Here is a 56,964-nt window from a genome sequence, read left to right as displayed (position 1 = left end):
CCGCGTCGGGCACGGCCGCCGCGATCACGCCGACCGTGCTGCCCACCTGCGCCCTCGAAGCCCAGGCGGACGCCGGCCCGGCCACGCCGTGCAGCGCGAACTCGACGTCCAGGCGCCCGGTGCCCGGATCCTGGGAGCGGATCGTGAACGTCCGCATCACCGGCCGCACGTCGTCGGGCAGAGCCCGGTACGAGCCCCACCAGTCCTCGCGCGACGGCAGCACCAGGTCGCCATCGCGTGCGAACAGAAGCTTCATGCGCTGATCGAACCCGTTGCAGCACACGCCCCCGAGACCACCTAACGTGATCCGCACGACGCTCGGGCTCACCGTCTGCACCGCGACCACCGACGCCGCCACGACGACCGTCACGACCGTCCCCTCCCCGATCGATCTACTTAGGCACGCCTAACCTAACAGCCGAGGGAGACCTGGATGCGCGCGGAACGGCTGGTGGCCCTCCTCTTCGTTCTGCAGCGCCGGACGGCAGCCACCGTCCCCGAGCTGGCCGGCGAACTCGGCGTCTCCGAACGCACGCTGCACCGCGACCTGGCCGCCCTCCGCGAGGCCGGGGTGCCGCTCTGGACCGAGACCGGCCGCCACGGCGGCGTCCGTCTCGTCGAGGGTTGGCGCTCCCAGCTCGACGGCCTCACGTCCCGGGAGGCCGTCGCCCTGTTCGCGATGGGCGTCCCGCGCGCGCTGGCCGAACTCGGCCTCGGCACCGCGGTCTCGGCCGCGCACGCCAAGGTCGCCGCCACCCTTCCGGCCGAGCTCCGCGACCAGGCCCAGGTCGTGGCGCACCGTTTCCACCTGGACGCCCCCGACTGGTTCCGGGTCGCCGACGACACCGATCACCTCGCGACCGTCGCCCGCGCGGTCTGGAACCAGCACCGCCTCCGGGTGAAGTACCAGCGCAACGAGTCGATCGTCGAGCGCACCGCCGACCCGCTCGGCCTCGTCCTCAAAGCCGGTGTCTGGTACCTGGTCGCGAACGTCGGGACAGCACTGCGGACCTACCGCGTCGGCCGCATCGCCGCCGCCGAGGAGCTCGACGAGATCTTCGAACGACCCCCGGGGTTCGACCTCGCCGCCTGGTGGCAGCAGTCGTCCGCGCGCTTCGAGCGCTCGCTCCGGCGCATCGACGTGCGGGTGCGGCTCGGCCCCCGTGCCTTCCGTGGCCTCCCCAAGATGCTCGATCTGGACGTCACTCGGGACGCGCTGCGCACCGCGGCACCTCCGGACGCCGAAGGCTGGCGCGAAGTCACGCTCGCGCTGGAATCACCGGAGATCGCCGCCGGGCAGCTCCTGGGATTCGGCCCCGAGGTCGAGGTCGTCTCGCCACCCGCCGTGCGCGCCCTCTTCGCCGAGGCCGCACGACAGATGGTGGAGCGTCACCGGTAGCCGGTCGCGTCGGCGGGTTTACCGGCCTGCTCGACCTCGACCAGGTACCGCCACGCGTCCGGCCGGCTGCCGTCCACGTCGACGACGCCGTACTGCTGCGCGAGCGAGCCGCTGTCGAGCGTCTGGCCCGAGAACCGCGCCCGGTCGGGGTCGGCGGCCAGCGCCGCGACCGTGCGCCCGACGTACGTCGGCGACTCGGAGATGACGAAGTGCGGCACCTTCGCCAGCGCGTCCCGCCAGTTCTCCTCGCGGACGCCGAACGCGTCGAGCATCGCCTCCGACCGCAGCCAGCCGGGAGTGAACGCCACCGCGGTGACGCCGTGTTCGGCCAGCTCGAACGCCTCGGCCTTGGCCATCCCGTGCGACGCGTACTTGGCCAGGTAGAACGCCAGCGCGGTGCCTTTCCGGAACTGCTGGTTGTACTCCTCGGTGCCGTCGGTCATCTCGACGACGAGCCCGCCCGGCCGACGCGTCACCAGCGGCAGCAGGAAGTGGCTGGTGATCACGTGCGCGTCGATGCCCAGGTGGAGCATCCGCAGGCTCGCGCCGAGATCGTGCTCCCACACCGGCTTGCCCCACTGCAGATGCGGGTCGCCGCCCCAGAGCCCGTCGACCAGCACGTCGAGACGGCCGTGCCCGGCGTCCACCCGTTCGGCGAGCGTGCGCACCTCGTCCGCCTCGAGGTGGTCGACGCGGACCGCGACGCCGGAGCCACCGGCGGCCTCGATCAACCCGACGGTCTCTTCGATCGTCTCGGGCCGATCCACCTCCGAACGGCGGCCCGCCGACGACCGGCCGGTCACGTAGACGAAGGCCCCGGCCCTCCCCAGTTCCACCGCGATCGCGCGGCTCGCGCCGCGTGTGCCACCCGCTACCAGGGCCACCGTGCCAGTGAGATCAACTGTCATGGGAGCACCCTGACCCAGAACCCTGCCAACCCCCGTCAACGTTTCCAGAAATCATCGGCCACCGGACTCAGCGGACCGGCAGCGACACCAGCGCATCCATCCCGGTCCGCGTCAGCACCGTGCGGACGAACTCCGGCAACCCGCTGACCACGATCGGGGCCGACACCCGCGCGGCCAGCCCGGACACGAAGTTCAGCCCGGTCGCCCCGAAGAACGTCACTCCGGTCAGGTCCAGCACCACTCGATCACACCGCGCCGACGTCGCGACGACCTGATTCAGCAGGCCGGTCACCGCCGGATCAACCGCGCCGCGCAGCCAGACCAGGAGCAAGCGGTCCGAGCGCACCCACTGCACGGGATTTTCGTCCACCCTAGGTTCTCCTCAGTCGGTACGTCCGGTGCGAACGGCCGACTGCTTGACCCGTCTCCGATTGTCACCCAGCTCCGCCGGTCGGGCCACCGACGGGAAGCCGCACGACCACCGTCATACCGGAGTGATCACCGTACGTGACATCGATTTCACCGCCGTGCGCGCGGACGACCGCGCGGGTGAGGCTCAGCCCCACCGCGTCATCGGGAATGTGCCGTTCGGGCGCGTCGGCACCGGCAGCGCTCCGCCGGACCCGCCGCCGCTCGTCCGGCGGCACTCCGATCCCGGAATCGACGACTGTGAGCTCCGCGACACCCGGATCGTCCCGCAGGCCCACGTACACGTTCCCGCCGGTCGGCGTGAACTGCACCGCGTTGCCCAGCACCGTGTCGACGACGTGCCGGAGCCTCCGGGCGTCCCCCTGAACGAGCAGGTGGGTCGGCAGGCCGGTGTGCAGCATCACGCCGGAAGTCCGGGCGAGGTCCTCGACCACGGCCGACACCAGGGCCGCGAGGTCCACGGTCCGCACCGCCAGGCCACCGCTTCCGCCCTCGAGGGCGGTCAGGTCGAGCAGGTCGTCGAGGACCGCGCCGACCGCGGCCGCGTCGCGGCCGATCTCCCGCAGGCCGGGGTCGCGGGTGGCGCGCGCTTCCACCATCCGGACGATCGACGCGAGCGGAGTACGCAGCTCCTGCCCGACCAGCGTGTAGAAGTCCTCCTTCGTCCGGGCCAGCTCGCGGGCGAGCTCGTCGGCGCGCAGCCGGGACAGGAAGTGGCCGACCTGATTGGCGATCGAGCTCAGCTGCAGCACGACCCGCTCGCCGTCGTCCTCGCGGTGATCGGCGATGGCCGTCAGCACGCCGAGCACCGCGCGGCCGTCCCGCACCGGCACGCACACCACTGCCCGGACGCCGTCGGCGGCGAGCCGGCGCGCGCGGTCCGGGAAGTCGCTGGTCGGCACTCGGTCGGTGCGCAGGATATCCGGGATCCACATCGGCTCTCCGGTGTCCCAGACGATGCCGCCGACGCCCCAGCCGCGGGCGACGGTCGGCGGGGTGATCGAGTCGAGCGAGCGGCCGGCAGCATCCCAGTGCGCGGCCAGGCGCATCACGTCGGCGACCTCGTCGACCAGCCACAGCTGGGTGTGCGGCCAGCCCATCGCGCTCGCGACCGCCCGGACCAGCGCCGAGGCGACGTCGGCGACCGAGGTCGCCCCGGCCAGCGCACGGGCCACCCGGAGCTCGCACTCGCGGAACCGCTCGGCGCGCAGCCGGACCGTGATGTCCCGGAACGCGGTCACCGCGCCGAGCGTCCGGCCGTCCGGCGTGCGGATCGGGTGGGCGGTCGCCTCGGCGTGGCGCGGGAGACCCTCGGGCACCGCGATCCGGACCTCGACGCGCTCCACCGACTCGCCGCGGAGCGCGCGGTCCATCGGACGGTCCACCGCGGGCATCCCGGTGCCGTCCGGGTAGGTGAGGCTCTCCCGGATCAGGCGGTCGAGCAGGTCGAGATCGGCGTCCTCGGCCGGCCACTGGTAGAGCGCCCGCAGGGAGGGGTTGGCCAGCACCAGGCGCCCGGCGTCGTCGTAGGCCGCGACCCCGGCTTCCAGGCTGTCGACCAGCGCGGACGTGAACGCGTCCGAACCGGCGCGCCAGGCTTCCTCGCAGCCACCGCGGGCGGGGGAGGTCGACATGCGGGCCCTTCGACTCCTCGCGGCCACCGCGCCCTGCCGTCGGAAACCCGCAAATCGGTCAGATAACTCGCGAGAATACGCGGTGACGGGCGCGGGGACCGCCCGCCGAACACAGATCGGACTTATCGGGAATACAGGTCGGGGATCCATTCGTTCGGCGCGTCGGCGTCGTCAGAACGTGTCTGGGCTTGTTATTTTAGGACGGTGCCGGACTCGACGATCGCCACATTGGACGCTCTCGTGGCCGCGGCCGCGATCGGGCGGAGCCCGGCCCGGCTGCGGCAGCTGCGGTGGCTCGCGGGCGAGTTGACGCTGTTCGTCGGCCAGGACCCCGGCCGTCGTCCACCCCGGACGCTCGCGGGCTGGTTCGACCCCGCGCTCGTCGGCCCGTTCCTCGCCGCGGCGGACGCCGGACAACTCCGCCGCCGGGGCGAGGCTGGCCGCCCGTCCGGAAACGCGACCCGCAGCGTCCGGCGCAGTTGCCTGCGCATCCTCGCGCGGCACCTGAGCCTCCCCGACCCGGTTCCCGACGAGATCCCCCGCCCCGCGCCGCTCACCAGGGTGGACGCCGTCCCGGCGAGCATGGCGCTGGGCCACCTCGCGACCCGCGCCGACCGGACTCGCTCGGCCGGTGCGGTGCGGGCCGCCGCGATGGCCGCGGTGACCCGCGAACTCGGCCTCCGCACCGGCGAGATGGCGGCACTGACGCTGGCCGACGTCGACCTCGCGGCCGGAACGCTGACCTGGCGTCCGGCGGCACCGCGGTCGGGGCCGTCACCGGAGCCGCGCACCGCCCGCCTCACCCACGCGACCCAGGCCGCGCTGCGCGACTGGCTCGAGGTCCGACCGGCCCTCGTGACGATGGCCCCGCGGTCGAAGGCGCTGTGGGTGTCGATCCGCGGCAACCACGACGGGTCGGGCCTGCGGCGTCCGCCGGGGATGCCGTTGCGTCCCAACGGGATCCGCCGGTCGCACGACCGCGCGGTACAGGACTGCAACGTGAACCTGGCCGGCGAGCCGGGCTACCAGCCGCTCCCCCGCGTCCCGGGCCGGCTGAGGCCGGACGAGCCACCGGCCGAAACGTAGGAGGACCTCGCCGCCGGCGCCCCGTGGCGGCGAGATCCTCCCGGGTCGGCGCGCCCCGGTTGCCGCCGCCGCACCGGCGACAACCGGGATTGCGCTGCCGAGGACCACGGTGCCGAAACGGCATTTCGTCCGGACATCCGGTCAGTTTCCGGTCTGGAACATTCGTCCTCAGGCGCGCCGCGCAGTGCGCCGATCGTGCCCGATGCGTTACTTTTGTCCCGTTCGGCGACCGAGAGGGACGAATCATGACCCGAGCCCGGCCGAGAGTGCGCCTGCTCGTCCTGGCCTGCACGGCGCTCCTCGCGGTGGATCCGGTCGGGACGAGTCCGGTCAGGGCGGATCCGGCGGCCGCCCCGGCCGCTCCCACCGCCCCGGCCGCTCCCACCGCGGCGACCGTGCCCGACGCGCTCGACACCACCCTCGGCGCCATCGGGCTCGCACTCCCCGGCCAGCAGCTGACGCTCCTCGGCGCCGGTTACGGCCCGAACACCACCGCCGACGCACTGCTCGACCCCCGCGTCACCGCCACCCGGCTCGGCACCGGCACCGCCGACGACCGCGGCAACGTCACGCTGACCGTCACGCTCCCGGCCACCCTGACGACGGGCCGGCACACGGTCGCGCTCACCGGTACCGCACCGGACGGCGGCTCGCTCCGCCGCCGCCTGCACGTCACGACCCCGGACACCGCGCTGAGGACCGACGCGCCCGGCGAGCAGTCGGTCGTGCTGCCGATCCCGCGCGGCGGCTGGGTGACGCTCCTCGACAAGACCGACGAGCCGGTCACGTTCGTGAGCAGCCGCAACCAGGGCACGTACTCGATCGACCCGTCCACCGGCCGGATCCTGTTCGCCCCGCGGGGCATCTTCTGGGGCGCGGTCCGCCCGGTGCACTTCCAGATCACCGACGCCGCCGACCAGCGCATCCGCGGCACCTGGTCGCCGACCGTCTCCGCGCGTCCGATCCCGACGGTCCGGGCCGCGAAGCGGACGATCGCCGACGACGGCACCGCCCGGATCGGCTGCACCGCCGGCCCGATCCCGGTCCGCAAGTGCACGGTCACGCTCGATGCCGTCGTCGGCGACGAGAACGTCGCGCTCGGCACCGGCACCGCGGAATCCGCCAACCCGGTACCCGGCACCCGGGTCGTGGACGTCACCCTCACCCCGCGCGGACGCACGCTCGCCGGGCGTCCCGGGGGGATCGACGCCGGGATCACGACCCGGATGTGGGTGCCCGGCAAGAGCGAACCCGTCGGGGCGGACGCCACCACGATCCTCGTCGCGAGCACGGTGAACGCCCCGCACCCGGTCCTCTACACCGCCGGGCAGCAGGGCGTCCCCGACGCCGCACTGCCCTACCTCAACGCGCTGCGGGGGCGGATGCTCGGCGTCACGACCGTGACCTGCACCGGCGGCACCGACGACGCCGGGGACGCGGACGCCAACCGGCGCGTCGCCGAGGAGCGGGCGCGAGCCGTCTGCGTCTACCTGACGACGGGCCGGACCGCGCGGAGCGTCGTCCGGAGCGTGGGAGAGACCCACCCGGTGGCGGAGAACACGACCGCCGGCGGACGCGCCCGCAACCGGCGGGTGGAGATCACGTTCGGCTACGTCGAAGCGAAGACGGTGTAGTCACCGCCTCCGGGCGCGCCCGTGCCTAGATGATCTGATCGGCCGAGTCGATGCCACGGACCTTCCAGCCGGTGGAGGTCCACTGCACGCGCACGTCGCAGTCGGCGAAGCTCTTGCCGTCCAGCCGCCCCCGCGGGACGCCCAGCGGGCTGGAGCCCTGACGCGGGCTGCGGTCGTAGGAGACGGCCACCGACATCACGTCCTGGGCGAAGTCCTCGTAGGTGTTCGCGTCCCGGATCGTGTACAGGCCGCCCTGGAGCGAGCCGCCGTCGTTGTAGTTGTCCTGGATCACGCCGATCGCCTGCCGGCAGGCCGAGCAGGCGTCCGAGCTGGCTTTCTGCAACTGGTCGACGTTGCCGGTCTGGATCGCGTAGCTCAACGTCGCGAACCAGTACTCGGTGAACGCCGCGGCGCCGTCCCGGTCTCGCTGCTTCGCCTCCGGTACTTCGCCGGGAGGAGTCACTTTGGCGGTCGAGGGCGTCGCCGACGGTTCGACCTTCGAACCGGACGAATCCCCGGAATTGCCGCACCCCACCACGGTGGCCAGCCCGAGGCCCGCAGCGAGAATGGCTCGGGCTACCCGAGCAGCACTCATCGCACCACCCCGTTCCGCGATCACGCCGGAAGATTAACCGGCGATAACCCGGAGTCGCAGAAGTTCGCGGTATCTGCGCCCGCTATTGAGCCATTACCCCCGCTGGTCCCGAAAACTGTGATCTCCGCGTGACCGGACCCCTGCGCAAACGCCCGCTTTTTCGACAATGCGTTACGGAAGAATTGCGGAACGAAGTCTTCTCAGTGTTATCCCCATGCCCACTGCCAGTAAAGCTACCGATGCGTAGACTCCGCCGGGGAGCCCGGGACGCCCACTCCGCGGCCCGGCGCGAGGCGACCCGGAGGAACGCTCAATGGCTACCGGTCGGCAACGTCGCCGCCAGGCGACGCGCCGGGAAGAGTTCGCGGCCGACGCCGCCGCACAGGCGCCACGCCGCCGATCACGACGCCTGCCGCCCTGGATCGCCGCCACCGTCGTCGCGGTACTGGTCTTCACCGGTGTGACCGCCGGTTACGTCTTCGCTGCCGGAGCCGGCTGCGACGGATCGCCGACCACGCTCTCGGTCGTGACCTCCCCCGACCAGGTGAACGTCGTCCGATCGCTGGCCGCGTCCTGGCAGGACGGGAAGCCCGAGGTCGACGGTCGCTGCACGAAGATCGTCGTCACCGCCGAGGAGTCGCGCGACGTCGCCGGCGCGCTGAGCCCGGACTGGGAGAGGTCCGGCGGCGACGTGACCCGCCCCGACGTCTGGATGCCCGACTCGACCACCTGGCTCCTCTCCGCGGCCCGCCGCGAGAACGTCGCGCCGATGCTCTCCGGAGACCACACCAGCGTGGCGAGCTCGCCGGCCGTGATGGCGATGCCGCGCCCGATGGCCGAGGCGCTCGGCTGGCCCGCCAAGCAGATCTCCTGGGGCGACTTCATCGGCATGCACTTCCTCGACAAGACCTGGAAGAACTACGGCCACGCCGACTGGGGCGCGGTGAAGCTAGGCATGGCCGAACCGACCACGTCGACCGCCGGGCTGCTCAGCCTGATCCCGATCTCCGACCGCAACGCCGACGACAAGATCTCGCTGGACGAGGCGAAGGCGCTACTCGTGTTCGCGCGGACGGTCTCCGACCGCAAGCCCGACAGCGACGGCTGGTTCTCCGAGCTCGCGAAGGCACCCAGCCAGGGCGCCGCACTCAAGACGGTCAGCGCGTTCCCCGCGCTCGAGCACGACATCGTCGCGTTCAACCAGGCGAAGCCACCGGTGAAGCTCGTCCCGATCTACCCGGGTGAGGGCACGGTGTTCGCCGACTACCCGTACACCGTGCTCAAGGCCAGCTGGGTCGACTCGTTCCGCCGGAAGGCCGCCGGTGCGTTCCTCGCCCACCTGCAGACCAGCAAAGCCAGGGAGGCCTACGGCCGGGCCGGGTTCCGCACCGCCGACCGCTCCACCCGATACGCCGGTGGCACCCTCGGTGAGCTGGGCTTCTCCGACCAGGTCGGCGCGGTCGCCCGTACCGTCGGCTCGGCCTCGACGGTCGACCGCACGGTCGTCTACTGGTCCGCACTCGAGCGCACGACGACGTTCCTCGCGGTCGTCGACACGTCCGGCTCGATGGTCGAGAAGCTCGGCGACAAGTCCCGGATGCAAGTCGTCCAGGAAGCCGCGATCAAGGCGATCTCCCTGTTCGCCGACGACTCGCACGTCGGCCTCTGGCAGTTCTCCACCAACCTGGTCGGCAGCCAGGACTGGCGGCAGGTGCTGCCGCTGACCCGGGCCGGATCGACCGACCCGAAGACCGGCAAACCCTGGCGCGAGGTCGGCATCCAGAAGGTGCTGGGCCTGACTCCGGGCGGCAACACCGGGCTGTACGACACCGTGCTCGCCGCCTACAAGTACATGCAGCAGCACTGGCAGCCCCGCCAGCTCAACCTCGTCGTCGTGCTCACCGACGGACGCAACCAGGACGACAACGGCATCAGCCGGGCGTCCCTGCTGAGCCAGTTACGCGGCTTGGCCAAGCCCGACCGGCCGGTCCAGGTGATCACGCTCGGCCTCGGCGACGGCGTCGACGAGAAGGAGCTCTCCCAGATCTCCACCGCGACCGGCGGAAGGTCCTACAAGGCCAAGGACGCCGACGACCTCGAACGCCTGTGGCTCGCCACGATCCTCGGTGAGTCCCCTCCGAAATAACTGCATTTATTTACGCTGAGCAACGACCACCGTGGGCGGGTTACCCGTGGTGGAGGCAGCCGTGCCCCGCAGCGCCGCATCCAGCGGCGCCGCCTTGGCCACGGCTTCGGCCACCTCGTCGTCGGCGACGCTCGACCAGGTGATGCCGCCGCCGGCCCAGAGGTGCAGCGTGCCGGTCCGGTCGTCACCGACGGCGGCCACCGTGCGGATCGTCAGGCCCAGCTCGATGCCGCGCGCGGAGACGTAGCCCAGCGCGCCCATGGCCGGCCCGCGTCCGACCGGCTCCAGGGCGGTCAGGACGTCGAGCGCGGCCCGTTTCGGTGCTCCGGTGACCGACGCGCCGGGGCAGACCGCCCGGAGCAGCTCCGCGACGCCCACGTCCGGGCGCAGCGTCGCGCTGACCGTGGATTCGGCCTGCCAGAGCTCGCACCACGGCCGCACCGCGAACAGCTCGTCGACCCGCACCGAGCCGGTCGTCGCGATCCGTCCCAGGTCGTTGCGGGCCAGATCGACGATCATGACGTGCTCGGCCCGCTCCTTCGGCGACGCCAGGAGCGCCGCGTGCCCGGCTCGCGTCCGGGGCGCCGTGCCCTTGATCGGACGCGTGACCACCCGGCCGTCCGTGACGCTCACCAGGCATTCGGGCGAGCCGGTGGCCAGCGCCCAGCCCTCGCCGCGGATCCGGCCGCCCCAGGTCGCGCCGGGCAGGGCCGCCACCGCGGCCAGCGCGGCGTCCGGATCGCCGAGATACGGTGAGGACGCGTGCCCGACGATGTTCACCTGGTACACGTCACCCCGGGCGATCGCCTCGCGGGCCGCCTCGACGGCCGCGCGGTGCTCACCCGGACGCCAGGACGACACCCACGGCCCCAGGCTCCAGCCGGCCGGAGCCCGCGGTCCGGCCGGCGCGGGTGCGGCTTCGTGGAACACGACGACGACGTCGGGGATCTCGGGGGCCGGACTGGGCGGGCCGACCGGTGCGCCGATCATCGCGGCGCCCGCCGCGGCCGAGATGAACAGCGATGCCCCCACCGTTCGGGCGGTACCCGGCTCCTCGGAACGGGGCGCAAGACCTACCTTCTGGAATGGGGTGTTCCTCCCCCGCGTTACCTCATCCGGCATGGCATCGTTAGAGGCATCGGAATGATGCGGATCACAGAGCGATCGCGAGGGCAGGCCGGCGGCCTCCAGCGCGGCTTCGATCAACTCTGCGGGATCTCCACCGTCGGATATCCGCCATTCCAGTCTGTTTCGCTCGCGACAATCCCAACCACCGGGCAGCAACCCAACCGTTTTCATTTCGTTGCCCACAACTCAGCCCAACCGGGTGATGGTTGGGGTTGCGATGAGGGACCATGATGTGAGCGAGAACACAGGTTCGCCGTCGAGCCACCCCGTAACACCCGCAACACCGAAAAACCTGGATAGATCGATATGGCAACGCAACAGTTCACTTTGACCGGAGACCCTTCGATGTGCCCGCATCAGCCGCAGTGCCCTTCCTTCGAAGCCCCTGACCGGGATGCCGCGACGATCCTCGCAGCCCACCCCGTCCAGGGCTGGAGCCTGCTCTGCAACGGCGTCATCGTCTTCGAAGACACCGGCGAACTCCTGCCCGACGGCCGCTGCGTCGACCCCTGCCGTCCCGAGCCGGCCCACGCCGCCGCGTAACGCCGGCCCCGCCCGACCCCGGGTGCCCGCCTGACGGGTTCCCGCCCGGGGCCTCGGCCGACGAGGTTCTTGCCCACGGCCCCACGCACCGGGTACCTGCCCGCGGCTCTGCCCGTGACCCGGGTCGCCCCAGGCCGCACCCAGGACCCCCGCTAAGCGCTGGGCCGGCCCGACTCGCCAGGCCACCCTCACACACGCCGGGCCGCCCCGCGCGGTCGCGCCCCGCTGCGCGTTGGCGCCGTGCTGTGCCGCGGCTTCGCCGCCCATGGCTCGCCGCCATCGCGTGCGTTCGCCGAGTAGCAACTGATCCGACCGTATCCCCCAACACGCCAGGCCCGGGCGTGCCTGGGGCGCCCACCTCGCACGCCTCGAGAGGCGATGGCGCCACGTGCCCCGCGCCGCACGCCCCAAAAGGCGAGGGCCGCCCCCTGCGCGCCGCGCGCCGCGCCCCGCGCCCCGCGCCCCGCGCCCCGCGCCCCGCGCCCCGCGCCCCGCGCCCCGCGCCCCGCGCCCCGCGCCCCGCGCCCCGCGCCCCGCGCCCCGACGATTGGACCACGACCCGACCGAGGGTTGTCGGCTACGCAGGCGGCTGAGGGCCGGCTCTCCGGTGCTCTCGCACCGAAGGGCCGGCCACCACCGCGCGACCGGACCGGTCACACCTCGGCGAAGGCCTCCGGGGCCGGGCAGCTGCACACCAGGTTGCGGTCGCCGTACGCGCCGTCGATGCGGCGGACCGGCGGCCAGTACTTGTCTTCCGTCCGGCCGGCCGGGTACGCCCCCAGCGCCCGGTCGTACGGGTGATCCCACTCCCCCGTGACCATCGCCGCGGTGTGCGGGGCGTTCGCGAGCGGGTTGTCTTCGCGCGGCCAGGTTCCGTCGGCCACCGCCGCGATCTCGGCCCGGATCGCGATCATCGCGTCGCAGAAGCGGTCGAGCTCGGCCAGATCCTCCGACTCGGTCGGCTCCACCATCAGCGTCCCGGCCACCGGGAACGACATCGTCGGGGCGTGGAAGCCGTAGTCGATCAGCCGCTTGGCCACGTCGTCGACGGTCACCCCGGTCGACTTGGTGACGGGACGCAGATCCAGGATGCATTCGTGCGCGACCAGCCCGCCGGCGCCCGAGTACAGCACCGGGAAGTGCTCCCGGAGCCGGACCGCCACGTAGTTCGCCGCGAGCACGGCCGCTCCGGTGGCGGCGGCCAGGCCTTCGGCGCCCATGAGTCGCAGATACACCCACGGCACGGGCAGGATGCCGGCCGAACCCCACGGCGCCGCCGAGACCGGTCCCGGCCCGGTGGCGGGCCCGGCGTCCGGACGCAACGGGTGGTTCGGCAGGTACGGCGCGAGGTGCGAGCGCACCGCGACCGGGCCGATGCCCGGGCCACCGCCGCCGTGCGGGATGCAGAACGTCTTGTGCAGGTTCAGGTGGCTGACGTCCGCCCCGAACTTGCCCGGTTTCGCGAACCCGAGCAGCGCGTTGAGGTTCGCGCCGTCCACGTACACCTGGCCACCGGCGTCGTGCACCAGGCCGCAGACCTCGGTGATCGTCTCCTCGTACACCCCGTGGGTCGACGGGTAGGTCACCATCAACGCGGCGAGGTCGGACGCGTGAGCGGCGACCTGCGCGCGCAGGTCGTCGAGGTCCACGTTCCCGTCGGCGTCGCACGCCACGACCGCTACCCGCAGCCCGGCCATCACCGCGCTGGCCGCGTTCGTGCCGTGCGCCGACGACGGGATCAGGCACACGTCCCGGTGGGCCTCTCCGCGGTCGCGGTGGTACGACCGGATCGCCAGCAGCCCCGCGAACTCACCCTGCGACCCGGCGTTCGGCTGCAGCGAGACCGCGTCGTACCCGGTCACCTCGGCCAGCCACCGCTCGAGGTCTCCGATGAGCGACGCGTACCCGGCCGTCTGCGAGGCCGGCGCGAACGGGTGGATGTTCGCGAACTCCGGCCAGCTGACCGGCTCCATCTCGGTGGTCGCGTTGAGTTTCATCGTGCACGAGCCGAGCGGGATCATGCCCCGGTCCAACGCGTAGTCGCGATCGGACAGCCGTCGCAGGTAGCGCAGCATCGCGGTCTCGGACCGGTGCTCGGAAAAGACCGGGTGCGACAGGAATTCGTCGGTCCGCACCAGCGAGGCCGGAATCGCGTCTCCGGTGGCGACGTCCAGCGCCGGCACGTCCAGCGTGGCCGCGTCCAGGCCGACCGCCGTCCAGACCGCTCGCAGGTGTTCGACGGTCGTGGTCTCGTCACACGCGACGCCCACCGTGTCGTCGTCCACCCGGAGCAGGTTCACTCCCGCGGAGGCGGCCGTGGCCAGCACGTCGTCCGCGCGGCCGGGAACCGAGATCCGCACCGTGTCGAAGAACGTCTCGGTGGAGACGGCCTTTCCCAGCCCCGCGGCCAGCACCGCCGCCATCCGGTGGGTGCGCAGCGCGATCTGGCGCAGTCCTTCCGGGCCGTGCCAGACCGCGTAGGCGCCCGCCATCACCGCGAGCAGCACCTGGGCGGTGCAGATGTTGCTGGTCGCCTTCTCCCGGCGGATGTGCTGCTCCCGGGTCTGCAAGGCGAGCCGGTAGGCGGGCGCTCCGGCCGCGTCCCGCGACACGCCGACCAGGCGCCCCGGCAGCGACCGCGCCAGACCGGTGGAGACCGCCAGGTAACCGGCGTGCGGCCCACCGAACCCGAGCGGCACCCCGAACCGCTGCGCCGAGCCCACCGCGATGTCCGCCCCCAGCGACCCCGGCGACTTGAGCAGACACAACCCCAGCAGGTCAGCCGCGACCGCGACCAACGCACCCCGCGCATGCGCGGACGAGATCAGCGCCGACGGATCCCGCAACTCACCGGAGCTGCCCGGGTACTGCACCAGCAGTCCGAAGAACGGTTCGTCCGGGAGCTCGGACGACACGATCAGCCGGATGCCGAGCGGCTCCGCGCGCGTCCGCAGCACGGCCAGCGTCTGCGGGTGCACGTCCGGGTCGACGACGAACGTGTCCGCGCGCACCTTCTTGGCCGACCGGCGCGCCAGCGTCATCGCCTCGGCGGCCGCGGTCGCCTCGTCCAGCAAGGAGGCGCCGGAGACCGGCAGGCCGGTCAGGTCGCTGACGACGGTCTGGAAATTGAGCAGCGCCTCGAGCCGGCCCTGGGAGATCTCCGGCTGGTAGGGCGTGTAGGCCGTGTACCAGGCCGGGCTCTCCAGGATGTTGCGACGGATCACCGGCGGGGTGATCGTGTCGGAGTAGCCGAGGCCGATCATCTGGGTCATCGGCCGGTTGCGGGCGGCCAGCGTGCGCAGCGCGGCGGTCGCCTCCGGTTCCGAGACGGCGGCCGGCAGGTCGAGGCCTTCGTCCAGCCGGATCGAGGCCGGGATCGCCGCGGCGAGGAGCGCCGAGACGGACGGCTGCCCGATCGCGTCGAGCATCGTGCGCTCGTCCGACGAGGACGGGCCGATGTGACGGCGGGTGAACGGACTCGCCGCGCTCAGGGCAGCGAGCGAGGGGCGGTCGGTCATCAGGAGCTCCGGGGGTGTGGGAACACGGCGAAAACCGGTCTCCCCCTCTGTCATCGATACCTGAGAGCTTCACCCGTGCCGGGGCACGGGCTTGCACCGTCGGTGAGGCGCGGCATCGCGCCTGCTTTCCAGAGTCGTCCGGGCGTACCGACACGCCCACCGCACGGTCCTTGAGCCTGAGAGGTTCCGGGGAGGTTGCTCCTTCGGCGCCCTGGGGCTGGCTGCCCAGGAACTCTCCCGCACGGGTACTGACGTACCCCAAAACTTACCAGCCCGAAGACCCCGAAACATTTCCCGCCAATTGCAAGCCCGCACCCGAGCCCGCAAGTCTCAACCTGAAGCCCTCAAGTCTGAACCTGGAGCGCGCTCAGGGCGGCGCTGCCGATCCGGCGCGGCGACGCCGCGTACGCACCGATACTCAAGTCGTCGCGCCCGCTCGGCAGCGCCGCCCTGAGCGGGCCGCCCACCTACCCGGTGCGGCGGGCTCGGCGTTTGGAGAGTTCGTCGTCGTCCGTGGAGCGGGTCGCCGGGGCCGGGGAGCCGTTGGCGCGCTCTCCGGGCAGTTTCGCGAGCGAGCCCTCGATCTCCCGGAACGCCCCGCCGACCGCGATGCCGAACACGCCCTGGCCGCCCTGCAGCAGATCCACAACTTCTTCCGGCGACGTGCACTCGTACACGGTCGTCCCGTCCGAGAGCAGGGTGATCCGGGCCAGGTCTTCCACGCCCCGCGCACGGAGCTGGTCGACCGCCAGCCGGATGTTCTGCAGCGAGACCCCGGCGTCGAGCAGACGCTTGACGATCTTGAGGACGAGGATGTCGCGGAACGAGTACAGGCGCTGGCTGCCCGAGCCCTGCGCGCCGCGGATGGTCGGCTCGACCAGCCCGGTGCGGGCCCAGTAATCGAGCTGCCGGTAGGTGATGCCGGCCACGTGACAGGCGGTCGGACCGCGATACCCGACGTTCTCGTCCGGACCGCTACTGCTGGGTTCCGGCTCGAACAACACACCCTGCCCCTCGTACGAGGGCGCGGGCTCGAACGGGTAGGGCGCGACCGGCGCCGTCACCGGGAGCCCGGCCTGGCCGGCCGTACCGTCGCGCTTGACCACCGCTGACCTCCGCGCGTGTGCCGATCCACTGTGCCCCCGAGACCTGACGGTAGGAGGGCGGTGAACACCGGTCAACGTCCGACGACGGCGTGTCGCGACCTTCCGGCCCCGCTCAGCGGATTACAGTACCTCGAAACAGGGCATAATGCGCGGAATACTCCACCAGCCTTGTGCACGAACCCATATTTCTCTTACACGGGCTCAGGAGCCCTCCGGGCCGCCCTCGGCGGCCCGGCACGGCGGCTCAGGAGCCGGCGAAGTCTTCCGGCGAGATCGTGTCGAGGAACTCGCGGAACTTCGCGACCTCGTCTTCCTGCTCGTCCGGAATGATGATGCCGGCTTCTTCGAGCACCGCCTCCGCGCACGTGATCGTGACGCCGACCCGCAGCGCCAGCGCGATCGCGTCCGACGGCCGCGAACTCACCCGCACCCCGTCTCCGATCACCAGCTCCGCGTAGAAGACGTTGTCGCGCAGCTCGACGATCTCGACCTTGCGCAGTGGCGCCTCCAGCGCACCCAGGACGTCCCTCAGGAGATCGTGGGTCAGCGGCCGGGTAGGCCGAACCCCTTGCTGCTCGAACGCGATGGCGGTCGCCTCGACCGGCCCGATCCAGATCGGCAGGTAACGATCACCCGCGACCTCCTTGAGCAGGACGATCGGCTGGTTGTTCGGTAGCTCGACCCGCACACCGACGACGTTGAGCTCCTTCACCCGTTCCTCACCCAGCCCTCTGGCCGTTCCCACCACCGCATCCGGCACGCGATTCCGGACCCGGCTTGTCCCTGTCGAACGTACACGTCCCGTCTGTGCCCGGCCCGTCGACCGGTGCCGATCGGTCAGCCTCCGAGCGGCCCCCGGAGGCGGGCCTGGACCAGCGCCGTGTGCAAACGCAGCGACAGCGCGGCGAGCTCACGGACGGTCTCTTCCGCCCTGGCTTTCGCCTCCGGGCCGCGCTGCCGCGCCACCGGTGCGACGACCTGCTCGAACAGGCCCACCTCGCGGTCGGCTGAGGTCTTGTAGCCGCGGAGGTGACGTGGTTCCAGCCCGAATTCGGCCATCCGCGCCACCGTCTCGGCGATCGCCAGCCCGTCGGCGTCGTACCAGCCGGCTCCGCGGGCCGTGATCAACCCGTAGTTCTCGATCTGCTTGAGCTGGGCGTCGGTGATGCCGGTCCGGTCCAGCAGTTCGGACCGGGATAGCCGGACATCAAGCTCAAGTCGGGAGAAATCGCCCGCCGTCGGTAGCGACTCGGCAGCCACCAGCGCACGGTTGTTCTCGTTCTCGCTGGGAGCGCCCCCGCCCATCGACTGGAGGTGCTCCCGGATCACGCGCAGCGGAAGGTACTGATCCCGCTGCGCGGCCAGGACGTACCGCAACCGGGCGACGTCCTCGGACGAGTACTTGCGGTACCCGGCCGGCGTGCGCTCCGGCTCCACGAGTCCTTCGGACTCGAGGAACCGGAGCTTGGAGATCGTGGTGTCCGGGAACTCCGGCCGGAGCTGGGCGAGAACCTCGCCGATGCTCAAAAAGGCCCGGGCGCTCCCGGACGCCGTCACTACGCCACCCCCTCCGAGGCCCGGCGGGGCCCGGAGAGGAAGACCAGCCGGAACTTGCCGACCTGGACCTCGTCGCCGTTGGCGAGCGTGGCCGACTCGACCCGCTCACGGTTGACGTACGTGCCGTTCAGACTGCCGACGTCACGCACGACGAAGACACCGCCCTCGCGGCGGAACTCCGCGTGCCGCCGGGACACCGTCACGTCGTCCAGGAAGATGTCGCTCTCCGGGTGACGACCGGCCGTGGTCACGTCGCTGTCCAGCAGGAACCGGCTACCCGCGTTCGGGCCACGCCGGACGACGAGCAGCGCCGAACCGGGCGGGAGACTCTCCGCGATGCGGGTGCCCTCGGGGTCGCTGCCACCGCCGGCGTCCGACGCCTCGACGACGTCGTCGATCGCGCCCAGGATCATCGTCGAGGTGACGTCCACCTGCTGCTGATCGTCCTCGGAATGACGGCTCACCGCACACCTCCGGCGTCTAGGGCCCGCGGGCACAGCGGAGCGGATGCTGGAGGGGCACCCTTCAAGTTCGATCGCCTCCCAGGCTGAAGTCTTTGTCGCAGAACTGCGGCCCAGTCTGGCAGACCAGGTCACAGCGAGGGGACGACCACCCGCCTCGCGACCGGTGTTCGACCAACGAAGCCTAGTGCAAGCAGCTGAGCAGCCGCCTGGCAGGTCATTCCTTCTCGGTCAGCTCGCGATACTCGTCCGGGCTGAGCAGGCTGTCGAGGACGGCCGGGTCGCCGAGCTCGACCTCGAGCATCCAGCCGCCGCCGTACGGCTCGCCGTTGACGAGCTCGGGCTGGTCGTCCAGCGCCTCGTTCTTCGCGGTCACGGTGCCGGTCACCGGCGCGTACACGTCGGACACGCTCTTCGTCGACTCGACCTCGCCGACGGTCTCGCCGGACGTGATCGTGGCGCCGACGTCGGGGAGTTGCACGAAGACGATGTCGCCGAGCGAATCCTGGGCGTAGTCGGTGATGCCGATCCGGACGGTGCTCCCGCTGGTCGCGCGGATCCATTCGTGCTCGGCCGTGTACCGCAGATCGTCGGGGATCACGACGGTCCTTTCAGTGTCTTGACGTCAATCCACCGGCTCGGCGTACCGCGGCGGCGCCGGCGAGAGCGTCGCACTCACGGAGACCGGATCCGGTGTGGTGATCTGCACCGTACCGGTGGCGTCCTCGACCGAGTCGACGACACCACCGGGTATCACGAGCGCGGCCCGCATCGTCTGCGGCTCGCCGATCGCGAGCAGCGTGTACGGCCCGGACAGACGCTTGTCGCCGACCAGCAGGTCGTCGTCGAGATCGAGGAACGCGGTGGACGCGATGATCCGCACCGTGCCGCCGCTGCTGCCGGAGATCTGCATCGCCTCGGCCCCGGCGCCGCGCAGCTCCTCGACCGCGTCGAGGAGCACGTCGGCGCGCAACGGTCGGCTGCCGCCGCGGAAGACCAGCCGCAGGCCGTCGCCCTCGGCCGGTGCGGTGCCGGCCAGAATGCCGAGCTCGGTCGCCCTCTCCTCCAGGTCTCGCTGCGCGGTCTGGGAGCCCTCGGCCTCGGTGGTGAGGGCTTCCCGCCGTTTCTCCAGGTCGTTGATCTCGATCTGCAGCCGCTGCTCGCGGCTGTCGAGCTCGTCGAGAATGCGGACGAGGTCCTCCTGGCGCGCGCCCGACAGCTCGCCGTTCTGCTGGTTGCGGCGCAGCTGGGCGGCCAGGCTCAGCCCGAGCAGCGCGCACAGTGCGACCGCTGCGGCCTTCATCCACCACTGCCGCCGCGAGGTCTCGGCCGGGTCCCGGTGCGCCGGCGTCGACCCCCCGGCCGGCGGATCCGGCACCGGCGCGGGCACGACGTCGGTACCGGTCGTCGTCCGCCCGGTCTGCGGCTCGGCCGCCGGTTCTGCACCGCTGGGGGACGCGACCGGGAGCGTGATCGCTTCGGTCACGGCCTCGTCCGGTTCGGCCAGGCCGTCCGGGTCCTGCTCGCGCTGGCGAGGCAGGTCGCTCGGCCCGGTCATGCCCTGAAGATGTGACGCCGGATCGCCGCCACGTTCCCGAAGATGCGGACCCCCAGCACCACGACGACGCCGGTCGAGAGCTGACCGCCCACGCCGAGCTTGTCACCGAGGTACACGATCAGCGCCGCGACGAGCACGTTGGAGACGAACGAGACGACGAACACCTTGTCGTCGAAGATCCCGTCCAGCCGGGCGCGGATGCCGCCGAACACCGCGTCCAGCGCGGCCACCACGGCGATCGGCAGGTACGGCTCGAGCCCGGTGGGCACCGCCGGTTTGAACACGAGCCCGACCACGATGCCCACGATCAGTGCCAGTGCGGGGATCAATCGGCACCTCCGGAGGAAGACGAGGACGAGGGAGCCGGCCCAGGAGTGACGGACGGCGAAGGCGATTCTCCCGGCGGCGATTCTCCCGGCGGCGGGGTGGACGCCGCTGCCCCGGTGGACGTCGACGGGCTCGCACCGGGCGCGCCGGACGCCGAGGGCTTCGGTGGCCCGGCCACCCGCAGCTCCGGCTCCGGACCGGCCGGAAGCCGCAGCGAGTCGTCGCGCCGCAGCTCGAAGCCCATCTTGTAGTCCTTGACGTACGTCTGGAACCGCCGCACCGCGGGAGCACGCAGCAGCTGCCGGTACAGGTCGTCGGAGTTGCCGATCGCGGTGATCGTGTAGGGGTTGTCGACCGGCCGGAAGTCGACCAGCACGGCGGATCCGGCCGACCGGATGGCCGAGAGCGCGGTCAGCCGCTGACCGTCGACCGCGACCGCCTCCGCACCGGCCGCCCAGATCGCGTTCGTGAGCCGCTGCAGGTCGCCGTCCTGCACCAGGTACGCCTCGGCGTCCCCGACGGTGGCGCCGGTCACCGGGTCGCGCGGCGGGTCGCCGTCGGACACCTGCAGGACGATGCCGGGCCCCTTCACCGGCCCGAGCCCGGTCAGCGCTTCGGCGTCCCGGACCCGGCGGGTCAGCGCCCGGCCCGACGAGCTGTCGGAGACCGCGGAGTCCTGCGCGGCCGCGACCTGTTCGCGACGCTTGTCGGCGGTCCGCTGCAGGTCGTCGGTGTGGTTCTGGGCGCGGCGGATCTCGGCGCTCAGCGCGTCCCTGGTCACCGCGGCCGCGGGCGCGGTGGCGACGGTCTCCCGGTAGGCGATGGCCAGGATGATGCCGATCGCGGCCGCGCAGGCCACGGTGAGCACCCCGCGGGTACGGGTGGCCAGCCCCGAGGGCGGTTCCCCGATCTCCCGGCGCCGCGCGGCCGCCGCGTACCCGGGGTCGAGGTGGTTGTTCATCAGGTCGGCCAGCATCGTCAGCCCTGGCGACGGCGGCGCTCCCTTGCCGAACAGGCGGAAGCCGCTTTCGGGCTCCCTGGGTGGCGTCGTCACCCGGCGGCCTCCGCCGGGTCGCGCCGCGCGAGCCGGACGAGCTGACCGGTCTGGAAGACGTAGAGCACCGCGGCCCACCAGTAGAGCCCGACACCCCAGATCGCGAACGCCCAGCCGATCGGCATCGACACCGTGCCGACGATCCCGTCCTGACCGCCGAGCAGCAGCAGCGGGAACGCGTAGAGCAGGTTGAACGTCGCGGCCTTGCCCACGTAGTGCACCGGCAGCGCCTCGTAGCCGTAGCGGCGCAGCACGAGCAGCGCGATCCAGAGCACGCCGTCACGGACGATCAGGGCCAGCGCCAGCCACCACGGGATGATGTCGCGGATCGCGAACGTGAGGACCGTGGTGAACACGTAGAGCCGGTCGGCGAGCGGGTCGAGCAGCTGCCCGATGCGACTGACCTGGCCCCAGGCCCGGGCCAGCGCGCCGTCGAGCCAGTCCGAGAAACCGCTGACCACCAGTACCAGCAGGGCCAGCAGGTCGGCGTGCAGCACGAGCACGAGGTAGATGAACACCGGCACGCCCAGCAGGCGCAGCGCGCTCAGCGCGTTGGGCACGGTGAGGACCCGCGCGGTCACCGCGGGTTCGGAGACCGCGGGTTCCGCCGCCACGTCTGACGTCTCGGGCACGACCCCAGCCTCCCCTCCGCTGCCTGACCACCCGGTGCTTCCGTACCCGCCCATGCTGCCATCCCGGCGCGCCCCCGGGGCGACCGCTACGGCGGGGGTGGCCGGTGCCACTGCGTCGGGTGCGGGCCGGTAGCACTCCGGTTCCGGCTCCGGCGCAGCCCGCGCGCACGGCTCAGACCGCTCCGACCTGCGTCGACTGACGAACGAAGCCCACTCGGACGTGGGTCAGCAGTCGTCATCGAGGAGCCGATCCGTGCCCGGACCGAACCGCCGCATACGCCTGAACTCTCCCCGCAGCGCGCGGTTCACCGCCGGGGTCGCCGGACTGACCCTGGTCGCCGGCACGGTCGCCGGGGCCACCCTCCTGGCCGCGGGTCCCTCCCTCGCGGTCGCCTCCGGCACCGGCACCGGCTCCACCGTGACGACGATCACCCCGGCCACCGCGGTCTCCCCCACCCTCCAGGGGGCCGCGGGCACGGCCGGTACCACCGCCGCGGGCACCACCGCCGCGACCGGCACCGGCACCGGCACCGGCACCGGCACCGGCACCGGCACCGGCAGCACGGTCACCGGCGCGAGCGGATCGGTCCATCGTTGGGCCACGAAGACCGCGAGCGTCACGGCCGACCCGGCCCGCATCGTCGCGGGCATCCGCGCGCACCAGCCCGTCCGCATCGTCAGCGTCCGTACGGTCGACGGGCGGCCGAGCGTCAGCACGGTGGCGGTGACCGGCCGCGCACCGGCGACGGAGGCAGTGGCGGCGGCCCAGCGCGACGCGGCGACCGTCTCGGTCGGGGTCGACGCCGTGGTGCACCTGACCGACACCACGGTCTCGGCCGCGGCCACCAACGACGCGCTGCGGTCCCGGCAGTGGGCGCTGACCACGCTCGAGGCGGAAACGGCCTGGACGACGTCGACCGGCAACGCCGTCACGGTCGCGGTGGTCGACACCGGTGTGCAGGCGTCGCACCCCGACCTGGCCGGACAGGTCCTCAAGGGGAGCGATCTGGTCGGCGACAAGCCGTCGAGCACCGACGGCAGCAACGACGAGAACGGCCACGGTACACACGTCGCCGGCATCATCGCGGCGGTCGCGAACAACAAGATCGGCATCGCGGGCCTCGCGCCGAAGGCGAAGATCCTCCCGATCCGGGTCCTCGACGGCGACGGGCTCGGCTACGACTCGGACATGGCCAAGGGCATCATCCAGGCCGTCGACAAGGGCGCGAAGATCATCAACCTCTCGGTCGGCGGCACCGAGGCCGGTGCGACCTCCTCGGCCGTGAAGTACGCGCTGAGCAAGAACGTCACGGTGGTCGCCGCGGCCGGCAACGAGCGCCAGGACGGCAACGCGACCAGCTACCCGGCCGCCGACGCCGGCGTGATCGGGGTGGCCGCGACCGACTCCACGAACGAGGACGCGACCTTCTCCAACACCGGCAGCTACGTCGACGTGGCCGCGCCCGGCGTCGCCATCGTCTCGACGTACACCGGGAGCCAGTACGCGTCGATGTCCGGCACCTCGATGGCGACGCCGTACGTGGCCGCGGCGGCCGCGCTGCTCAAGTCCGTGACGCCGAGCCTGACCCCGGCGCAGATCTCCGGCGTACTGGAGGCCACCGCGACCGACCTGGGCACCGCCGGGCGCGACGACGCCACCGGCTACGGCCTGATCAGCCCGTACGCGGCGCTGTGCACCCAGGTGAACTGCGGCCCGGCGACGCCGGCTCCCCCGACCACCGACCCCGCCCCGGCGCAGGCGACGACCGCGTTCCGGCTCACCAGCGGTGCCGGCGGCCCGATCGTCGCGGGGGCCACGGTGACGGTTCGCGCGGCGCTCACCGACGCGTCCACCGGCACCGCGCTCGGCGGCACCCCGGCCCAGGTCTGCGTCCGCACGCTGCCGGCGTCCACGGCCCGCTGCGTGTCGGCCACGACCGGAACGGACGGCACGGTCTCCTGGACCGGAACCCCGGCCGGCACCACCTGGGTGTACTTCGCCCACCGCGCGGACGCGACGACGTCGGCGTCCCGCACCGCGACCGCGGCCTACGTGGCCACCGCCCGGACCACGCTGCGCCCCGGCCGGGGGACGCTGGCCGCGACCGTGACGCCGGCCACCCGCCAGGCGGTGACGCTCGACCGCTGGACCGGCAAGTCCTGGACGAAGGTCACGGCCAAGACGTCCGCGGCGAACGGCACCGCGACGTTCACGAAGCTCAAGGCCGGAACCTACCGCCTCCGAGTAGCCGCCGGCCCGTCCACCGCCGCGTCGACCAGCGCCCCCGCCCGAGTCAGCTGACCAGCCTGCAGCACCACCACTTGCACTGACCTGGAGCCCGCCCAGGGCGAGCCGCCCCCTTAGTTCCCGTGTTCGGCGCGGATGACGTGCATTACCGCGTTGATGAGCGCCAGGTGCGTGAAGGCTTGGGGGAAGTTGCCCAGGTGCTTGCCCGAGTACGGGTCGAGCTCCTCGGCGTACAACCCCAGCGGGCTCGCGAACGACAGCAGCTTCCCGCACAGCTGCCGGGCCCGGTCCAGCTCCCCGATCTCGGCCAGCGCCGACACCAGCCAGAACGAGCAGATCGCGAACGTGCCCTCTTCGCCCCGCAGCCCGTCGTCCGTCTCCTCGGTCTTGTACCGCAGCACCAGCCCCTCGACCGTCAGCTCGTCCGCGATCGCGAGCACCGTCGACTTGATCCGCGGGTCGTCCGGCGACAGGAACCGCACCAGCGGCAGCAGCAACGCCGACGCGTCCAGCGCCTCGGTGTCGTAGTGCTGCGTGAACGCCCCGCGCGAGTCGACGCCCCGCTCGCACACGTCCGCGTGGATCTCGTCGGCGATCTTCTGCCAGTCGTCGGCGAGCCGGTAGTCCTGCCGCAGCCGCGCGAGCCGCGCGCCCCGGTCGAGAGCCACCCAGCACATCACCTTCGAGGACGTGAAGTGCTTCGGCTCCCCGCGGACCTCCCAGATGCCCCGGTCGGGCTCGCGCCAGTGCTCGATCGCCTTCTCGACCTGCCGCCGCATGATCTTCCAGGTGCGGTCGTCGAGCCGGTCGCGAGAGCGGGTGTGCAGGTACATCGAGTCGAGCACGGCGCCCCAGACGTCGTGCTGCTCCTGGTCGAACGCGCCGTTGCCGATGCGCACCGGGCGGGCACCGTCGTACCCGGACAGGTGGTCGAGCACCTTCTCGGTGAGCACCCCCTCTCCGTCGACCCCGTACATGACCTGCAGGTCACCCTGCGACGCCACGTCGGCGACGAAGTTGAAGAAGTCGTCGGCCTCCCAGTCGAACCCGAGCGTGTAGAGCCCCCAGAGCGCGAACGTCGAGTCGCGGATCCAGCTGTACCGGTAGTCCCAGTTCCGCTCGCCCTGCGGCGTCTCCGGCAGCGACGTCGTGGCCGCGGCCACCAGCGCGCCGCTGGAGGCGTAGGTCAGGCCCTTGAGCGTCAGCGCACTGCGCTGCAGATGCCCGCGCCACGGGTGGTCGGGGAACGAGCCCCGGGCCAGCCAGTGCTGCCAGTGGTGCGCGGTCCAGGTCTGCCGGGCGTTCGCGTCCGCGTAGTCGAACGGCGGCTCCACCGACGCCCACGACAGCGCGACGAACCGCTCGTCACCCTCCTTGAGCAACGTCCGGGAGGTGGCCCGGCCACCCTCGAAGCCGATCCGCATGTCGGTGGTCAGCCGCAGCTTCGGCCCACTGTCTTCACCGTTGGCGCTGGTCGCCAGGCCCTGGTGGTACCCACGGTCGGTGTAGGACCAGCGGGCCTGGTACTGGCCGTAGTCGAACATCGGCTCGCAGTCCATCACGACCTGGACCTCACCCTTCACGCACCGCACGGTCCGCAGCAGCGTGTGCTGGGCGTCGTAGTCGGTGGGGGCGCGCCGCTGGGTGGGCGAGAACGCCTGGTTGTGGTGCCACGGCCCGATCAGGAGCGTGTCGCGCACGATCAGCCAGCCGCCCGAGGACTCCCAGGACGTCTCCAGCACCATCGTGCCGGGCAGGTACCGGCGGTCGACCGGCACCATGTTGTCGGCCGGCCCGAGCCGGAAGCCACCGGCGTCCCGGTCGAGGATGGCGCCGAACACGCTCGGTGAGTCGAGCCGGGGCAGGCAGAGCCATTCGACGTTGCCGCTCGGCGCCACCAGCGCCATCACTTCGCAGTCGGAGAGGAAGCCGTAGTCCGCGATCGGCGGGAACGGCGAGCGGGACGCCAGCGCGTCCGCCGACACCGGGACGCGGATCCGGTCGAACCCGCCCCCGCTGATCATCGAACAACCCACTTGCTAGGGGGCCTTTGCGGCCCGCGGTGCACACGATTCGTCATCGGCGCCGCACCTCCTCGTCCTCGAGGCCGTCACGCGGCCATACGCTGTTCCGGCGGGGGCAGATTCCCCCCACGTTGCTCACCGTCCATGACGGTCGCATCTCGCCGCGGTGACCAGTGTGTAGCACCTCCGGAGGCCGCCGGACCAATCCCGGGTTGAGGGCCGTTCGCCGCGAGGACACACCGCGTTCACCTTCGGATCGACATCCTCCTCGCGCATCGACACGGTCCGTACGTACGGCTTCTGAATCCATCCGGAAAACCCCGGAAAGTGCACACCGTACCTCCGGTGGACGGACACCCACCGTCACCGGTTCGAGAAAAGCACGAAGCCCCGTACGCCTGTGCGTACGGGGCCGGGCTACGACCGGGGAGGGAGTCAGGCAGCCAGCGTCTGGATCGCCCACTGCATCCGGGCGACCGCCACCTCGGGATGCTCGCCGAACTCGGCGGCCAGCCGGAGCGCGCAGCCGTCGGCTCCTCCGCAGGTGAGCAACGCGGCCGCGATCGCGGCCTGGACCTGCTCGATCGTCGGCAGTTCGGAGGGCTGCAGGGCGCTCACGAAGAGTGCCTCGGCGTCGATGATGGTGGTCATTGGCCTGATCCCTTCTGACGTTCCCCGGTCGTAGCTCTCTGGTGTTCTTAGGTTGCGCCCAGGGAGCAATTCCCACGATCGGCCGTTGGACAGTTCATCTGTCAACTCCCGAACAGTAGGGAATACGCCGTTCGGAGGAGGCCCGGGTGCAATTCGCGCCGACGCATTTGGCAGCTGCCATCGGCGGGGTAGGGTGCGGCCGAATCAGCTGGTCACGGCCTTCTTCACCGACGGGTCGGGCGGGGAACTGACCACCGGCGGCCGGTTGCGGGCGGCGTCGACGACCGCCTTGAAGTCCGCCGGAATTTCCCGGAACCGGTTGCGCCAGAGCGTCGTCTCCCGGCAGTCCTCGCACCGGCCCGCGACCCCGTCCGCGTCGATGCCGACGTGCCGGCACAGCGCGACCGCCCGCGGTAGGTGGAACTCCTGGCTCACCAGCAGGGCGCGGCGCACGCCGTACACCCGGTAGGCCCGCGCGCAGGTGTCGTAGGTGTCGAGCCCGGAGGGGTCGGTGACCAGCTTCGCCGCCGGGAGGCCCCGGGCGGTCAGGTAACGCGCCATCGCCGCGGTCTCGTTGCCGGACGTTCCGCTGCCGTCGCCGGACACCAGCACGGCCTTCACGGTCCCGGCCCGGTACAGCTCGGCCGCGGTGTCCAGGCGACCGGCCAGGAACGGCTTCGGCGTGCCGTCCGGCCGCAGTTGCGCGCCGAAGACGATCGCGACCGGTGCTTCGGGCGCCTCGGCCACGCTCGCGTACCGGTGCCCCGCCGAGGCGGTCCAGGTCCAGGCGGCGGACCCGGCGAACACCAGCACGCCCAGCGTCACCAGCCCGGCCACCGTCCAGATCACCCGGCGACGCACCTGCCGGGCGCGCCCGGCAGCCGCGAGATCCTCAGCCGACGACACGTCGGTCACGTTCCCCATGGCTTCAGCGAATCAGGCATACGCAAGTGGGTAGGTTCTTCGCTCGTGACCATTGATCCGGAGCTCGCCGCACTCGCCGCGGCGCATGGGGTTGCCACCGAGTACGTCGGCTCGACCGGACGTCCGCAGACCGTGACCCGTGAGACCGTGGCCGCCGTCCTCGGCGCGCTCGGCGTCGCGGCCGGCACCCCCTCCGAGGTCTCCGCCTCGCTCGCCGAGGCCGAGCTGACCCCGTGGCGGCGGCTGCTGCCCCCCACCGTCGTGGTGACCGCCGGTGCACCGGCGAGCGTCCTGGTCCACGGTCCGTCCGGTGTGGTCCCCACCGTGGTCGTCCACCCCGAGTCGGGCCCGGCCCTTCCGACGACCGCTGCCGACGCCGGGCAGGTGCGCACCGTGGGCGGGGTGCTGCGCGAGGCCCGCACCGTGAGCTTGCCTCCCCTCGAACCCGGCTGGCACCGGCTGGAGGCCACCGCGGGCAGCGAGCACGCCGACGCGGTGCTGATCGCCGCGCCCGCGCAGGTGCCCTACCCGCCCGGAGAGGCCCGCGTCTGGGGCTGGATGCTGCAGCTCTACGCGCTGCGCGGGGACGACTCGTGGGGCATCGGCGACTACGGCGACCTGCGCGACCTGGTCCGGTGGAGCGGCGAGCTCGGCGCGGGCGCGGTGGTCTGCAACCCGCTGCACGCGCCCACGCCGGTGCTGCCGCTGGAGAACTCGCCGTACTACCCGTCGAGCCGCCGGTTCCGCAGCCCGCTCTACCTGCGGGTGACCGACCTGCCGGAGTACCGGGCCGCGACGCCGGAACTGCGTCTCGCGGTCGACGACCTGCGTCCGGAGGCTCCGGCCGACCGGATCGTCCGCGACCCGGTGTGGCAGGCCAAGCTGGCCGCGCTGGAGATGCTGTTCCCGCTGGCCGCGACCGGCACGCGGGCGTCCGCGCTGGCCGCGTACCGCCAGGAGCAGGGTGACGGGCTGACCGACTTCGCGACGTTCTGCGCGCTCGCCGAGGAGCACGGCGTGCCGTGGCAGGCCTGGCCCGACGAGCTGCGGCACCCCGGCTCGGACGCGGTCACCGCGAGGAGGGCCCGGCTGGCGCACCGGATCGACTTCCACGCCTGGCTGCAGTTCCTCTGCGACGAGCAGCTCGCGGCGGTGGGTGCGGCCGCCGCCGAGGCCGGGATGCCGGTCGGGGTCGTGCACGACCTCGCGGTCGGCGTGGACCCGGGCGGCGCGGACGCCTGGGGCCTGCAGGACGTGCTGGCGACCGCGGCGACGGTCGGGGCACCGCCGGACTCGTTCAACCAGCAGGGGCAGAACTGGGGCTTGCCGCCGTGGAACCCCGGGCGGCTCGCGGATTCGGGGTACGCGCCGTACCGGGACATGCTCCGGGCGGCGCTGCGCTCGGCGGGCGGCGTGCGGATCGACCACGTGCTCGGGCTGTTCCGGCTCTGGTGGGTCCCGGTGGGCTCCTCGGCCGCCGACGGCACCTACGTCCGGTACGACGCCGACGCGTTCCTCGGGGTGCTGGCTCTGGAGGCCTACCGGGCCGGCGCGCTGGTGGTCGGCGAGGACCTCGGGACGGTCGAGCCGCACGTGGCGATCACGCTGGCGGCCCGCAACGTGCTCGGCAGCAACGTGCTCTGGTTCGAACGCGACGACCCCGACCCGGCGGTGGACGCCCCGGGCGAGCTGCCCGAGCGTCCCCGGCCGCCGGCGTCCTGGCGGGAGGGTGCGGCCGCGAGCGTCACGACGCACGACCTGCCGACCGCGGCCGGGTTCCTCACCGGCGAGCACGTCCGGGTGCGGGCCGAACTCGGCGTACTGGGGCGGCCGGTGGCCGAGGAAGCGACCGCGGCCGCCGCGGAACGGGCCGCCCTGCTGACGCTCGCGCACGCCGAGGGCCTGGTGTCCTCCCCCGACGCCACCGGCGAGGAGGCGATCCTGGGCCTGCACGCGCTGCTGACCCGCACACCCGCCCGGATCGTCCTTGCCTCCCCGAGCGACGCCGTGGGCGACGTCCGCCAGCCGAACCTGCCGGGGACGATGGACGAGTACCCCAACTGGCGCCTACCGCTCGCGGTGCCCGACGGGGACGGTCACCGCCCGGTGTCGCTGGAGGAGTTCACGGCGTCGGAGCGGGTCCGCCGGTTCGTCGACGTGGTGAACCGCACCGGGATCGACGAGTAGCCGCGGAGCACCCGGGTCTCCCGATGTCTCGGGGTGCCGTCGAGGGTGAGACCGGGGAACCGCTCGAAGAGCCGTCGCAGACCGATCTCGCCCTCGAGCCGGGCCAGCGACGCACCGATGCAGTAGTGGGCGCCGCTGGAGAACGCGAGGTGCTCTTTGGCGTTGGCCCGCCGGACGTCGAACCGGTTCGGGTCGTCGAACACGGCGGGATCGCGGTTCGCCCCGGCGATCATCGCGGTCACGAACGCGCCTGCGGGAACGCGGACCCCGCAGATCTCGGTGGGCTTCACGGAGCGCCGGCTCGTGGCCTGGACCGGCGACTCGTACCGCAGCACCTCCTCGACCGCGTTGCCCCAGAGCGACGGGTCGGCGTCGAGCTCCGCGCGCTGCTCGGGATGGCGCAACAGCAGCACCGCGCCGGTGCCGAGCAGGTTCACGGTCGTCTCGAAGCCGGCCGCGAGCAGCAGCCCGGAGATCGCCAGCAGCTCCCGGTTGGTGAGCTTGCCGCTCTCGTCGTCGAGGTGGACGAGCCGGCTGACGATGTCGTCGCCCGGCTCGCGGCGCAACCGGTCGAAGTGCGCGTACATCCAGTCCGACATCTTCTCGAGCGCTTCCTCGGACCGGAGGAACTGCCGGTAGCTCAGGCCGACGTCGAGGACCGGGGCCGCCATCGTGCCCCAGGTGAGGAACTGGCGCCGCATCTCCAGCGGCACGCCGAGGATCTCCGCGATGACCGTGACCGGCAGCAGGCTCGCGTACTCCGCGACCAGGTCGAGCGGCTCCCCGGCGGGCTCGGCCGCCATCGCGTCGAGGAGTTCGTCGGCGCGCTGCTCGACCCGGGCCCGCAGGGCCTCGACCGCCTTCGCGGTGAAGACCCGGCTGACCAGCCGGCGGTACCGGGTGTGGTCGGGCGGGTTCGTGACCAGCAACGACGGCGGGTCGATCGGGCCGACGATCCGCTCGTCGGCAGCGACCCGGGTGAGCACGTGCCGGGCCAGGAACGGCATCGTCTCGGGGTCGAATCCGACCGCGAACGCGTCGCTGCGCAGCACCTGGGTGACCGCGTCGTGGCTCACCGCCTGGGTCATCAGCCGGCCCCGGACGAGCGGGCCCTTCGCGCGGATCGCGTCGTAGGTCGGGTAGGGGTTCCGGCGGGCTTCCGGGTCGGTCAGGATGTGGGCCTGCAGGTCGCCGTTCTTCGCCGCGCGTCTGATCACGACTCTCGCGACGCCGTGCTGGCCCATCCACCGGATCCAGGCTTTGACCGGCACACCGCCCACCCCCGTCGATCGTCCCGACTAGTTTGCCCGGATCCTGACGGACGGTGTCAGGTAAACGGGTAACAGTGGCACATGCGCACAATGAGGCTCAGGAGGTCTTCTTCATGACGATGCCCGGCGATGTCGGTGCCTACAACAGACAACTGATCGCGCAGTTCCGCGAGACCGGCGGCGAGGCGGTGAAAGATCGTCCGCTCCTGCTGCTGACGACGACCGGCGCGCGGTCGGGGAAGCCGCACACCGCGCCGGTGATGTACGTCCGCGACGATTCGCGGCTCATGGTGGTGGCCTCCAACGCCGGCGCCGCGGTGCATCCGGCGTGGTTCCACAACCTGGTCGCGCATCCGGAGGTGACCGTCGAACTGCCGGGAGACACGTTCACGGCGACCGCGGTGGTGCCGGCCGGCGCGGAGCGGGACGTGCTGTTCGACTCGGTCTCGGCCCGGTACCCGTTCTTCGTCGACCACCAGGCCAAGACCGACCGCAAGATCCCGGTCGTCATCCTCGAACGGACGTGACCGCTCCCCTCCGGGCCCGCGCGGCACGCCGGTTCAGGCCGTCGCGGCCTCGCGGGCTCCGGTCGGGCCCTCCGCGGTGAGTGCGACGGCTGCCGCGTCCGCCGCGTCGGCGGAGGAGATCTCCCGCACGGCCTGCTTCACCTCCGGCACCCGGGCCGGGGCGACGCTCAGTTCGCGGACGCCCAGGCCGACGAGGACGGTCGGCGCGCCGGCGTCGCCGGCGAACTCGCCGCACACGCTCACGGTGGCGCGACCGGCGGCGCCCCGGCAGACCGCGTCGATCAGGCGGAGCACGCCCGGGTCCCAGGGATCGCCGAGCGCCGCGACCCCGCCGTCGCCGCGAGCGGCGGCCATCGTGTACTGCGTGAGGTCGTTCGTGCCGATGCTGAAGACGTCGACCAGCGGCGCCAGGACGGCCGACTTGAGCGCGGCCGCGGGCACCTCGATCATCGCTCCGACCCGCAGGCCGGTCGGTGCACCGCGCCCGGTGGCCCGGATCGCCGCGTCCAGCGCGGTGCGAGCGGCCCGCAGTTCGCCGACGGTGCTGACCATCGGGAACAGCACGGTCACCGGGGTCTCGTGGGCGAGGAGCACCATCGCGATCAGCTGCTCCCGGAACATCCCCGGCCGGAGCAGCGAGAACCGCAGGCCCCGGACGCTCAGGAACGGGTTCGCGGTCGGCGGCACGGGCGCGTATCGCAGCGGCTTGTCGCCGCCGACGTCGAGCGTCCGCAGCGTGAGGCGACGCCCACCGAACGCCTCGGCGAGCGCCCGGTAGGACCCGAGCTGCTCGTCGACGGTCGGGGCGGTGTCGCGGTCGAGGAACAGGAACTCGGTCCGGACCAGTCCGGACAGGTCGGCGCCGTGCTCCGCGGCGGCCCGGGCGTCGGCGACCGAGCCGAGGTTCGCGCCGACCTCGACGTGCACACCGTCCCGGGTCCGGGCGGGCTGCCGGGCCACCGCCGACGCCGCGGCCGCCCGCGCCCGGGCGGCGTCACCGGCCGCGGCGAACCGGGCCCGGACCTCCGGTGCGGGATCGAGGACCAGTTCGCCGGTAGACCCGTCGAACGCGACCGCCGTTCCGTCCGGGACGTCCCGGACGAGGTCTCCCGCCGCCACCACGGCCGGGATCCCGCGGGCCCGGAGCAGGATCACCGCGTGCGCGGTCGGGCTGCCCGCCGCGAGCACGACCCCGGCGATCCGCGCCGGATCGAGCGCCACCGCCTGGGCCGGTGAGAGGTCGTCCGCCACCAGCACCGCCCCGCCGAGGGCCGGATCGGCAGACGGCTCCGGCCCGGCCGGAGCCACATCGGGCGGGGCCGCATCGGTCCGGGCCGCATCAGTCCGGGCCGCATCAGTCCGGGCCGCATCAGTCCGGGCCGCATCAGTCCGGGCCGCATCAGTCCGGGCCGCATCAGTCCGGGCCGCATCGGTCCGGGCCGCATCGGTCCGGGCCGCATCGGACAGGGCAACGTCGGGCAGGGCAACGTCGGACAGGGCGGTGAGGACCTGGTCCCGCAGGGCGGCCAGGTCGGCGGCCCGGGCCCGGAGGTACGGGTCCGGCAGGGCGCTCCAGGCGGCTTCCGCGTCGCCGGCGGCGGCGGCCCAGGCGCCGCCCGCGTCGGCACCGGCCGCGATCGCGGCCAGCGCCGGATCCCGGAGCCCGGGGTCGTCGAGCAGCATCAGGTGCGCGTCGAAGATCTCGGCCTCGGACTCGCCGAGTTCACGGACGACGCGCTCCCGGGTCGCCCGGACGTCGGTCGCCACGCTCGTCAGGGCGGCGTCCAGCCGGCGCCGCTCGGTGTCCGGGTCCGCCGCCTGGGCCCGGCCGGCCCGCACCGCGGCCGCCTCCTGCCGCACGACCCCCACCACGATGCCCGCCGCTCCCCCGAGTGCCCCGGCCGCGGGAGGAAGAGCCGTCTCCCGCACCGGCGCCGGCCCCGCACGATCCGCGGCAGCAGCCTCCGACGGCGGCGCGACGGAGCCGAAGAGCTCACCGGCCGCACGGAGGACGCGCGCCAGGGCCGCCTCCTGGCCGGCCGGGACCGTGACCTCGACCCGGTGCCCGGCCAGGGCCCCGAGCGTCGCGACCCGGCTGAGGCTCTCGGCCGGCACCGGCCCGCTGCCGGTGGTCGCGTTCCGGAACGTCACCGGGGCCCCGGCGCCGCGGACCGCACCGACCAGCGCGGCGGCCGGACGCGCGTGCAGCCCCATCGGGTCCGTGACGACGAACTCCCCGCGCAGCGCCCCGCCGTCCGCGGACGGCGCCGGCTCGACGGGCGGCGGGCCCGCGTCCTGGTCGGCGAGGTGCCCGGTCTTCGCGGCCGCACCGGCCACGGCTTCGGCCGCCACCTCGGCCCGACCGGCACCACCGGCCGCCGCCACCACGGCCGCGACCAGCCCTTCGACCAGCGGCGCCGGGCTGAGCACCACCCGGTCGGCCACCTCCGGATCGACGAACTCGAGCGCGAGCTCGGCCGAGAGCACCGCCGACCCGAGATCCATCAGCACGACCACGCCCGCCGGCCCGTCCGCCGCTCCGATCGCCTCCGCGATCGCTGCGGCGTCCGTCCCGAGCCCGGGCTCGGCCGACCCGGCCTCGTCGATACCGGCCGCGATCTCGACCCGCACCGGCGCGCCCTGCGCCATCTCCGACGCCAGCCCCACCGCTGCCCGGGCCAGCGCCCGGCTGTGCGAGACCACGACCAGCCCGACGAGATCAGGCATCCGGGTCCAGGGTGTCCGCGGCCGCCCGCACGAGCAGCGCGGCCGACGTGGCCCCCGGGTCGAGGTGGCCGACGCTGCGTTCTCCCAGATACGACGCCCGGCCCTTGCGCGCGATCATCGGCACGGTCGAATCGCGTCCGGCCTCGGCCGCGGCCACGACCGCGGCCCAGTCCTTTCCCGCCTCCAGTGCCTCGGCCGCCGGTACGAGCGTGTCGAGCATCGTCTTCTCGCCCACGGCCGACTTCCCCCGCGCGGCGATGCCGTCGACGCCGGCCCGGAACGCGCCCGGGAACCCGTCGGCGAGCGAGCCGGCCGCGCGCAGGAAGAACGTGCCGTACAGCGCACCGCTCGCCCCGCCGACGGTCGAGACCAGCACCATCCCGACTTTCTTCAGCAGTGCCCCGTCGTCGTCGAACGACCCGGCGTCGAGCGCGGCGACGACCGCGGCCAGACCCCGCGACAGGTTCGAGCCGTGATCCGCGTCCCCGATCGCCGAGTCCAGTTCGGTCAGCCGCGGCGCCTCCGCCGCGACCAGCCGTGCGAACTCCCGGACCCACCCGGCGACGTCGCTCATGCCCCCCACCGCATCCCCGGCGTCACCACCGGCGCGTCCCACAGCCGCAGCATCTCGTCGTCGGTCGCCAGCAGCGTCACCGAGACCCCGGCCATGTCCAGGCTGGTGATGTACGGCCCGACCAGCGAACGCACCACCCGCACCCCGTGCCGGTCGAGCAGCGCCGCGACCTCCCCGTACACCAGGTACTGCTCGATCAGCGGCGTGGCACCGAGCCCGTTCACGAACGCCAGCACACCCTGCTCGGGACGGATCTCGGCCAGCACCGGCTCGACCAGCATCGCCGCGGCCTCCCGGGCCGACGCCAGCGGTACCCGCTGCCGCCCGGGCTCACCGTGGATGCCGACCCCGAGCTCCATCTGGTCTTCCGGCAGGTCGAACGTCGGCTTCCCGGCCGCCGGGACGGTGCCCGACGTCAGGGCCAGCCCCATGCTGCGGCCCCGGTCGTTGACCCGCTGCGCGATCGCGGCGACCTCGGCCAGCGACCGGCCCTCTTCCGCGGCCGCACCGGCGATCTTCTCCAGCAGCACGGTGACGCCCACCCCGCGGCGCCCGGCGGTGTACAGACTGTCTTCCACGGCGACGTCGTCGTTCGTCACGACCGTGGCGATCGAGACGCCGTCGGCGAGCTCGGCCGCCATCTCGAAGTTCATCACGTCGCCGGTGTAGTTCTTGACGATGTGCAGCACGCCGGCGCCACCGTCGGCGTACTTCGTCGCGGCCAGGATCTGATCGGGTACCGGCGACGTGAACACCTCACCGGCGCAGGCGGCGTCGAGCATGCCGCGCCCGACGAACCCGCCGTGCAGCGGCTCGTGCCCGGACCCGCCGCCGGACACCAGCCCGACCTTGCCCGGCACCGGCCCGCCGGCCCGGTGGACGACCTTCTGTTCGAGGTCGACCGCCAGGTCCGGATGCGCCGCCGCCAGCCCGGCGAGCGATTCGACGACCACATCTGCGGGAGCGTTGATGAGTTTCTTCATGTCGTTGCTCCTTTGCGCGCGACTGACTGAACCCTACGGAAGATCCTCGGGTAATCCACCGGATGCGGTCGCCGCGGCCAGATCGGCGCCGAGCGCGGGGGCGAACTTGAACAGGTTCTCGCCCCAGACCGCCAGCACCGGCCCGGACCGGGCCACCCGCACGCCGTCGCCGAGGCCGGGCGTCGGGGCGCAGTGGACCTCGTCCACCGGATCCGGATCGACCACGTCGGCCAGGAACTCCCGCACGTAGTCGGTCACGGCCCGCAACGCCCGGTCGCGCGACTGCTCGGGCCCGAGGTCCCACGCGGTGTCGGCCGCGGGCAGGTGGCCGCCGACCGCCCACCGCCCGGGTCCGGCCAGGTGCCCGTAGGTCGTGAATCCGGGACGCCACGCCTCGCTCTGTTCGATCCAGCACGCGAACGCGGTCTCGGAGGCCGCCGGGAACGTGAACCGGACGTGGTGTTCGAGCGGTTCCGGCACCGGCAGACCGACCGGCCGGGCCAGCGGAGCGGTGTGGGTACCGGCCGCGATCAGCACCGCGTCACAGCGCCAGCTGTCCCGCTCCGAATCGACGGTCGCACCGCCCTTACCCACGGTGATCCGCCGGGCGGCGTAGGGAAAAAGACAGCGGCGGACCGCGGACCGGAGGAAATCGCCTGCCGCGGCGGCCTGGATCACGCCTCCGGCCGGGTCGACGAGGAACGGACCCGGCGTGCCGGGGCGGGCCGGCAGGGCCGGGACGGCACGGACGTCGGTATACAGGCCACATCGGACGCCGACCGCCCGCATCGCCGCGTACCGTTCCGGGGCGCCCGGGCCACTGACGACGGTGCCTTCGCGGCCGACCAGGGTCCGGCCGCTGGTCCGCTCCCAGCGGCTCCACCCGACCCGGGCGCGGGCCGCGTAGCGGACCAGCGCGGGCGTCTCGTGCGCGAGCCGGAAGATGCGGGTGCCGCCGCGCGACCGGCCGCTCATCGGTTCACCGGCCTCGTAGAGGCGGACCGAGACCGGATAGCGGCGCAGGGCGTAGGTGGCCGACAGCCCGACGATGCCGGCCCCGATCACCGCGATCCGCATCCCCCAGCCCTACACCACCGGAGGGCACTACACCACCGGAGGAAGCGTCGACCAGGGGAAGTTGATCCAGCGGTCGGTGCGGCGCCAGACGTATTCGCACCGCACGGCCGAGTGGGGCTTCTCGTAGAGCACGGCGGTCCGCGCTTCGGCCACGTGCGCCGCGCAGAAGTCGTAGACGACCTCCAGCGTGCGTCCGGTGTCGGCCACGTCGTCCACGATGAGGACGCGGGCCCCGGCGATGTCGACGACCTCGGGCACCGGCGGCAGCATCACCGGCACGGCGAGCCGCTCGTCGACGCCGGTGTAGAACTCGACGTTGATCGTCGCGACGTTCTTGACGTCGAGCGCGTAGGCGAGCGCACCGGCGGGCAGCAGGCCGCCGCGGGCGATCGCGAGCACGAGGTCGGGCCGGTAGCCGTCGTCGGCCACCAGGGTGGCGAGTTCGCGGGACGCCGTCCCGAACCGGTCCCAGGTGAGGACCTCCCGGGGGATCTCGCTGCCGGCCGCGTCGGTGCTCAGTGCTTCCACGGCCGGATCGTAAGTGTTCTGGCGGAAGCGGCGATCGCGCGCAACAGTTGTAGCGATGTAATCATCGCCAGTGTCCCGGAGGCGGTCATGACCGAACTCGACGCCTATTCACAGATCGTCACCCGGGTGGCCCGCACCGTCGGCCCGCACGTCGCCGCACTCGCGGTGCGGAGCCGCCGCGGCGAGGGCGCGGGCTCCGCGGTGGTCGTCGGCGACGACGGCCTGATGCTCACGAACGCACACGTCGTCGCCGGCGTGACGCGCGGGAGAGCCGCGTTCGCCGACGGGTCCGAATCGGACTTCGCGGTGGTCGGCGCGGACCCGCTCTCCGACCTGGCCGTGGTCCGCGCCGACACCACCACGGTCGCCGGCGTCACCCTCGGCGACGCCGACGCCCTGCAGGTCGGGCAGCTCGTCGTCGCGGTCGGCAACCCGCTCGGGCTGTCGGGCACGGTGACGGCGGGGGTGGTGAGCGCGCTGGGCCGGTCGCTGCCGGCCCGGAGCGGTACCGCCAGCCGCCTGATCGAGGACGTCATCCAGACCGACGCGGCGCTCAACCCCGGCAATTCCGGCGGCGCGCTGGCCGACTCGGCCGGGCGGGTGGTCGGCATCAACACCGCGGTCGCCGGGGTGGGCGTCGGGCTCGCGGTACCGATCAACGCGACGACGCGGCGGATCATCGCGGCGCTGCGTCAGGACGGCCGCGTCCGGCGGGCCTACCTGGGGCTGGTCACGGCGCCGTTCCCGCTGCCGGAGGCGCTGGCCGCCCGGGCCAAGGCGGCCCGGGGGCTGCGGGTGGTGGAGGTGGTGGCGGGCAGTCCGGCCCAGCAGGCCGGCGTCCGGACCGGAGACGTGCTGCTCGACGCCGGGCGCGCGCCGGTACGCGACGCGCAGGGCCTGCAGAAGCTGCTGTTCACCGAGGCGATCGGGCAGCCCCTCCCACTGACGGTGTTCCGCAACGGGGCGATGGTGGACGTCGTCGCCCTGCCCACCGAATTGGTATAGGTCTGGGCCGTGCCGCCTCCCGCGCCGCGGCCCAGACCCTAGAAGTGTGTCACCGGACGGTCTTGTTGCACACCATCAATGGCAACATCCACTTTCTCATCGTAGAACGCGAGGAGTCCGATTACCTTCTGTGATTCCGGCAGTGGCGTTCTGTACGTCCACACCACATTCGAGTGCACCGCGCCGGTTTCCAGCACGACGTCCCAATAGGTCGCTGCGCCCTTGTACGGGCAGTGCGTCACCAGCGTCGTCGGGCGCAGCAGGTCGAGCCGAACGTCGGTCATCGGCAGGTAGTAGCGCGGCGGCAGCGTCGTCTCGAACAGGATCCGCGGCTGGTGCGAGTCGGCCACCACGACGCCGTCGAGGCTGACCTGCACGTGCCGGCTGCTGTGGAGGATGTCGACCCGCTTGTACGGGTCTCGCGGGTGGACGTAGACCGGTTCGTCCTCTTCGAGCCACTCGTCCACGGATCCCCAGTCGAGGCGCACCAGGGTCCGCAGCTCGGTGAGCGGCGAGTCGGGGTGGGTGACCGCCGCACTCGGCAGCGTCCGGCCGGGCAGCACGACGTCGTGCACCAGCCCGTTGCCCCGGCTCGGCGACCGGCTCACCTCGCCGGTCGGCACGAGCTCGGCCAGGACGTCGTCCCGCGGGATGTAGTAGGTCGGGTAGTACGGCTTCTCCCAGACCAGCGCCGGACGCCGGGTGTCGGCGACGACCCGCCCGCCGGACAGCGCCCGGACGCGTTTGTGCCCGGTTTCGACCCGTACCGATCCGCGTGAGCTCATGCCCTCGATTCTCTACCGGATCCGGCCCAGGTCGAGCACATACATCGCCTTGCCGTCCTCGGCCGGCCAGGCGACCGCGGCGTCCTGCAGCCGCACCCTGAGCAGGTCGTCGTCGTCATCGAGGTAGCCGAGCGGTACCGACCGGGCGCCGACCAGGTCGAGCAGCTGCAACTGCCGGGTGTGGTTGCCGATCGAGTGCCCGAACACCGGCAGATAGCGGTTGCGCAGCGGGGTCAGGCCGCTCCAGCTGGACTCGAACTGGTCCCACTTCTTCCGGTTCGTGCCGTCGACCCGCTGGGTCGTGACCGTGTTGCCGCCGTCACCGACCTCGACGCACCAGACCGGGCCGCAGGCGTCCCGCCGGCTGGTCGGGTGGAAGTTCGAGATCCACTGCTGCCCGGTGTCGACGTTCCAGAGCGTTGGCGGCGCGGTGACCAGCGACCCCGGCGCGACCGAGTTGAGCACCAGCCAGGGCCAGTACACGTCGTAGGTGTGGGCGGTGTGGGCGAGCAGGCGCGGTTCGCCGCCATCGGCCGGGATCGTGCGGATGCCGTCCTCGGCCGGCCCGTAGACCACCAGGTCACCGGCGAGCGTCACGCTGAACGTCTCGCGCGGGTCGTCGACCTCGTCGAGCAACCGGAGCTTCCCGTCGTCCCAGCGGACGCTGAAGATCTGCTCGGGATACCCGCTGCGGTGCAGCCGCCAGGCCACCCGCTCGCGGTCGGCCCGGACGCTGGAGATGATCGCCGGGTTCTTCGGGGACTGCTCGAACGAGGCGATCAGCGTCGTGGTGACCTGCCGGCCGCGGACACGCACGAGCCGGAGCTCGGAGTCGCCGGGGGTGCCGAACGTGTGGATGACGACGTCCCGGTCCGGCAGCACGGCGTCCACCCAGTACGTCCGCCCGCCGATGGTCGACGGCAACTTCTGCAGCGCGGCCGGCCAGAGCTCGCCGGCCGAGGCCACCTGCGGCGGCACCGGCGCCTGCTCCCCGATCCGGGCGACCTTCAGCAGCCCGACCGTGCCGAGCACGAGCAGCACCGCGACCGCGGTGGCGATCATCGCGCGCCCGCCGCGCCGTCGCGCCGCATGGCGCGTCACGACCTGGTACAGGTCGTCCGGCGGTGGTGGCGCGTCGTCGGCCACCCGGTTGAACGTCCCGATCAGGACGTCACCCAGCGCGCGGTCCTCGGGCCGGGGCCAGGACTCGGGCTCGGGCTCGGGCTCGGGCTCGCGGAAGTCAGGCATGGCGCCTCCGCTCGGTCGTGAGGATGTCGGGCCCGGCGGGATCGGGGGCGAGCGGGCCGCGCGGGCCCTCGAGATGTTCGCGGAGCGTCCGCAGGCCACGCAGGGCCTGACTGCGGACGGTGCCCTCGCTGATGCGCAGCCGCTCGGCGATCACGTTGTCACCGAGCCCCTCGTAGTAGCGCAGGACGAGTACCGCCCGCTGGCGGGGCGGCACCGAGCCGAGGGCGTCCCAGACGCCGATGTCCTCCTCGGCCCGGGTGATGCCCGGGTCGATCGCCCACAACTCGGGCACGGTGTCGACGAGCCGTTCCCGGCGGCGTTTGCGCCACCAGCTGATGTGCAGGCGCGCCATCGTGGTGCGGACGTACGCCTCCGGGTCGTCCCGTCGTCGCACCCGTCCCCACGCGCCGCGTAACCGGATCAGGGCCTCCTGGACCAGATCGGCGGCGTCGTGCGGATTCCCGGCCAGGACGTACCCGTACCGGGTGAGCGCGGCGGAGCGTTCGGACACGAACTGCTCGAACCCGTCGGGCTCCGGCATGCCTACCTCCCCGTTCGTGCTCCTGGACGCGTGGCGGCTCACATCTGTTGCACGGGCACCCGGAGCAGGATCGCGTTGCCTCCGCGCTGGACGACGAGGTCGGTGTCGGCGGTGGTGAGGCCCCGGAGCGCGGTGCCGACGTCGTCGAGGGTGGCGATCGGAGTGGTGCCGACGCGGGTGACGACGTCACCCGGCCGGATCCCGGCCTTCGTGGCCGGTGAGGCGCGGCCGGCCGCGACGACGATCGCGCCCTTCTCGGCGTCGACACCGAGCGCGTTGCGGATCGCGGAGGTCAGTTCGGCGAGGGAGACGCCGAGGTCGGGGTGCCGGGGCGGCCGGCCGGCGAGGAGCCGGTCGGCGGTGTACGCGATCACGGCGCTCGGGACCGCGGCGTTGTCGCGGGTACCGAGACCGATCAGGCGGCCCTGGGTGTCGAAGAGGCCGCTGCCTTCCGCCGGGATGTCGGTCCGGATCTCCTCGGGACTCCCGACCGCGGAGACGAGGCCCCGGGCGACGCCGGTTCCGGTGATCGCGAGCGTGGACTCGCCGGCGCGGGCCAGCTCGGTGCGGATCGGGACGGCGGGGAGGTTCGTCCGGGCGGCCTTGATCACCGCCAGGTCGGCCACCGCGTCGGTGCCGACGACCGAGCCGGCGACCGTGGCCCCGTCGGCGAGCGTGAGCGTGACGGTCTTCGCGGTTCCCACCACGTGCTCGTTCGTGACCACGACGTCGTCGCGGTAGACGACCCCACTGCCGTGGGAGGTCGGGCTGCCGTGAGCCGTGACGGTGACCAGGCTCGGAGCGACGTTCTCGACCACGTCGGCCAGGTCGGACGGGTCGGGCGCCCCGGCACCCGTCGAGGCCGCGGTGGAGACCGACCCGCCGCTCCCACTGCACCCGGCGAGCACGGCCAGCGTCAACAGCACCGTCGCGTACCGACACCGCACCATCACGCGCACCCCCGTTCGCGTGAGCGCGCAATTACTGTGCGCTCACGGACACGCTACCGGGGTACCGCGACGGCCGGGTCACCACCGAGACCCGCGAAACCTACGACCGCGGCAACGGCGCGACGATCCTGCTGTACGACGCCACCCGCCGGACCGTGCTGCTGACCAGGCAGTTCCGGTTCCCGGCGTACGTCAACGGCCACCCCGACGGGATGCTGCTGGAAACCGCCGCCGGCCTGCTCGACGGGGACGACCCGGAGACCGCGATCCGGCGCGAGGCCGAGGAGGAGACCGGCCACCGGGTCGGTGCGGTCGAGCACGTGTTCGAGGCGTACATGAGCCCGGGCTCGGTCACCGAGCGGCTGAGCTTCTACGCGGCGCCGTACAGCGCCGAGAGCCGCACGTCCGAGGGCGGCGGGATCGCCCACGAGGGCGAGGACATCGAGGTGGTGGAACTCGGCATCGACCGGGCCCTGGAGCTGATCGAATCCGGCGGGATCGACGACGCCAAGACGATCATGCTCGTCCAGTGGGCCGTCCTCCGCGGCCCCTTCCGCGAGCCTCGCCCCCAACGCCGCTGAAGGCGAGCCGCCCAGCGGCGCGCACGAAACACTGACCCGGAGCCCGCCGAGAACAGCACCGACGGCGACGCCCCGGTGGCCGCGGACGCGGTTGCAGCGGGAACAGGCGGCGATCTCGTTTTCGAGCCAGGACGGACCGCCCCTGACCCGGGGTACGACGTGGTCGGTGGTCGCCCTCACCAGCGGCCCGAACTCCCGCCCGCACCACACGCAGACCCCGCCGTCACGGGCGATCCGCCGAGCCAGCCGGTCCGCCCGGCCTGAAGTACTCATCAGGTCGATTCACCACACACGGACCGCATCCGCATCCCGGCCTCTTGACACAGGCCCCCGGCAGATCTGACTCTGTTGCGGAGGACGCACCCCGTTCTGCATAGCGCACTCGATCTGCTCGTTGAGGCATGGCTCACCCGAGGTGACGCGATGATCCCTGTCTGCCCCCTGGACGACCTCCCTCCCGGCGAGTCCCACCGCCTGGACGTCACCCCGCCGATCACGGTGTTCCGCACCGACGACGGCGAACTCTTCGCTCTCGACGACACTTGCACCCATCAGGACGCCTCGCTCGCCGACGGCTGGATCGAGGGAGGTGCGGTCGAGTGCCCGCTGCACGCCTCCCGCTTCGACCTGCGCACCGGCCGGCCGGACTGCCTACCGGCCAAGATCCCGGTCCGCACCCACGAGGTCCTGGTCGTCGACGGCCTGATCCACGTCGTCCCGTCGACCGGCGCACCGAACCTTCCCCCGGGCGCGCAGCTGCCCGGCGTCCACTAGAAGAGCGGCGGGAGGCTCCCCATGCCGAAAGTGATCGTCGTCGGAGCGGGAATCGTCGGCAGCGCGATCGCCGACGAGCTCACCCAGCGGGGCTGGACCGACGTTCTCGTCCTCGACGCCGGCCCGCTGTACGCGACCGGAGGGTCGAGTTCGCACGCCCCCGGCCTGGTCTTCCAGACCAACCCGAGCAAGACGATGACGAACTTCGCGCAGTACACGGTGGAGAAGCTGCGCGGTCTCGGCGAAACCGCATTCCGCCCGGTCGGCGGCCTCGAGGTCGCCACCACGCCCGAGCGCCTCGCCGAGCTGCACCGCCGCGCCGGGTTCGCCGCGTCCTGGGGGCTGCCGGGCCGGGTTCTCGACCCCGAGCAGGCGGCCCGCCTGCACCCGCTGCTGACGCCGGACAAGATCCTCGGCGGCCTGCACACGCCCACCGACGGGCTGGTCCACGCCGTCAACGCGGTGACCGCGCAGGCCGAGCGCGCGATCGCGAACGGCGCGACGTTCCTCGGTGGGCACACGGTGACCGGTGTCCGGACCGGGCCCGACGGCCGGGTCGCCGGCGTCGACACCGATCGGGGCGGCTTCGACGCCGACGTGGTGATCGGTGCGGCCGGGTTCTGGGGCCGCCGGTTCGGCGCGCTCGTGGGCCTGACCGTGCCGCTGCTCCCACTGGCCCACCAGTACGCCAAAACCGGCCCGATCGCCCCGCTCGCCGGGGCGACGGCCGACGCGACCGCCCCGATCCTGCGGCACCAGGACGCCGACCTCTACTTCCGCGAGCACGGCGACCGCATCGGCATCGGTTCCTACGCCCACCGGCCGATGCCGGTCGAGCACATCCGCCGCCACGACGAGTCGTCGGTGATGCCGAGCATCGAGGAGTTCACCCCGGCCGACTTCGACTCCTCGTGGGAGGACGCGGTCGCGCTGCTGCCCGCCCTGGCCGAGACCAAGGTCGAAGAGGGCATCAACGGCATCTTCTCGTTCACCGCCGACGGTTTCCCGCTGATCGGCGAGCACCGCGACCTGCCGGGGCTGTGGATCGCCGAGGCCGTCTGGGTGACGCACTCGGCCGGGGTGGCCAGGACCGTCGCCCAGTGGGTCACCAGCGGCGACCCCGGGATCGACGTCCACGAATGCGACCTGTACCGGTTCGACCCGGTGCAGCTGACCGACTCCTACGTGCACCAGCGCGCGACGCGGAATTTCATCGAGGTCTACGACATCCTGCACCCGCTGGACCCACCGGCGAACCCCCGGCCGCTGCGGGTGAGCCCGTTCCATCCCCGGCAGCAGGAGCTCGGCGCGGTCTTCACCGAGGGCGCGGCCTGGGAGCGTCCGCTGTGGTTCACCGCGAACGACGGACTGCCGGAGACGGAGGGCATCCCCGATCGCGACGAGTGGTCGGCGCGGCACTGGTCGAAGACCGCCGGGGCCGAGGCGCTGGTGACCCGGGAGCGGGTGGCGATGTACGACATGACGCCGCTGACCCGGCTCGAGGTCGCCGGCGCCGGCGCGCTCGGCTTCCTGCAGCGGATGACGACGAACAACCTCGACAAGGCCCCCGGCGCGGTGACGTACACGCTGCTGCTCGACGGGCAGGGCGGCGTCCGGAGCGACCTCACGGTGGCGCGGCTCGCGCCGAACCGGTTCCAGGTGGGCGTCAACGGTCCGCTGGACCTCGACTGGTTCCTGCGGCACGCGCCGGACGACGTGTTCGTCCGGGACATCACGGGCGCGACCTGCTGCATCGGGCTCTGGGGCCCGCTGGCCCGTGACGTGCTGGCTCCGCTGACCACGGCCGACGTCTCGCACGCCGGGTTCGGGTACTTCAAGGCCAAGCACCTCGAGGTCGGTGACGTCCCGGTCGACGCGCTGCGGCTCTCGTACGTCGGGGAGCTCGGGTGGGAGCTCTACACGTCCGCCGAGCTGGGACTCCGGCTGTGGGACACGCTCTGGGAGGCCGGATCCGGCCACGGGGTGATCGCGGCCGGCCGGAGCGCGTTCAACAGCCTCCGGCTGGAGAAGGGCTACCGGCTCTCCGGTACGGACATGACCACCGAGCACGACCCGTACGCGGCCGGGCTCGGCTTCGCGGTCCGGAAAGACAAAGACTTCTTCGGACGCGACGCGCTGCTCTCGCGCGGCGAATCGTCGTCGCGCCTGACCGTGCTGACGCTGGACGATCCGGCCGCGGTCGTGCTCGGGAAGGAGCCGGTGTACCGGGATGCCGGCCCGATCGGGTACGTGACCAGCGCGTCCTACGGGTACACGCTCGGGCGGTGCGTCGCGTACGCGTGGCTGCCGGCGTCGCTGGCGGCGGGGGACGGCGTGACGATCGACTACCTGGGTACCCGGCTGGCCGCGACCGTGGGCACCGAGCCGCTCTTCGACCCCGGCATGTCGAGGATCCGTCGCTGATGGCGCCCGCTGACGTCATCGTTCTGGGCTTGGGCGGGATGGGGAGCGCGGCGGCCCACCACCTCGCGGCGCGCGGCGTGCGCGTCCTCGGGCTGGAGCGGTTCGGACCGGCGCACGCCCGGGGCAGCAGCCACGGCGGGTCGCGGATCATCCGGCAGTCCTACTCCGAGGACCCGGCCTACGTCCCCCTCGTGACGCGCGCGTACGAGCTCTGGGGCGACCTGGAGGCCGAGACCGGCGCCGACCTGCTGACGCTGACCGGCGGGATCTATCTCGGGCGGCCGGACTCGCCGACGGTCGCGGGCGCGCTGGCCGCGGCGACGGAGTGGGACCTCCCGCACGAGTACCTGGACGCCGGCGCGATCCGGTCGCGGTTCCCGACGCTGAATCCCGGGCCCGACACGGTCGGGGTCTACGAGCAACGGGCGGGATTCGTCCGCCCGGAGGCGTCGGTCGCCGCTCAGCTCTCGGTCGCCGCCCGCCTCGGCGCCGACCTGCACTTCGAGGAGCCCGTCCTGTCGTGGTCGGCGAACGCGGGCGGTGTGGAGGTGACCACCGCCCGGGGTGCGTACCGGGCCGACCACCTCGTCGTCGCCCCGGGCGCCTGGGCCACCCGGGTGCTGGGCCTCCCCTTCCTGGTCGAACGCCAGGTCCAGTACTGGTTCGCCCCGGCCGGCGGCACCGCACCGTACGTGGACCACCCCGTCTACCTCTGGGAGGACCCCAGCGGCTCGTCGATCTACGGCTTCCCGTCGATGGACGGGCCGGACGGCGGCGTCAAGGTGGCGTTCTTCCGTCGCGGCGGAGCCGGAACCGACCCCGACGCGCTGGACCGTGAGGTCCGTCCCGAGGAGATCGCCGCGATGGCCGCACGGGCCGGTCGCGACCTGCCGACTCTGCCCGGGACGTTCCTGCGCGGCGCGGCCTGCATGTACACCACGACGCCCGACGGGAACTTCGTGGTCGGCACCCGCGACCGGGTGACGATCGCCTGCGGGTTCTCCGGGCACGGGTTCAAGTTCGTGCCGGTCGTCGGCGAGATCCTCGCCGACCTCGCGATCGACGGCACGACCCGGCACCCGATCGCTCTGTTCGACCCGGGGCGCCTGCCGGGCTCCAACCAATTCCCGATGGGGAGCCCCTCATGACGACGACCGAAGGCCTTCTCACCACGCTGCCGGGCTCGTACTACACGGATCCGGGGGTGTTCGCGGCCGAGCAGGAGAAGATCTTCGAACCGATGTGGTTCTGCGCGATCCGGGCCGACGACCTGCCGGCCGCGGGTGCGTTCCGGACCGTCCGGATCGGCCGCGAGAGCGTGATCCTGGCCCGCGGGCGCGACCGGGTGATCCGCGGGTTCCTCAACGTCTGCCGGCACCGGGGCGCGCAGCTCTGCACGGACGAGGAGGGTTCGGTCGGACGCGCGTTCCGCTGCACGTACCACGCCTGGACCTACGATCTGACCGGCAAGCTGATCGCCGCACCGAACCTGGCGAGCATGCCTGACCTCGACCGGAGCGCCCACGGCCTGGTCTCGGTGACGGTCCGCGAGTGGCTCGGGTACGTGTGGGTGTGCCTGGCCGATTCACCACCGTCGTTCGCCGACGACGTCGAGGGCGCGGTCGTCGAACGGCTCGGCGACCTCGAGAGCATCGATGCCTACGACCTGCCGTCGCTCAAGGTCGGGCGCCGGATCCGGTACGACGTGAAGGCCAACTGGAAGCTGATCGTCGAGAACTTCATGGAGTGCTACCACTGCGCGACGATCCACCCGGAGCTCGTCGAGGTGCTCCCGGAGTTCGCGAACGGGTACGCGGCGCAGTACTACGTGGGGCACGGCGCCGAGTTCGGAGCCGGGATCGAGGGGTTCACGGTCGACGGGTCGCCCGGCCTCGACCGGATCCCCGGGGTGTCGCAGGCCCAGGACCGGCGGTACTACGCGATCACGGTCCGGCCCCAGGTCTTCATCAACCTGGTGCCCGACCACGTGATCTTCCACCGGATGGTGCCGCTCGCCGCCGACCGGACCGTGGTCGAGTGCGACTGGCTGTACCTGCCCGGCGTGGTGGAGTCCGGTAAGGACGTGTCGGCGTCGGTCGAGCTGTTCCACCGGGTGAACCAGCAGGACTTCGAGGCCTGCGAGCGGACGCAGCCGGCCATGAGTTCGCGGGTGTACGCCCGGGGCGGAGTGCTCGTGCCGAGCGAGCACCACCTGGCCGGTTTCCACGACTGGGTCCGCACTCGAATCGACTGACCGCCACTCACCCATTTAGCCCGCCGCCGTCCCCATTGGGTACGGCGGCGTTGCTTTTCGGCCATTCCCGTCCGTCGCGCGGTGGAAGCGACCCTCGAAATGTCGACCGTTTGCCGGTGTCCCGTACACTCCGAAATTGGATCAGCGGGGTCGGTCCATCGCCGGGGGTATTGCGGTGGAAACCAGGGGGTAATTGGTGGGGCATTTCCTTATCTGGCTATCCGGGGCGAATCGCGCGGTGCTCGCACGAACTCCCGGAGAGACCGGCAAGTACGAGGGCCTCGGCGGTGTGGTGCTGACGACCGCGGTGATGGCCGCGCTCTCGGCCGGCCTGGCGATCAACCTCGCCTTACAGGCGCCGGTCGCGGTGTGCGTCGCGATCGGACTGTTCTGGGGTCTGGCGATCGCGAACCTCGACCGGTGGCTGATCGGTGCGTTCCCCCGGCGCGACCAGGTCTGGAAGAACTTCCTCCAGGCCCTCCCCCGCCTCCTGATGGCCCTGCTCATCGGTGTGGTCGTCTCGACGCCGCTCGTGCTGCGCGTGTTCAACAACGAGATCGAGAAAGAGATCGCCGCCCAGCACGACGCCACCCGCGACCAGGAGCGCCGCGAGATCATCTCGCGCTACCAGGTCGCGGCGTACGAGAAGAAGGTGGCGACCGACCAGGCCTACCTCGACGCGAAGGACGCGAACGACCAGGTCGTGAAAGACCAGCCGAACGTCAGGGCTGCCTCGCGGGCCGCCTACCAGGCCGATCAGGCCTACCGGGAGGCACTGCGCACGGGTGTCCGGGTCACCGCGGCGTTCAACGAGCGCGAGGCACGCCGCAACCAGTTCACCAGGGCCGTGGCCTCGGCCGTGAAGAACCTGCACACGCTCGGCGCCCAGAACCTCACCAAGGACCGCACCGACCTGCAGACGCGGCGCGACGGCGAGCGCGCGGCGCTGCGGGAGTCCGCCGACACGATCAGCCGCAACCGGGGTCTGCTGATGCGGATCGACGCGCTGTCGTCGCTGCGGTCGCGAGACAGCGGCGTGCAAGCGGCCTATCTCGTGCTGTGGGCGTTCATCACGCTGATCGAGGTCCTCCCGGTGCTGCTCAAGTTCCTGATGACGCTCGGGGCGCCGAGCCCGTACGAGGTGGCGCTGGTTTCCTACAATCGAGACCAGATCAAAAGCGCCGAACAGTACATCGAACACGGTAGCCAGGCACGTGCGGCCGAATTGGCGGCGCGGGCCAAGCTGCGGGAGAAACAGACCGAGATGGCCACCGAGATCGGTGAGCAGGAAATGCGCCGCCGGCTCGACCGAGCGAACCAGCGCAGTAGCGGATCCGCCCTTTTCGGCCCCTAGTCTTTGGTGACCCCCGTACGGCCGTCGAATTCGCCGGCGGGTTGATGATAGCGACCCCGAAATAGGGGTCGCCGATGCAGGTTCTTATTGCGAGCGCCATTTCCCGGGGCGCGGATGGCCCGTGCCCGGGGACGACTGCGTAGAGAGAGAACGGTGAGTGGCTTCTTCTCCGTGAGCGCGATCAGCAATCTGCTCGTGCTCGCCGGAATGGTCGTGGCAGTCGTCCTCGCGGCCGATCTGCTCCGGCGGCGCGATCGGGCCTGGGCCGCGGTACGCGTCGCCGACGGGCGTCGCCGAGGGCGGCTGGTCCTGCCGCTGGCACTCACCTGGGCCGGCGTCTGGCTGAGCGGCGGCGTCAACATCGTCTGGGTCTACGCGGTCGGGGCCGGGGTGCTGGCGGCGCTGCTGCTGGGCGTCCGGACGCTGCGGGCCGCGCACGCCGCCCGCAACGACACCGACGTCTCCGCGCCGGGCCTGGCGATCCTGCTGCTCGTTCTCTCGCTGTTCCATCTCGGTTGCCAGCTGTCGATCCGGCTGAGCCTGGTGCCCGACCCCGACGCGAGTGCGACGGACGGCCTGAAGGGGAGCGTCGTCGACGAGGCGCTCAAGTCGTTCGGGCTGCCGATCGCCGGGCTGCTCGTGCTGCTCGCGACCGGGCTGCTGGCGGCCCGCCGCGCCGGCCGGACGGGCGAGGCCGGTGAGCGGCGACGCCGGGGAACGCTCTCCCGGGACGTCCGGGCGGGTTACGACCGCCGGCGCCGGGCCTGGACGCAGCGGACCCGGCGCAACCCGGTCTGGGCCTGGCTCTGGGTCGGCGCAACGGTCGTCGTCCCGTTCCTGGCGCCGCTGGTCACCGGCAGCAAACTGGACTTCCTCGGGGTGAACACCCCGGAGTTCGGCAAGGCACTGTTCCTCGTCGTGCTCGCGGTCGTGGTCAGCCGGTACAGCGTCGAGGCGGTCGTGTTCCGGCAGATCGGGCTGCGCACCGCGATCACGCAGCTGCGGACCGGGCTGGCGACGCGGCCGTGGCGCGCCCTCCGGACGTTCGAGCGGCAGACCCGGTTCCTGCTCTATCCGATGGCGCTGGTCGGCGCGGTCGCGTTCTGCAGCGCGGTCCGCAGCGACTTCGGCACGCTGATCCCGGTGCTGGCCGCCACGCTCGGGGTGCTCTGGGCCGCGCTCAGCATCGAGGCGCGGGCCACCCCGTTCGACGCGCCGGCCGGTGAGTCGCCCGGCCTGCGGGCGCGCGTCCGGGCCTGGACCGGTGCCGGCGCCCTGCGCTACCTGCGTCCGTACGGCCTGATCGCGGCGGCGCTGTTCGTGCTGGCCGCGCTGGTGGCCCCGTTCACCGACTACGTCAGCGAGCGGTTCCTGATCTGGCGGGACCCGTGGGCCTACCGGTGGAACGCGCCCTGCTACCCGCTGCCCGCCGGGACGACGGCACCGGCCGGTGTGCCGTCGGGCACCGAAGCCTGCCAGCACCTGGGCGTCGTCGACCTGGAGAGCGAGCGGTCACAGCTCGCACACGCGCTCGCCGCCGTGAACGACGGCGGGCTGTGGGGACGCGGCCTGGCCGACGTGCTGCAGCCGCGCCTGTCGGCCGCCTCGACCGACTTCGTGCTGACCGCGGCCTGGAACAAGCTCGGTGGCCTGACCGTGCTGGCCTGCGCGGCGGCGATCGTGCTGCTCGGGCTGGCGCTGATCCAATTCCCGGTGAGCCTCGCGCCGCGCACGGAGCCGCGGCCGGGGTCTCCGGAGGCCGGGCGGTTCCGCGGCACCCGGCAGCAGCTCACGGTCGCGGCACTGCTCGGCACCGGGGTGGCCGCGCTGATCACCGGTCAGTTCGTGTTCGTCTTCGCCGCGACGCTCGGCGCGGTACCGCACTCCGGGATCACCGCGCCGTTCCTCTCCCGCGGTCCGCAAGCGACGCTGGCGCTGTTCCTGGCGATCGGCGTGGCCGTCGCCGCCGGTTACGCCGGGACGTTCGCCGCTGCGCGGGCCGCCGTCGCCCCCACCCGCCGGGCCGGACAGCGGCCGGTCGCCCCGGCCGGGCTCCTCGCCCGCCTGCCCACCCCGCCGGCCCAGGTGCTGATCGGGCTCAGCTTCCCGCTGTGCCTGGTCATCGGCGTGCTGGTCACGCTGACGCCGTACCGGGCCCCGTGGCCGGGCCTGACGTCGATCTGGGTCGGCTACGACGAGAACCGCCGGGCCTGCGTCTCCGAGCCCAGCCCCTCCTACACCGCGTCGGGGCCCTCGGTGACGCCGATCGACCCGGCCCGGTGCTCGACCGACCTGGTCGCGGCGGGCCGGGCGAAGGTGACGCTCGGCATCGGTGACACCGTGTTCACGTCCACCCGGGCGTCCGGGGTGTGGGGCTTCAGCTGCGGCTCGAGCCTCTCCCCCGACGATCTGGGCGGCCTCGTCCGGGTCGGGAACGGGCGGTCCGGGTTGCTCGATCTGGCCTACTCCGACGTCGTGGGAAGCGGCGCGACGGCCGGGTCGAGCCTGCGCCGCCGCCTGCTCCCCGACGGGGCCGAGCCGCAGGGCGGTCTCACGCTCGGCCTCGACCCGGCGCTGCAGAAGACCGTCAACTCGGCGATGCGGACGTCCGGCGGGGACGCCGGGACGCCGCTGACCGGCGGCCTGGTCGTGATGGACGCCGCCACCGGGCGGATCCTCGCCGAGAGCAGCGTCCCGTCGGCACCGGCGTCCGGGACGTGCACGGCGAAGTCGGGTGCCTCACCCACCGGGGCGCCCGCCGGATCGGCGCCCCCGCTCGACCAGCGGGCCGACGTCCGGAGCTGGGAGACCGCGGAACCCCGCGCCGGCCGCGTCGACGGCAACGGCGGGATCGCCCCCCGGAAGGGCACCCGCTGCGGTATCGGTCAGCGCGACGCCGACGAACGGGAGAAGTGCGGGTACTACTCGCTGCAGGAGCCGACGAAGAGCGAGGCCGCCCGGGAGGCCGCCGAGAATAAGGCCGAACTGGCCTACGTGGGCGGCCGGCGCGGGGTCGAGGACGTGCCGGACGTCAGCGTCAACCGGATCGTCGGCGACCGGTTCGGGCTCGGATCGACGTTCAAGGTCGTCGTGGCCGCCGCGTATCTGCACCAGCCCGGCCGCCTCGCCTCCGACCGGATCGCGGCGCCGCGGAGCACCAGTCTGGACGGCCGGGAGATCTTCAACTTCGGCAACACCGCCACGTGCGGCAACCCCGACTCCGCGGGGAAGATCACGCTCACCGACGCGCTGGCGTACTCGTGCAACACCGCATTCGTGGAGCTCGCCCGGACGCAGGTCAGCTGGGCCGAGATCAGTGCGATGGCGACCGCGCTCGGGCTCGGCGTCGAACCGCTGGTGCCCACGGAGGACGGGGTCACGTACGGCCGGAACGCCCCGCAGGCCTTCGCCGATCGCGCGTACGGCGCCGACACCCGAATCCCGGCGAACCCGGAGGCACGGTCCGGGCGCGGGCTGAACGTGATCGGCGAGGGCGAGGTCGAGGGCACACCGGTCGCGATGGCCGCGGTGATGGCCGCGATCGCGAACGACGGTGTCCCGGTCCGGCCGATGCTGGTCACCGCGACGACCGATCCGGCGACCGGCCGCACCACCCCGGTCGCGCCGGTGCGCCGGAAAGCCGCGCTGACCCGGCCGCAGGCCGAGCAATTGCAGATCGCGCTGAGCAAGACGACCGAGTACGGCACCGCGAGGCAGCTCTCGGCCTCCGGCGTGCTCTGGGTGAAGACCGGGACGCACGAGATCCGGACCGACGAGGAGTGCGCGACGGCCGACGTCTACGCGTGCCGGACGTCCTGGATCGTCGGCGTCGTGCCGGGCGCGCACGGTCCGGTGTCGTTCGCGGTGGCGCTCGACGCGCCGGACGACACGGTGGGGAGCAAGCGGGCGAGATGGCTGGTCCAGCAGGTCATCGAGGCCGTCGAATGAGGGGGAACCGGATGGTCGACCGGGAGCGCCGCGGGAACGCGGCCGAGGTCTACGAGGCGTTACTGGCCGAGGTGAGCCGGTATTGCTACGAGCACGCGACGGAGTTGGTGGAGGTGGGCGAGCCCGTCCGGCTGGTCGTGGAGACCGACGAGCGGCTGGCCGCCGACCGGGGGTTCCGGGCGAACGTGCAGGACGCGGTGGCGCAGATCGTCCGGGTCAGCCTCGGTACCGCGCTCGTGGCCGCGGACGTCGTCGGGGGCGAGGGGTTGGCCGGAACGGAGTACCGGCTGCTCACCCCGGACTCCGGCCGGGCCCCGGAGGTCCCCGTGACGCCGGCACCGCCACCGCCACCGCCACCGCCGCCGGCCGGGCCGCCGCCGCCCGAGGCGCGGGAAACCCCGGAACGGTTCACCGTGCCCCGCTCCCCGGCGCCACCGGTGCCCCGGGCGCGGTTCAGTCAGCCGACCACCACCGTGCTGGGTTCCAGTGGCCCCCTCACGGTTCCCGGGGACGATCTCCCGCCTCCCGCCGGGCCGGCCACCGCCCCGAGCGACCCGCCGGGGGCGGCCGGGGCGGCCGACGCCGTCGCGCTGCTGCCGCCGATACCGCAGCTCGGCCCCGACCTGTCGCCGCGCGCCCTGTCCGGCCAGCGGACGATCCGCTTCAGCTACGGCGTGGGCCCCGGCCCGAGCTGGCTGTTCACGCTGCGGCCCGCACCGGTCTGGGTCCCGCTCGGACGGCGGGTCGGCAGCCCGGCCGACAGCGTCCCGGTGATGGACCTGAGCCTGCTCCGGTCGATCCCGAGTGGACGCCTGCTGTTCCTCTGTTACTGGCAGGGCCGCGCCCACCTGCTGCGCACGGGCGCCCGCCCCGACTACCTGATCGCACTCGACACGCTCGTCCTGGCGACCGACGGCATCGTCCGGCTCCCGCACGACGGGATCCTGCGCTGGCGGCACCGCACGAAACCCGGCGAATCAGTCCTGCAGTACACGATCTCGGCCGAGGAGGCCCGATGAGTGCGGCGTCCGAATTCGACAGCGCGCCCTGGTACCGGGTCTACCTGCCGGTCGGCGGCTGGGCACTTCCGGTCGACGTCGCTCCGCCCGACGACCGGGACAGCGTCGTCCGCAAGTACCCGGTCCCGGCCGACGGGGAGCACGAGGGGCAGCTGATCAGCGCGCACGTCCTCTACACCCGCGGTCTGACCGCGGAGGCACTGCCACCGCAGGTCAGCCGGGCCGGGCTCCGCGGTGAACGCGCGCAGATGCCGTTCAAGAACTGGTTCGTGAAGGCCTACTGGTGCGCGACGCCGGTCGAGGCGCGCTGGCTGATGCGCCACTTCAAGCAGCAGAGCAGTGACGTGCTGGACGCCAACACCAGCCTGAACGGCACCGCGCTGAGACCGCCCTGGGCGGTCGCGCCGGTCTGGGTGGTCCCGGCCACCACGCAGCAGAGCGTCCAGCAGGTCGCCACGACGCATCTGGGCGCGGACGCCGAAGGCATCTTCGAGACCGCGGACGCCCGGCTCTGGAGCTGGTTCGGCCGCGACGACAACCCGCAGCCGGAGAACTGCTTCCTGGTGCTCACCCGGTACCTGCCCGAGCCGATGCCGTTCATCGAGGCCGGCGCCGTCCCCCGCACCGACCGGCTGCAGGAGCTGGAGGCCGTCGCCCGCGGGATCGACGCCTGCCACCGGGCCGGGATCGCGCACTGCGACCTCAAGCCGGACAACGTGCGGTCGTACTCGGTGGGGGCGGTCGACAGCTTCGTGCTGATCGACGCCGACGCCGTCCTCCGGCTGGACTCCCGGCCGCAGGACATCCGTCTCACGCTCCCCTACACGCATCCGCATCTGGCGGCGGCGGTCCGGGCCCGGCGTCCGATCACACCGGACCTGCTGAAGGCACACGACCGGTACGGGTTCGCGCTGGTCGCGCTGGGCGCGGTGGCCGGCACGGCCACCGCGGACGCGGTGCTCGGCCGGGTGGCCAGGGACGGCAGCCCGATCACCGGCGACGAGGTCCGGGTGATGCTCCGCAGCGCCTGGGGCACCACGTGGGACGGGCTGATCGATCCGCTGGTGGAGCCGTTCGACGAGCCGTTCGACGAGTACGGCGACTGGTCGGCGCAGCAGTGGATCGACGACGTGCTCAACGGCCAGTCCAGCGCGGGCCGGCCGTTCTCCGGCGGACCGGCCGCGGGCACCCCGCCGCCCGTCGTGGACACCGCGCTGGTCGCCGCCCACCGCGACGACGTCGACGCCGTGCGCCGCGCGCTGCCGGCCGCGCTGATCCCGGCCGACGCCCCGGACGCGGTGGTGGACTCCACCGTCCTGGTCGGGAACCGGCTCGCGCTGCGCCAGTTCCGCGCGGCGCGCCTGCCCTGGCTCGTCGGGCTGCCGATCTTCGCCCTGATCGCCGTCGTCACGATCCTCCGGGAGCTGGTGAGCTGATGTCCTCGTTCCTCCGCGTCCGCACCGGACGCCACACCGTGGACGCCGCCGTCCGGCGCGCGTGCGAGCCGCAACGCCGGCAACTCGCCGCGCTGACCTTCCGGCTGGGTGAATGGAGCGGCCCGACCGCGAAACGGACGTCGTCGCAGGGCGTCGTCGACAGCGCGATCGCGGCCTATCTCGCCCGCGCCGCCAAGGCCGGCCGCTCGGCCGGCACCCTCTCCGGGTTACGCACCGGCCTCGTACTCGCACTCGCGGTACTGGTCGCCGGTACGCTCGCCTGCTTCGTGATCGGCCTGCTGACATGACCGAACCGTTCGAGGTGTTCGATCCGGGCTGGCTCCCGGAGCCGGAGGCACCGCGGGTGCCCGGCCCGGACGTGCTCGACGAGGTCCGGTCGCGCTACGGCTACCGGTGCCCCGCCTGCGCGTCGGTGCTCGGTGACGTTCCCGAGGCCGGCGCCGACGGGCTCTACGTCCGGCGCCCGGCCCTCGTGCTCGAGGTCGGTAGCCCGGTCGACCGCCGGCACACCTGGCGGTTGTCGGTCGTGGGCAATCGCGCCGCGACCCGCAAGTCGTACCAGCCGCCGTTCCATCCGAACGCCGTCGAGTACACGTACGTGCTCTGCGGCAGCGGCCACATCTTCCCGTACTCGGCGGCACTGGGCGAGAACGAGAAGCACTTCGGCGTCCACTACTGGAACACGGTCGCGGCCATGGGACCAGTCGCGTCCGGCAAGACCTACCTGTTGACCCGGATGCTCGACCAGAGCCTGACGCACGTCGGAGACTTCCCCGGCGGGCGGGGCGACGAGCGGGTCACGGTCCGCACCTACGCGGGTGCCCCGCTGGAGGACTACACGCTCACCACGCGCCGGGCCCAGTTCGACGCGACGCTCACCAGCGGACGGCCGATCGGCGCCACGATCGGCGAGAGCCTCGCGCCGTACCAGATCCTCAACAGCCTGGTGTCGCCGGTGATGTTCGACGCGGTGATCGAGCTGATGCGCGAGACCGTGACCGAGTCGATGATCGACGAGGGCAGCTGGGGCACGATGCCGCCGCAGCCGATCATGATGCGCACCCGGGTGGGCGACGGCACGGCCGGGCGCCACGGCTGGACCTGCGTCGTCGACCTGGCCGGTGAGTTCTTCGCCGACCGCGACGAGCAGACCGCGATCGGCACGGTCCGCGAACGCGCCGCCCTGCG

The 56,964-nt window shown here is 72.5% G+C and carries 48 protein-coding genes, 2 pseudogenes and 2 riboswitches (2 of these 52 running past the window's edge); of the genes and pseudogenes, 20 read left to right on the top strand and 30 right to left on the bottom strand.

What is annotated here, in order from left to right; translation table 11 throughout:
• On the bottom strand, positions 1-370 hold the 5' portion of the coding sequence (locus tag ACIBZJ_RS39795; RefSeq protein WP_395938812.1) for a siderophore-interacting protein. It extends 395 nt beyond the left edge of the window; the window shows 370 of its 765 coding nt (coding positions 1-370); it begins with the start codon at positions 368-370; its stop codon lies off the left edge, out of view.
• Between the two features lie 63 nt (positions 371-433).
• On the opposite strand from ACIBZJ_RS39795, the gene ACIBZJ_RS39790 reads away from it, so the two are divergent.
• Positions 434-1,399 carry a helix-turn-helix transcriptional regulator gene (locus ACIBZJ_RS39790; protein ID WP_395938811.1) on the top strand — a complete coding sequence of 322 codons (966 nt, stop codon included), beginning with the start codon at positions 434-436 and terminating at the stop codon, positions 1,397-1,399.
• On the opposite strand, the gene ACIBZJ_RS39785 is transcribed toward ACIBZJ_RS39790, so the two are convergent.
• From ACIBZJ_RS39785 to ACIBZJ_RS39775, 3 genes are all read right to left on the bottom strand, one after another.
• Positions 1,390-2,307, bottom strand: coding sequence for an SDR family oxidoreductase (locus ACIBZJ_RS39785; RefSeq protein ID WP_395938810.1), 918 nt, complete (start codon positions 2,305-2,307; stop codon positions 1,390-1,392). The two genes, ACIBZJ_RS39790 and ACIBZJ_RS39785, sit on opposite strands and share 10 nt — an antisense overlap.
• Before the next feature lie 67 nt (positions 2,308-2,374).
• Complete coding sequence (locus ACIBZJ_RS39780; protein ID WP_395938809.1) at positions 2,375-2,677, bottom strand: STAS domain-containing protein; 303 nt, start codon at positions 2,675-2,677, stop codon at positions 2,375-2,377.
• Positions 2,678-2,741: 64 nt separating this feature from the next.
• Positions 2,742-4,370, bottom strand: a complete 1,629-nt coding sequence (locus ACIBZJ_RS39775) for an ATP-binding protein (protein WP_395938808.1) — start codon at positions 4,368-4,370, stop codon at positions 2,742-2,744.
• A gap of 204 nt (positions 4,371-4,574) precedes the next feature.
• Between ACIBZJ_RS39775 and ACIBZJ_RS39770 the strand changes: the two genes are divergently transcribed.
• Positions 4,575-5,456, top strand: coding sequence for a hypothetical protein (locus ACIBZJ_RS39770; protein ID WP_395938807.1), 882 nt, complete (start codon positions 4,575-4,577; stop codon positions 5,454-5,456).
• A 245-nt stretch (positions 5,457-5,701) separates the two neighbouring features.
• A complete protein-coding gene (locus tag ACIBZJ_RS39765) occupies positions 5,702-7,090 on the top strand; it encodes an OmpA family protein (RefSeq protein ID WP_395938806.1) in 1,389 nt (462 codons plus the stop codon).
• Positions 7,091-7,115: 25 nt separating this feature from the next.
• Here ACIBZJ_RS39765 and ACIBZJ_RS39760 read toward each other — a convergent pair whose 3' ends face one another.
• Positions 7,116-7,685, bottom strand: a complete 570-nt coding sequence (locus ACIBZJ_RS39760) for a DUF6318 family protein (RefSeq protein WP_395938805.1) — start codon at positions 7,683-7,685, stop codon at positions 7,116-7,118.
• Positions 7,686-7,998: 313 nt separating this feature from the next.
• Between ACIBZJ_RS39760 and ACIBZJ_RS39755 the strand changes: the two genes are divergently transcribed.
• Positions 7,999-9,831 (top strand): substrate-binding domain-containing protein, encoded by a 1,833-nt coding sequence (locus tag ACIBZJ_RS39755; protein ID WP_395938804.1) that lies wholly within the window; start codon positions 7,999-8,001, stop codon positions 9,829-9,831.
• 6 nt (positions 9,832-9,837) lie between these two features.
• On the opposite strand, the gene ACIBZJ_RS39750 is transcribed toward ACIBZJ_RS39755, so the two are convergent.
• Entirely contained in the window at positions 9,838-11,130 is a 1,293-nt protein-coding gene (locus ACIBZJ_RS39750; protein WP_395938803.1) for a chorismate-binding protein, read from the bottom strand.
• A 174-nt stretch (positions 11,131-11,304) separates the two neighbouring features.
• Between ACIBZJ_RS39750 and ACIBZJ_RS39745 the strand changes: the two genes are divergently transcribed.
• Positions 11,305-11,502, top strand: coding sequence for a DUF5999 family protein (locus ACIBZJ_RS39745; RefSeq protein ID WP_142709831.1), 198 nt, complete (start codon positions 11,305-11,307; stop codon positions 11,500-11,502).
• A gap of 653 nt (positions 11,503-12,155) precedes the next feature.
• On the opposite strand, the gene gcvP is transcribed toward ACIBZJ_RS39745, so the two are convergent.
• The 10 genes from gcvP to ACIBZJ_RS39695 all read right to left on the bottom strand — a co-directional run bounded on the left by gcvP (position 12,156) and on the right by ACIBZJ_RS39695 (position 21,715).
• Complete coding sequence (gene gcvP, locus ACIBZJ_RS39740; protein ID WP_395938802.1) at positions 12,156-15,020, bottom strand: aminomethyl-transferring glycine dehydrogenase; 2,865 nt, start codon at positions 15,018-15,020, stop codon at positions 12,156-12,158.
• Between the two features lie 37 nt (positions 15,021-15,057).
• Positions 15,058-15,162: riboswitch (glycine riboswitch) on the bottom strand.
• A gap of 12 nt (positions 15,163-15,174) precedes the next feature.
• Positions 15,175-15,270: riboswitch (glycine riboswitch) on the bottom strand.
• Between the two features lie 217 nt (positions 15,271-15,487).
• Complete coding sequence (locus tag ACIBZJ_RS39735; protein ID WP_395938801.1) at positions 15,488-16,126, bottom strand: MerR family transcriptional regulator; 639 nt, start codon at positions 16,124-16,126, stop codon at positions 15,488-15,490.
• Positions 16,127-16,370: 244 nt separating this feature from the next.
• Positions 16,371-16,838: a bifunctional nuclease family protein gene (locus ACIBZJ_RS39730; RefSeq protein ID WP_142710044.1), complete on the bottom strand. Its 468-nt coding sequence runs from the start codon at positions 16,836-16,838 to the stop codon at positions 16,371-16,373.
• Positions 16,839-16,963: 125 nt separating this feature from the next.
• Positions 16,964-17,683 carry a MerR family transcriptional regulator gene (locus ACIBZJ_RS39725; RefSeq protein WP_395938800.1) on the bottom strand — a complete coding sequence of 240 codons (720 nt, stop codon included), beginning with the start codon at positions 17,681-17,683 and terminating at the stop codon, positions 16,964-16,966.
• On the bottom strand, positions 17,683-18,096 hold the full coding sequence (locus ACIBZJ_RS39720; RefSeq protein WP_395938845.1) for an FHA domain-containing protein: 414 nt from the start codon (positions 18,094-18,096) through the stop codon (positions 17,683-17,685). The genes ACIBZJ_RS39725 and ACIBZJ_RS39720 overlap by 1 nt, the downstream gene beginning before the upstream one ends.
• Positions 18,097-18,361: 265 nt before the next feature.
• A complete protein-coding gene (gcvH, locus tag ACIBZJ_RS39715; protein ID WP_395938799.1) occupies positions 18,362-18,745 on the bottom strand; it encodes a glycine cleavage system protein GcvH in 384 nt (127 codons plus the stop codon).
• Between the two features lie 24 nt (positions 18,746-18,769).
• Positions 18,770-19,702, bottom strand: coding sequence for a DUF881 domain-containing protein (locus ACIBZJ_RS39710; RefSeq protein WP_395938798.1), 933 nt, complete (start codon positions 19,700-19,702; stop codon positions 18,770-18,772).
• The gene (locus ACIBZJ_RS39705) at positions 19,699-20,031 is read right to left on the bottom strand and encodes a small basic family protein (RefSeq protein ID WP_395938797.1); all 333 of its coding nucleotides are present in this window, start codon (positions 20,029-20,031) and stop codon (positions 19,699-19,701) included. Before ACIBZJ_RS39705 ends, ACIBZJ_RS39710 begins: the two co-directional genes overlap by 4 nt.
• Positions 20,028-21,083 (bottom strand): DUF881 domain-containing protein, encoded by a 1,056-nt coding sequence (locus ACIBZJ_RS39700; protein ID WP_395938796.1) that lies wholly within the window; start codon positions 21,081-21,083, stop codon positions 20,028-20,030. The genes ACIBZJ_RS39705 and ACIBZJ_RS39700 overlap by 4 nt, the downstream gene beginning before the upstream one ends.
• Positions 21,080-21,715 (bottom strand): CDP-alcohol phosphatidyltransferase family protein, encoded by a 636-nt coding sequence (locus ACIBZJ_RS39695; protein WP_395938795.1) that lies wholly within the window; start codon positions 21,713-21,715, stop codon positions 21,080-21,082. The genes ACIBZJ_RS39700 and ACIBZJ_RS39695 overlap by 4 nt, the downstream gene beginning before the upstream one ends.
• 253 nt (positions 21,716-21,968) lie before the next feature.
• Here ACIBZJ_RS39695 and ACIBZJ_RS39690 point away from each other — a divergent pair, with 253 nt between their 5' ends.
• Entirely contained in the window at positions 21,969-24,017 is a 2,049-nt protein-coding gene (locus tag ACIBZJ_RS39690) for a S8 family serine peptidase (RefSeq protein WP_395938794.1), read from the top strand.
• 59 nt (positions 24,018-24,076) lie between these two features.
• On the opposite strand, the gene ACIBZJ_RS39685 is transcribed toward ACIBZJ_RS39690, so the two are convergent.
• From ACIBZJ_RS39685 to ACIBZJ_RS39675, 3 genes are all read right to left on the bottom strand, one after another.
• Positions 24,077-25,987, bottom strand: a complete 1,911-nt coding sequence (locus ACIBZJ_RS39685; protein WP_395938793.1) for a glycoside hydrolase family 15 protein — start codon at positions 25,985-25,987, stop codon at positions 24,077-24,079.
• Positions 25,988-26,422: 435 nt separating this feature from the next.
• Positions 26,423-26,638, bottom strand: a complete 216-nt coding sequence (locus ACIBZJ_RS39680) for a hypothetical protein (protein WP_395938792.1) — start codon at positions 26,636-26,638, stop codon at positions 26,423-26,425.
• 204 nt (positions 26,639-26,842) lie between these two features.
• Positions 26,843-27,562, bottom strand: a complete 720-nt coding sequence (locus ACIBZJ_RS39675; protein WP_395938791.1) for a vancomycin high temperature exclusion protein — start codon at positions 27,560-27,562, stop codon at positions 26,843-26,845.
• Between the two features lie 45 nt (positions 27,563-27,607).
• Here ACIBZJ_RS39675 and malQ point away from each other — a divergent pair, with 45 nt between their 5' ends.
• Positions 27,608-29,749 (top strand): 4-alpha-glucanotransferase, encoded by a 2,142-nt coding sequence (gene malQ / locus ACIBZJ_RS39670; protein WP_395938790.1) that lies wholly within the window; start codon positions 27,608-27,610, stop codon positions 29,747-29,749.
• Here the strand turns inward: malQ and ACIBZJ_RS39665 are convergent.
• Positions 29,659-31,020 carry a cytochrome P450 gene (locus ACIBZJ_RS39665; protein WP_395938789.1) on the bottom strand — a complete coding sequence of 454 codons (1,362 nt, stop codon included), beginning with the start codon at positions 31,018-31,020 and terminating at the stop codon, positions 29,659-29,661. The genes malQ and ACIBZJ_RS39665 overlap by 91 nt on opposite strands.
• A gap of 113 nt (positions 31,021-31,133) precedes the next feature.
• Here ACIBZJ_RS39665 and ACIBZJ_RS39660 point away from each other — a divergent pair, with 113 nt between their 5' ends.
• Positions 31,134-31,547, top strand: coding sequence for a nitroreductase family deazaflavin-dependent oxidoreductase (locus ACIBZJ_RS39660; protein WP_395938788.1), 414 nt, complete (start codon positions 31,134-31,136; stop codon positions 31,545-31,547).
• A gap of 33 nt (positions 31,548-31,580) precedes the next feature.
• Here the strand turns inward: ACIBZJ_RS39660 and ACIBZJ_RS39655 are convergent, their stop codons facing one another.
• From ACIBZJ_RS39655 to ACIBZJ_RS39635, 5 genes are read right to left on the bottom strand one after another with little or no spacing between them, the layout of a single operon-like run.
• Positions 31,581-34,274: a putative PEP-binding protein gene (locus ACIBZJ_RS39655; RefSeq protein ID WP_395938787.1), complete on the bottom strand. Its 2,694-nt coding sequence runs from the start codon at positions 34,272-34,274 to the stop codon at positions 31,581-31,583.
• Positions 34,267-34,848: a dihydroxyacetone kinase subunit DhaL gene (dhaL, locus tag ACIBZJ_RS39650; RefSeq protein ID WP_395938786.1), complete on the bottom strand. Its 582-nt coding sequence runs from the start codon at positions 34,846-34,848 to the stop codon at positions 34,267-34,269. Before dhaL ends, ACIBZJ_RS39655 begins: the two co-directional genes overlap by 8 nt.
• Positions 34,845-35,831 (bottom strand): dihydroxyacetone kinase subunit DhaK, encoded by a 987-nt coding sequence (gene dhaK, locus ACIBZJ_RS39645; protein ID WP_395938785.1) that lies wholly within the window; start codon positions 35,829-35,831, stop codon positions 34,845-34,847. The genes dhaL and dhaK overlap by 4 nt, the downstream gene beginning before the upstream one ends.
• Before the next feature lie 33 nt (positions 35,832-35,864).
• Positions 35,865-36,908: an NAD(P)/FAD-dependent oxidoreductase gene (locus ACIBZJ_RS39640; protein WP_395938784.1), complete on the bottom strand. Its 1,044-nt coding sequence runs from the start codon at positions 36,906-36,908 to the stop codon at positions 35,865-35,867.
• 27 nt (positions 36,909-36,935) lie between these two features.
• Positions 36,936-37,427, bottom strand: coding sequence for a phosphoribosyltransferase (locus ACIBZJ_RS39635; RefSeq protein ID WP_395938844.1), 492 nt, complete (start codon positions 37,425-37,427; stop codon positions 36,936-36,938).
• A gap of 96 nt (positions 37,428-37,523) precedes the next feature.
• Here ACIBZJ_RS39635 and ACIBZJ_RS39630 point away from each other — a divergent pair, with 96 nt between their 5' ends.
• On the top strand, positions 37,524-38,441 hold the full coding sequence (locus tag ACIBZJ_RS39630) for a S1C family serine protease (protein ID WP_395938783.1): 918 nt from the start codon (positions 37,524-37,526) through the stop codon (positions 38,439-38,441).
• A 38-nt stretch (positions 38,442-38,479) separates the two neighbouring features.
• Here ACIBZJ_RS39630 and ACIBZJ_RS39625 read toward each other — a convergent pair whose 3' ends face one another.
• The 4 genes from ACIBZJ_RS39625 to ACIBZJ_RS39610 are packed head-to-tail and all read right to left on the bottom strand — an operon-like array spanning position 38,480 to position 41,965.
• The gene (locus tag ACIBZJ_RS39625; protein WP_395938782.1) at positions 38,480-39,226 is read right to left on the bottom strand and encodes a DUF427 domain-containing protein; all 747 of its coding nucleotides are present in this window, start codon (positions 39,224-39,226) and stop codon (positions 38,480-38,482) included.
• Positions 39,227-39,238: 12 nt separating this feature from the next.
• On the bottom strand, positions 39,239-40,474 hold the full coding sequence (locus tag ACIBZJ_RS39620) for a hypothetical protein (RefSeq protein WP_395938781.1): 1,236 nt from the start codon (positions 40,472-40,474) through the stop codon (positions 39,239-39,241).
• Positions 40,467-41,015 carry a SigE family RNA polymerase sigma factor gene (locus tag ACIBZJ_RS39615; protein ID WP_395938780.1) on the bottom strand — a complete coding sequence of 183 codons (549 nt, stop codon included), beginning with the start codon at positions 41,013-41,015 and terminating at the stop codon, positions 40,467-40,469. Before ACIBZJ_RS39615 ends, ACIBZJ_RS39620 begins: the two co-directional genes overlap by 8 nt.
• A 38-nt stretch (positions 41,016-41,053) precedes the next feature.
• Positions 41,054-41,965 carry a S1C family serine protease gene (locus tag ACIBZJ_RS39610; protein ID WP_395938779.1) on the bottom strand — a complete coding sequence of 304 codons (912 nt, stop codon included), beginning with the start codon at positions 41,963-41,965 and terminating at the stop codon, positions 41,054-41,056.
• Between the two features lie 68 nt (positions 41,966-42,033).
• Here ACIBZJ_RS39610 and ACIBZJ_RS39605 point away from each other — a divergent pair.
• Positions 42,034-42,546 (top strand): annotated as a pseudogene (locus tag ACIBZJ_RS39605) (NUDIX domain-containing protein); the annotation flags it as partial.
• 84 nt (positions 42,547-42,630) lie between these two features.
• Here ACIBZJ_RS39605 and ACIBZJ_RS39600 read toward each other — a convergent pair.
• A pseudogene (locus ACIBZJ_RS39600) lies at positions 42,631-42,819 on the bottom strand (HNH endonuclease); the annotation flags it as partial.
• Positions 42,820-42,969: 150 nt separating this feature from the next.
• On the opposite strand from ACIBZJ_RS39600, the gene ACIBZJ_RS39595 reads away from it, so the two are divergent.
• The 10 genes from ACIBZJ_RS39595 to ACIBZJ_RS39550 form a co-directional block, all read left to right on the top strand.
• Complete coding sequence (locus ACIBZJ_RS39595; protein WP_395938778.1) at positions 42,970-43,320, top strand: bifunctional 3-phenylpropionate/cinnamic acid dioxygenase ferredoxin subunit; 351 nt, start codon at positions 42,970-42,972, stop codon at positions 43,318-43,320.
• A gap of 21 nt (positions 43,321-43,341) precedes the next feature.
• Positions 43,342-45,744 carry an FAD-dependent oxidoreductase gene (locus ACIBZJ_RS39590; RefSeq protein WP_395938777.1) on the top strand — a complete coding sequence of 801 codons (2,403 nt, stop codon included), beginning with the start codon at positions 43,342-43,344 and terminating at the stop codon, positions 45,742-45,744.
• Positions 45,744-46,892 (top strand): N-methyl-L-tryptophan oxidase, encoded by a 1,149-nt coding sequence (solA, locus tag ACIBZJ_RS39585; RefSeq protein WP_395938776.1) that lies wholly within the window; start codon positions 45,744-45,746, stop codon positions 46,890-46,892. Before ACIBZJ_RS39590 ends, solA begins: the two co-directional genes overlap by 1 nt.
• Positions 46,889-47,998, top strand: coding sequence for an aromatic ring-hydroxylating dioxygenase subunit alpha (locus tag ACIBZJ_RS39580; RefSeq protein WP_395938775.1), 1,110 nt, complete (start codon positions 46,889-46,891; stop codon positions 47,996-47,998). Before solA ends, ACIBZJ_RS39580 begins: the two co-directional genes overlap by 4 nt.
• 238 nt (positions 47,999-48,236) lie before the next feature.
• A complete protein-coding gene (locus tag ACIBZJ_RS39575) occupies positions 48,237-49,352 on the top strand; it encodes a DUF4407 domain-containing protein (RefSeq protein WP_395938774.1) in 1,116 nt (371 codons plus the stop codon).
• Positions 49,353-49,505: 153 nt separating this feature from the next.
• Entirely contained in the window at positions 49,506-53,300 is a 3,795-nt protein-coding gene (locus tag ACIBZJ_RS39570) for a penicillin-binding transpeptidase domain-containing protein (protein WP_395938773.1), read from the top strand.
• Between the two features lie 11 nt (positions 53,301-53,311).
• Positions 53,312-54,319 (top strand): hypothetical protein, encoded by a 1,008-nt coding sequence (locus ACIBZJ_RS39565; RefSeq protein ID WP_395938772.1) that lies wholly within the window; start codon positions 53,312-53,314, stop codon positions 54,317-54,319.
• Positions 54,316-55,755 (top strand): hypothetical protein, encoded by a 1,440-nt coding sequence (locus ACIBZJ_RS39560; protein WP_395938771.1) that lies wholly within the window; start codon positions 54,316-54,318, stop codon positions 55,753-55,755. The genes ACIBZJ_RS39565 and ACIBZJ_RS39560 overlap by 4 nt, the downstream gene beginning before the upstream one ends.
• Positions 55,755-56,063, top strand: a complete 309-nt coding sequence (locus ACIBZJ_RS39555) for a hypothetical protein (RefSeq protein WP_395938770.1) — start codon at positions 55,755-55,757, stop codon at positions 56,061-56,063. Before ACIBZJ_RS39560 ends, ACIBZJ_RS39555 begins: the two co-directional genes overlap by 1 nt.
• Positions 56,060-56,964, top strand: partial view of a hypothetical protein gene (locus ACIBZJ_RS39550; RefSeq protein ID WP_395938769.1) — the 5' end (the start) only. Its footprint extends 1,012 nt past the window's final position; the window shows 905 of its 1,917 coding nt (coding positions 1-905); it begins with the start codon at positions 56,060-56,062; its stop codon lies off the right edge, out of view. Before ACIBZJ_RS39555 ends, ACIBZJ_RS39550 begins: the two co-directional genes overlap by 4 nt.

The sequence above is a fragment of the Cryptosporangium sp. NPDC051539 genome, assembly GCF_044454545.1.
Taxonomy (GTDB): domain Bacteria; phylum Actinomycetota; class Actinomycetes; order Mycobacteriales; family Cryptosporangiaceae; genus Cryptosporangium.
This window is presented reverse-complemented; position numbering and strand designations above follow the sequence as displayed.

What these genes read in the sequence shown, in the direction of transcription:
- ACIBZJ_RS39610 (WP_395938779.1), bottom strand. Translation starts at nt 41,965, where the DNA reads ATGGTGCGGTGTCGGTACGCGACGGTGCTGTTGACGCTGGCCGTGCTC.
- ACIBZJ_RS39745 (WP_142709831.1), top strand. Translation starts at nt 11,305, where the DNA reads ATGTGCCCGCATCAGCCGCAGTGCCCTTCCTTCGAAGCCCCTGACCGG.
- solA (WP_395938776.1), top strand. Translation starts at nt 45,744, where the DNA reads ATGGCGCCCGCTGACGTCATCGTTCTGGGCTTGGGCGGGATGGGGAGC.
- ACIBZJ_RS39790 (WP_395938811.1), top strand. Translation starts at nt 434, where the DNA reads ATGCGCGCGGAACGGCTGGTGGCCCTCCTCTTCGTTCTGCAGCGCCGG.
- ACIBZJ_RS39555 (WP_395938770.1), top strand. Translation starts at nt 55,755, where the DNA reads ATGTCCTCGTTCCTCCGCGTCCGCACCGGACGCCACACCGTGGACGCC.
- ACIBZJ_RS39685 (WP_395938793.1), bottom strand. Translation starts at nt 25,987, where the DNA reads ATGATCAGCGGGGGCGGGTTCGACCGGATCCGCGTCCCGGTGTCGGCG.
- ACIBZJ_RS39625 (WP_395938782.1), bottom strand. Translation starts at nt 39,226, where the DNA reads ATGAGCTCACGCGGATCGGTACGGGTCGAAACCGGGCACAAACGCGTC.
- ACIBZJ_RS39590 (WP_395938777.1), top strand. Translation starts at nt 43,342, where the DNA reads ATGCCGAAAGTGATCGTCGTCGGAGCGGGAATCGTCGGCAGCGCGATC.
- ACIBZJ_RS39595 (WP_395938778.1), top strand. Translation starts at nt 42,970, where the DNA reads ATGATCCCTGTCTGCCCCCTGGACGACCTCCCTCCCGGCGAGTCCCAC.
- ACIBZJ_RS39775 (WP_395938808.1), bottom strand. Translation starts at nt 4,370, where the DNA reads ATGTCGACCTCCCCCGCCCGCGGTGGCTGCGAGGAAGCCTGGCGCGCC.
- ACIBZJ_RS39785 (WP_395938810.1), bottom strand. Translation starts at nt 2,307, where the DNA reads ATGACAGTTGATCTCACTGGCACGGTGGCCCTGGTAGCGGGTGGCACA.
- ACIBZJ_RS39760 (WP_395938805.1), bottom strand. Translation starts at nt 7,685, where the DNA reads ATGAGTGCTGCTCGGGTAGCCCGAGCCATTCTCGCTGCGGGCCTCGGG.
- ACIBZJ_RS39660 (WP_395938788.1), top strand. Translation starts at nt 31,134, where the DNA reads ATGACGATGCCCGGCGATGTCGGTGCCTACAACAGACAACTGATCGCG.
- ACIBZJ_RS39680 (WP_395938792.1), bottom strand. Translation starts at nt 26,638, where the DNA reads ATGACCACCATCATCGACGCCGAGGCACTCTTCGTGAGCGCCCTGCAG.
- dhaK (WP_395938785.1), bottom strand. Translation starts at nt 35,831, where the DNA reads ATGAAGAAACTCATCAACGCTCCCGCAGATGTGGTCGTCGAATCGCTC.
- ACIBZJ_RS39720 (WP_395938845.1), bottom strand. Translation starts at nt 18,096, where the DNA reads ATGATCCTGGGCGCGATCGACGACGTCGTCGAGGCGTCGGACGCCGGC.
- dhaL (WP_395938786.1), bottom strand. Translation starts at nt 34,848, where the DNA reads ATGAGCGACGTCGCCGGGTGGGTCCGGGAGTTCGCACGGCTGGTCGCG.
- ACIBZJ_RS39580 (WP_395938775.1), top strand. Translation starts at nt 46,889, where the DNA reads ATGACGACGACCGAAGGCCTTCTCACCACGCTGCCGGGCTCGTACTAC.
- ACIBZJ_RS39675 (WP_395938791.1), bottom strand. Translation starts at nt 27,562, where the DNA reads ATGGGGAACGTGACCGACGTGTCGTCGGCTGAGGATCTCGCGGCTGCC.
- ACIBZJ_RS39630 (WP_395938783.1), top strand. Translation starts at nt 37,524, where the DNA reads ATGACCGAACTCGACGCCTATTCACAGATCGTCACCCGGGTGGCCCGC.
- ACIBZJ_RS39640 (WP_395938784.1), bottom strand. Translation starts at nt 36,908, where the DNA reads ATGCGGATCGCGGTGATCGGGGCCGGCATCGTCGGGCTGTCGGCCACC.
- ACIBZJ_RS39565 (WP_395938772.1), top strand. Translation starts at nt 53,312, where the DNA reads ATGGTCGACCGGGAGCGCCGCGGGAACGCGGCCGAGGTCTACGAGGCG.
- ACIBZJ_RS39560 (WP_395938771.1), top strand. Translation starts at nt 54,316, where the DNA reads ATGAGTGCGGCGTCCGAATTCGACAGCGCGCCCTGGTACCGGGTCTAC.
- ACIBZJ_RS39710 (WP_395938798.1), bottom strand. Translation starts at nt 19,702, where the DNA reads ATGACCGGGCCGAGCGACCTGCCTCGCCAGCGCGAGCAGGACCCGGAC.
- ACIBZJ_RS39750 (WP_395938803.1), bottom strand. Translation starts at nt 11,130, where the DNA reads ATGAAAACGGTTGGGTTGCTGCCCGGTGGTTGGGATTGTCGCGAGCGA.
- gcvP (WP_395938802.1), bottom strand. Translation starts at nt 15,020, where the DNA reads ATGACCGACCGCCCCTCGCTCGCTGCCCTGAGCGCGGCGAGTCCGTTC.
- ACIBZJ_RS39765 (WP_395938806.1), top strand. Translation starts at nt 5,702, where the DNA reads ATGACCCGAGCCCGGCCGAGAGTGCGCCTGCTCGTCCTGGCCTGCACG.
- ACIBZJ_RS39615 (WP_395938780.1), bottom strand. Translation starts at nt 41,015, where the DNA reads ATGCCGGAGCCCGACGGGTTCGAGCAGTTCGTGTCCGAACGCTCCGCC.
- ACIBZJ_RS39755 (WP_395938804.1), top strand. Translation starts at nt 7,999, where the DNA reads ATGGCTACCGGTCGGCAACGTCGCCGCCAGGCGACGCGCCGGGAAGAG.
- ACIBZJ_RS39655 (WP_395938787.1), bottom strand. Translation starts at nt 34,274, where the DNA reads ATGCCTGATCTCGTCGGGCTGGTCGTGGTCTCGCACAGCCGGGCGCTG.
- ACIBZJ_RS39620 (WP_395938781.1), bottom strand. Translation starts at nt 40,474, where the DNA reads ATGCCTGACTTCCGCGAGCCCGAGCCCGAGCCCGAGCCCGAGTCCTGG.